Annotated in this window: 66 protein-coding genes; 46 read left to right on the top strand and 20 right to left on the bottom strand. The window is 52.3% G+C overall.

Going from position 1 to position 54,298, the window contains the following annotated elements:
- Positions 1-58: 58 nt before the first annotated feature.
- From IXC47_RS08360 to IXC47_RS08325, 9 genes are all read right to left on the bottom strand, one after another.
- Positions 59-742 (bottom strand): pentapeptide repeat-containing protein, encoded by a 684-nt coding sequence (locus IXC47_RS08360; protein WP_195875282.1) that lies wholly within the window; start codon positions 740-742, stop codon positions 59-61.
- Positions 743-768: 26 nt separating this feature from the next.
- A complete protein-coding gene (locus IXC47_RS08355; protein ID WP_195875281.1) occupies positions 769-1,092 on the bottom strand; it encodes a hypothetical protein in 324 nt (107 codons plus the stop codon).
- A complete protein-coding gene (locus IXC47_RS19475; protein ID WP_268247231.1) occupies positions 1,089-1,214 on the bottom strand; it encodes a hypothetical protein in 126 nt (41 codons plus the stop codon). The genes IXC47_RS08355 and IXC47_RS19475 overlap by 4 nt, the downstream gene beginning before the upstream one ends.
- Positions 1,215-1,224: 10 nt before the next feature.
- The gene (locus IXC47_RS08350) at positions 1,225-1,404 is read right to left on the bottom strand and encodes a hypothetical protein (protein ID WP_195875280.1); all 180 of its coding nucleotides are present in this window, start codon (positions 1,402-1,404) and stop codon (positions 1,225-1,227) included.
- A gap of 164 nt (positions 1,405-1,568) precedes the next feature.
- Positions 1,569-2,051 (bottom strand): hypothetical protein, encoded by a 483-nt coding sequence (locus tag IXC47_RS08345; RefSeq protein WP_195875279.1) that lies wholly within the window; start codon positions 2,049-2,051, stop codon positions 1,569-1,571.
- Positions 2,052-2,289: 238 nt separating this feature from the next.
- A complete protein-coding gene (locus IXC47_RS08340) occupies positions 2,290-2,712 on the bottom strand; it encodes a type II toxin-antitoxin system PemK/MazF family toxin (RefSeq protein ID WP_195875278.1) in 423 nt (140 codons plus the stop codon).
- Positions 2,713-2,714: 2 nt separating this feature from the next.
- On the bottom strand, positions 2,715-3,155 hold the full coding sequence (locus tag IXC47_RS08335) for a thermonuclease family protein (RefSeq protein ID WP_230089459.1): 441 nt from the start codon (positions 3,153-3,155) through the stop codon (positions 2,715-2,717).
- Between the two features lie 23 nt (positions 3,156-3,178).
- Positions 3,179-3,598 (bottom strand): surface-adhesin E family protein, encoded by a 420-nt coding sequence (locus tag IXC47_RS08330; protein WP_195875276.1) that lies wholly within the window; start codon positions 3,596-3,598, stop codon positions 3,179-3,181.
- Between the two features lie 368 nt (positions 3,599-3,966).
- The gene (locus IXC47_RS08325) at positions 3,967-4,476 is read right to left on the bottom strand and encodes a hypothetical protein (protein ID WP_195875275.1); all 510 of its coding nucleotides are present in this window, start codon (positions 4,474-4,476) and stop codon (positions 3,967-3,969) included.
- 28 nt (positions 4,477-4,504) lie between these two features.
- Between IXC47_RS08325 and IXC47_RS08320 the strand changes: the two genes are divergently transcribed.
- The 36 genes from IXC47_RS08320 (at position 4,505) to IXC47_RS08145 (ending at position 30,676) form a co-directional block, all read left to right on the top strand.
- Entirely contained in the window at positions 4,505-4,768 is a 264-nt protein-coding gene (locus tag IXC47_RS08320; RefSeq protein ID WP_195875274.1) for a hypothetical protein, read from the top strand.
- A gap of 92 nt (positions 4,769-4,860) precedes the next feature.
- Entirely contained in the window at positions 4,861-5,448 is a 588-nt protein-coding gene (locus IXC47_RS08315) for a hypothetical protein (RefSeq protein ID WP_195875273.1), read from the top strand.
- Entirely contained in the window at positions 5,445-5,864 is a 420-nt protein-coding gene (locus IXC47_RS08310) for a hypothetical protein (protein WP_195875272.1), read from the top strand. The genes IXC47_RS08315 and IXC47_RS08310 overlap by 4 nt, the downstream gene beginning before the upstream one ends.
- A gap of 9 nt (positions 5,865-5,873) precedes the next feature.
- Positions 5,874-6,164: a winged helix-turn-helix domain-containing protein gene (locus tag IXC47_RS08305; RefSeq protein WP_195875271.1), complete on the top strand. Its 291-nt coding sequence runs from the start codon at positions 5,874-5,876 to the stop codon at positions 6,162-6,164.
- Entirely contained in the window at positions 6,161-6,592 is a 432-nt protein-coding gene (locus IXC47_RS08300) for a hypothetical protein (RefSeq protein WP_195875270.1), read from the top strand. The genes IXC47_RS08305 and IXC47_RS08300 overlap by 4 nt, the downstream gene beginning before the upstream one ends.
- Positions 6,589-7,176 (top strand): recombination protein NinG, encoded by a 588-nt coding sequence (locus tag IXC47_RS08295; protein WP_195875269.1) that lies wholly within the window; start codon positions 6,589-6,591, stop codon positions 7,174-7,176. The genes IXC47_RS08300 and IXC47_RS08295 overlap by 4 nt, the downstream gene beginning before the upstream one ends.
- The gene (locus IXC47_RS08290; protein WP_195875268.1) at positions 7,176-7,940 is read left to right on the top strand and encodes a hypothetical protein; all 765 of its coding nucleotides are present in this window, start codon (positions 7,176-7,178) and stop codon (positions 7,938-7,940) included. Before IXC47_RS08295 ends, IXC47_RS08290 begins: the two co-directional genes overlap by 1 nt.
- A complete protein-coding gene (locus IXC47_RS08285; protein ID WP_195875267.1) occupies positions 7,933-8,688 on the top strand; it encodes a hypothetical protein in 756 nt (251 codons plus the stop codon). Before IXC47_RS08290 ends, IXC47_RS08285 begins: the two co-directional genes overlap by 8 nt.
- A 212-nt stretch (positions 8,689-8,900) precedes the next feature.
- A complete protein-coding gene (locus IXC47_RS08280; RefSeq protein WP_195875266.1) occupies positions 8,901-9,179 on the top strand; it encodes a hypothetical protein in 279 nt (92 codons plus the stop codon).
- Positions 9,180-9,192: 13 nt separating this feature from the next.
- On the top strand, positions 9,193-9,345 hold the full coding sequence (locus tag IXC47_RS08275) for a hypothetical protein (protein ID WP_195875265.1): 153 nt from the start codon (positions 9,193-9,195) through the stop codon (positions 9,343-9,345).
- Between the two features lie 259 nt (positions 9,346-9,604).
- Positions 9,605-9,757, top strand: coding sequence for a hypothetical protein (locus IXC47_RS08270; protein WP_195875264.1), 153 nt, complete (start codon positions 9,605-9,607; stop codon positions 9,755-9,757).
- 100 nt (positions 9,758-9,857) lie between these two features.
- Positions 9,858-10,220 (top strand): hypothetical protein, encoded by a 363-nt coding sequence (locus tag IXC47_RS08265; protein ID WP_195875263.1) that lies wholly within the window; start codon positions 9,858-9,860, stop codon positions 10,218-10,220.
- A complete protein-coding gene (locus IXC47_RS08260) occupies positions 10,217-10,408 on the top strand; it encodes a hypothetical protein (protein ID WP_195875262.1) in 192 nt (63 codons plus the stop codon). Before IXC47_RS08265 ends, IXC47_RS08260 begins: the two co-directional genes overlap by 4 nt.
- Positions 10,409-10,659: 251 nt before the next feature.
- On the top strand, positions 10,660-10,959 hold the full coding sequence (locus IXC47_RS08255) for a hypothetical protein (protein WP_195875261.1): 300 nt from the start codon (positions 10,660-10,662) through the stop codon (positions 10,957-10,959).
- Entirely contained in the window at positions 10,937-12,391 is a 1,455-nt protein-coding gene (locus IXC47_RS08250; RefSeq protein ID WP_195875260.1) for a hypothetical protein, read from the top strand. Before IXC47_RS08255 ends, IXC47_RS08250 begins: the two co-directional genes overlap by 23 nt.
- Before the next feature lie 2 nt (positions 12,392-12,393).
- Complete coding sequence (locus tag IXC47_RS08245) at positions 12,394-12,831, top strand: hypothetical protein (protein ID WP_195875259.1); 438 nt, start codon at positions 12,394-12,396, stop codon at positions 12,829-12,831.
- 374 nt (positions 12,832-13,205) lie between these two features.
- Complete coding sequence (locus IXC47_RS08240) at positions 13,206-15,113, top strand: hypothetical protein (protein ID WP_195875258.1); 1,908 nt, start codon at positions 13,206-13,208, stop codon at positions 15,111-15,113.
- The gene (locus IXC47_RS08235; protein ID WP_195875257.1) at positions 15,113-15,508 is read left to right on the top strand and encodes an FmdB family zinc ribbon protein; all 396 of its coding nucleotides are present in this window, start codon (positions 15,113-15,115) and stop codon (positions 15,506-15,508) included. The genes IXC47_RS08240 and IXC47_RS08235 overlap by 1 nt, the downstream gene beginning before the upstream one ends.
- A gap of 68 nt (positions 15,509-15,576) precedes the next feature.
- Positions 15,577-16,632: a hypothetical protein gene (locus IXC47_RS08230; RefSeq protein ID WP_195875256.1), complete on the top strand. Its 1,056-nt coding sequence runs from the start codon at positions 15,577-15,579 to the stop codon at positions 16,630-16,632.
- Between the two features lie 21 nt (positions 16,633-16,653).
- Positions 16,654-17,649, top strand: a complete 996-nt coding sequence (locus tag IXC47_RS08225) for a phage major capsid protein (RefSeq protein ID WP_195875255.1) — start codon at positions 16,654-16,656, stop codon at positions 17,647-17,649.
- A gap of 60 nt (positions 17,650-17,709) precedes the next feature.
- The gene (locus IXC47_RS08220) at positions 17,710-18,141 is read left to right on the top strand and encodes an HNH endonuclease (RefSeq protein ID WP_195875254.1); all 432 of its coding nucleotides are present in this window, start codon (positions 17,710-17,712) and stop codon (positions 18,139-18,141) included.
- A 17-nt stretch (positions 18,142-18,158) separates the two neighbouring features.
- Positions 18,159-18,875 (top strand): hypothetical protein, encoded by a 717-nt coding sequence (locus tag IXC47_RS08215; RefSeq protein WP_195875253.1) that lies wholly within the window; start codon positions 18,159-18,161, stop codon positions 18,873-18,875.
- Between the two features lie 103 nt (positions 18,876-18,978).
- Positions 18,979-19,587: a hypothetical protein gene (locus IXC47_RS08210; protein WP_195875252.1), complete on the top strand. Its 609-nt coding sequence runs from the start codon at positions 18,979-18,981 to the stop codon at positions 19,585-19,587.
- A 12-nt stretch (positions 19,588-19,599) separates the two neighbouring features.
- Complete coding sequence (locus IXC47_RS08205) at positions 19,600-20,307, top strand: hypothetical protein (RefSeq protein WP_195875251.1); 708 nt, start codon at positions 19,600-19,602, stop codon at positions 20,305-20,307.
- On the top strand, positions 20,307-21,866 hold the full coding sequence (locus tag IXC47_RS08200) for a hypothetical protein (protein WP_195875250.1): 1,560 nt from the start codon (positions 20,307-20,309) through the stop codon (positions 21,864-21,866). Before IXC47_RS08205 ends, IXC47_RS08200 begins: the two co-directional genes overlap by 1 nt.
- The gene (locus IXC47_RS08195) at positions 21,866-22,270 is read left to right on the top strand and encodes a GNAT family N-acetyltransferase (RefSeq protein WP_195875249.1); all 405 of its coding nucleotides are present in this window, start codon (positions 21,866-21,868) and stop codon (positions 22,268-22,270) included. The genes IXC47_RS08200 and IXC47_RS08195 overlap by 1 nt, the downstream gene beginning before the upstream one ends.
- Complete coding sequence (locus tag IXC47_RS08190) at positions 22,261-23,181, top strand: hypothetical protein (RefSeq protein WP_195875248.1); 921 nt, start codon at positions 22,261-22,263, stop codon at positions 23,179-23,181. Before IXC47_RS08195 ends, IXC47_RS08190 begins: the two co-directional genes overlap by 10 nt.
- The gene (locus tag IXC47_RS08185) at positions 23,181-23,762 is read left to right on the top strand and encodes an iron-containing redox enzyme family protein (RefSeq protein ID WP_195875247.1); all 582 of its coding nucleotides are present in this window, start codon (positions 23,181-23,183) and stop codon (positions 23,760-23,762) included. The genes IXC47_RS08190 and IXC47_RS08185 overlap by 1 nt, the downstream gene beginning before the upstream one ends.
- A gap of 2 nt (positions 23,763-23,764) precedes the next feature.
- On the top strand, positions 23,765-25,117 hold the full coding sequence (locus IXC47_RS08180; RefSeq protein ID WP_195875246.1) for a hypothetical protein: 1,353 nt from the start codon (positions 23,765-23,767) through the stop codon (positions 25,115-25,117).
- The gene (locus IXC47_RS08175) at positions 25,117-27,186 is read left to right on the top strand and encodes a hypothetical protein (RefSeq protein ID WP_195875245.1); all 2,070 of its coding nucleotides are present in this window, start codon (positions 25,117-25,119) and stop codon (positions 27,184-27,186) included. The genes IXC47_RS08180 and IXC47_RS08175 overlap by 1 nt, the downstream gene beginning before the upstream one ends.
- A gap of 130 nt (positions 27,187-27,316) precedes the next feature.
- Positions 27,317-28,690, top strand: coding sequence for a hypothetical protein (locus tag IXC47_RS08170; RefSeq protein ID WP_195875244.1), 1,374 nt, complete (start codon positions 27,317-27,319; stop codon positions 28,688-28,690).
- Entirely contained in the window at positions 28,690-29,091 is a 402-nt protein-coding gene (locus IXC47_RS08165; protein WP_195875243.1) for a hypothetical protein, read from the top strand. The genes IXC47_RS08170 and IXC47_RS08165 overlap by 1 nt, the downstream gene beginning before the upstream one ends.
- Positions 29,092-29,149: 58 nt before the next feature.
- Positions 29,150-29,587, top strand: coding sequence for a hypothetical protein (locus tag IXC47_RS08160; RefSeq protein WP_195875242.1), 438 nt, complete (start codon positions 29,150-29,152; stop codon positions 29,585-29,587).
- Positions 29,584-30,024, top strand: a complete 441-nt coding sequence (locus IXC47_RS08155) for a glycoside hydrolase family protein (protein ID WP_195875241.1) — start codon at positions 29,584-29,586, stop codon at positions 30,022-30,024. Before IXC47_RS08160 ends, IXC47_RS08155 begins: the two co-directional genes overlap by 4 nt.
- Positions 30,025-30,219: a hypothetical protein gene (locus tag IXC47_RS08150; protein ID WP_195875240.1), complete on the top strand. Its 195-nt coding sequence runs from the start codon at positions 30,025-30,027 to the stop codon at positions 30,217-30,219. It begins immediately after the preceding gene.
- Positions 30,200-30,676 (top strand): hypothetical protein, encoded by a 477-nt coding sequence (locus IXC47_RS08145; RefSeq protein WP_195875239.1) that lies wholly within the window; start codon positions 30,200-30,202, stop codon positions 30,674-30,676. Before IXC47_RS08150 ends, IXC47_RS08145 begins: the two co-directional genes overlap by 20 nt.
- Positions 30,677-30,892: 216 nt before the next feature.
- Here the strand turns inward: IXC47_RS08145 and IXC47_RS08140 are convergent, their stop codons facing one another.
- Both IXC47_RS08140 and IXC47_RS08135 read right to left on the bottom strand, forming a co-directional pair.
- Positions 30,893-31,690 carry a hydroxymethylpyrimidine/phosphomethylpyrimidine kinase gene (locus IXC47_RS08140; protein ID WP_175626488.1) on the bottom strand — a complete coding sequence of 266 codons (798 nt, stop codon included), beginning with the start codon at positions 31,688-31,690 and terminating at the stop codon, positions 30,893-30,895.
- Positions 31,691-31,894: 204 nt separating this feature from the next.
- Positions 31,895-34,591, bottom strand: a complete 2,697-nt coding sequence (locus tag IXC47_RS08135; protein WP_195875238.1) for an EAL domain-containing protein — start codon at positions 34,589-34,591, stop codon at positions 31,895-31,897.
- Positions 34,592-35,355: 764 nt separating this feature from the next.
- On the opposite strand from IXC47_RS08135, the gene IXC47_RS08130 reads away from it, so the two are divergent.
- From IXC47_RS08130 to IXC47_RS08110, 5 genes are all read left to right on the top strand, one after another.
- A complete protein-coding gene (locus tag IXC47_RS08130) occupies positions 35,356-35,670 on the top strand; it encodes a hypothetical protein (RefSeq protein WP_230089458.1) in 315 nt (104 codons plus the stop codon).
- Between the two features lie 51 nt (positions 35,671-35,721).
- The gene (locus IXC47_RS08125; RefSeq protein ID WP_175626491.1) at positions 35,722-36,084 is read left to right on the top strand and encodes a hypothetical protein; all 363 of its coding nucleotides are present in this window, start codon (positions 35,722-35,724) and stop codon (positions 36,082-36,084) included.
- A gap of 441 nt (positions 36,085-36,525) precedes the next feature.
- Positions 36,526-37,860 carry an SAM-dependent methyltransferase gene (locus IXC47_RS08120; RefSeq protein WP_175626492.1) on the top strand — a complete coding sequence of 445 codons (1,335 nt, stop codon included), beginning with the start codon at positions 36,526-36,528 and terminating at the stop codon, positions 37,858-37,860.
- A 166-nt stretch (positions 37,861-38,026) separates the two neighbouring features.
- Positions 38,027-38,647, top strand: a complete 621-nt coding sequence (locus IXC47_RS08115) for an OmpW/AlkL family protein (RefSeq protein WP_175626493.1) — start codon at positions 38,027-38,029, stop codon at positions 38,645-38,647.
- Positions 38,648-38,900: 253 nt separating this feature from the next.
- Positions 38,901-39,473 (top strand): DnaJ domain-containing protein, encoded by a 573-nt coding sequence (locus IXC47_RS08110; protein ID WP_195875237.1) that lies wholly within the window; start codon positions 38,901-38,903, stop codon positions 39,471-39,473.
- Positions 39,474-39,493: 20 nt separating this feature from the next.
- Here the strand turns inward: IXC47_RS08110 and IXC47_RS08105 are convergent, their stop codons facing one another.
- The 4 genes from IXC47_RS08105 to IXC47_RS08090 all read right to left on the bottom strand — a co-directional run bounded on the left by IXC47_RS08105 (position 39,494) and on the right by IXC47_RS08090 (position 41,855).
- Positions 39,494-40,105: an FMN-dependent NADH-azoreductase gene (locus IXC47_RS08105; RefSeq protein ID WP_195875236.1), complete on the bottom strand. Its 612-nt coding sequence runs from the start codon at positions 40,103-40,105 to the stop codon at positions 39,494-39,496.
- Between the two features lie 42 nt (positions 40,106-40,147).
- Positions 40,148-40,582, bottom strand: coding sequence for a GNAT family N-acetyltransferase (locus IXC47_RS08100; protein WP_195875235.1), 435 nt, complete (start codon positions 40,580-40,582; stop codon positions 40,148-40,150).
- A gap of 13 nt (positions 40,583-40,595) precedes the next feature.
- Entirely contained in the window at positions 40,596-41,351 is a 756-nt protein-coding gene (locus tag IXC47_RS08095) for an SDR family oxidoreductase (RefSeq protein WP_195875234.1), read from the bottom strand.
- A gap of 66 nt (positions 41,352-41,417) precedes the next feature.
- Positions 41,418-41,855 carry a carboxymuconolactone decarboxylase family protein gene (locus tag IXC47_RS08090; RefSeq protein WP_195875233.1) on the bottom strand — a complete coding sequence of 146 codons (438 nt, stop codon included), beginning with the start codon at positions 41,853-41,855 and terminating at the stop codon, positions 41,418-41,420.
- Between the two features lie 112 nt (positions 41,856-41,967).
- Between IXC47_RS08090 and pdxR the strand changes: the two genes are divergently transcribed.
- The 5 genes from pdxR to IXC47_RS08065 all read left to right on the top strand — a co-directional run bounded on the left by pdxR (position 41,968) and on the right by IXC47_RS08065 (position 48,408).
- Entirely contained in the window at positions 41,968-43,401 is a 1,434-nt protein-coding gene (gene pdxR / locus IXC47_RS08085; protein ID WP_195875232.1) for a MocR-like pyridoxine biosynthesis transcription factor PdxR, read from the top strand.
- Between the two features lie 122 nt (positions 43,402-43,523).
- The gene (locus IXC47_RS08080) at positions 43,524-44,054 is read left to right on the top strand and encodes a sigma-70 family RNA polymerase sigma factor (RefSeq protein WP_195875231.1); all 531 of its coding nucleotides are present in this window, start codon (positions 43,524-43,526) and stop codon (positions 44,052-44,054) included.
- 8 nt (positions 44,055-44,062) lie between these two features.
- Entirely contained in the window at positions 44,063-45,061 is a 999-nt protein-coding gene (locus tag IXC47_RS08075; protein WP_195875230.1) for a FecR domain-containing protein, read from the top strand.
- 106 nt (positions 45,062-45,167) lie between these two features.
- Positions 45,168-47,609, top strand: a complete 2,442-nt coding sequence (locus tag IXC47_RS08070; RefSeq protein ID WP_195875229.1) for a TonB-dependent receptor — start codon at positions 45,168-45,170, stop codon at positions 47,607-47,609.
- A gap of 133 nt (positions 47,610-47,742) precedes the next feature.
- Positions 47,743-48,408: an RluA family pseudouridine synthase gene (locus IXC47_RS08065; RefSeq protein WP_195875228.1), complete on the top strand. Its 666-nt coding sequence runs from the start codon at positions 47,743-47,745 to the stop codon at positions 48,406-48,408.
- On the opposite strand, the gene IXC47_RS08060 is transcribed toward IXC47_RS08065, so the two are convergent.
- The 5 genes from IXC47_RS08060 to IXC47_RS08040 all read right to left on the bottom strand — a co-directional run bounded on the left by IXC47_RS08060 (position 48,405) and on the right by IXC47_RS08040 (position 53,675).
- A complete protein-coding gene (locus IXC47_RS08060) occupies positions 48,405-50,588 on the bottom strand; it encodes a putative bifunctional diguanylate cyclase/phosphodiesterase (protein WP_195875227.1) in 2,184 nt (727 codons plus the stop codon). The two genes, IXC47_RS08065 and IXC47_RS08060, sit on opposite strands and share 4 nt — an antisense overlap.
- A 314-nt stretch (positions 50,589-50,902) precedes the next feature.
- Positions 50,903-51,979 carry a tartrate dehydrogenase gene (locus tag IXC47_RS08055; protein ID WP_303049239.1) on the bottom strand — a complete coding sequence of 359 codons (1,077 nt, stop codon included), beginning with the start codon at positions 51,977-51,979 and terminating at the stop codon, positions 50,903-50,905.
- A 103-nt stretch (positions 51,980-52,082) separates the two neighbouring features.
- Positions 52,083-52,571, bottom strand: coding sequence for a hypothetical protein (locus IXC47_RS08050; protein WP_195875226.1), 489 nt, complete (start codon positions 52,569-52,571; stop codon positions 52,083-52,085).
- Between the two features lie 110 nt (positions 52,572-52,681).
- Complete coding sequence (locus tag IXC47_RS08045) at positions 52,682-53,260, bottom strand: TetR/AcrR family transcriptional regulator (protein WP_195875225.1); 579 nt, start codon at positions 53,258-53,260, stop codon at positions 52,682-52,684.
- Between the two features lie 190 nt (positions 53,261-53,450).
- Complete coding sequence (locus tag IXC47_RS08040) at positions 53,451-53,675, bottom strand: hypothetical protein (protein ID WP_195875224.1); 225 nt, start codon at positions 53,673-53,675, stop codon at positions 53,451-53,453.
- Positions 53,676-54,298: the final 623 nt, after the last annotated feature.

The raw sequence follows: 54,298 nt of genomic DNA, 5'->3' as shown, positions 1-54,298 counted from the left end.
GGTCATGCAACAGCTAAATCTCTGGCACTGGCCTTATCGTCGCCAGTGCGGGTAGGTGTTACTCGACCTCGGCAAGACGCTTCATGTCTTCGAGCGCTTCGTCGTTGTCGCAATAAAAGTTGGGTACTTTTTCGAGCGTCGGATCACTTGCCAAGTAGATCAATGCAGCAGCAGCAGGCGTACCCATTGCATATTCGAGGGCTGCGCCTCCGGCACCGGCCAGCGCAATAACCCATCCGGCGCGGCAATGAGTTGTACCGCATGGGTGATGCCATTGGCCCATGTCGAGCGCGCAAGGTTGTGACGCGGCTTCGTACACGGCTTTGTGTATGTCAGAAATTTTGACCGGACACTCGCGCAGGTCGGCATCGCGCAGGTTGGCACCGCGCAGGTCGGCATCGCGCAGGTCGGCATCGCGCAGGTTGGCACCGCTCAGGTCGGCATCGCTCAGGTCGGCACCGCGCAGGTTGGCACCGCTCAGGTCGGCACCGCTCAGGTCGGCACCGCGCAGGTTGGCACCGCTCAGGTCGGCATCGCGCAGGTCGGCACCGCTCAGGTCGGCACCGCGCAGGTCGGCATCGCTCAGGTCGGCACCGCGCAGGTTGGCACCGCGCAGGTCGGCATCGCTCAGGTCGGCATCGTCTGCTAGCGCAGCCTTTACCGTTGCAAGCATGGTGTTGCTTTCGATGTCGTGCTCGAAAATCACTCGGCCTGACCAGCGTTGAATAATTTGAAGTTTCACTTGTTCTCTCCTGTGTTTAATAGTTATTAGTGCGCTTGCAATTCAACTTCACGGTCGTGCTTTTCAGTCGCCAGTTGATCTATGATTTCTTCCCGGCTAATCGCGGCGACATACTCGAACCAGTAGTCGTATGCAATCAGCTTCATTGCCGCTGCCGCTGCGACATGCTCACCATTCATCAGCAACGCATGAGCCTTGTTCAATTGCTCGTAAGTTGCTTCGTTGATGGCTTCCCAAAAATTGCTACGTTCGAGCGGTGCATATTTAAGGTCGGTATTGAGAACATGTTTTGCATGCTCACGAAGGCGCGCATCTTCTTGCTCGGTCAGGCCTTCAAATGTGATATTCATGCGATCACCGCAAAGAGAAAGAGGCACGCGAGGATGCCGAGGATCATTGCTTCGGCCAGGGCGATTGCGCGGCGCTCCGAGATCAGCGGCGCTTTAGTTGGGATGCGGTTGTGTCCGGTCATTTCGTTCTCCTTAAGCAGCGAAAGGAAGGAATTCGACAGGCTCACGATCAGCCACAAGGTTTGCAGCTACCTGGCTAAACCAGTGAGTGCCGCGCTCGGCTTTGCTGTAGCGACGACCAGTAAAACGATTCACCAGGCCGACGATCATTCCTGCGACGTGTTGAACATTTGATTTATTAAGCTTGGTCATTTCGTTCTCCTGCTGTTTGCTTGTTCGATGAACTAAGAATAATCCCGATAATGGGATATGTCAACCCAAAAACGGGATAAAAAGTAAAATAAATCCCATGCTCGAATAAACGGGCGTAAAAAAACCCGCAAATGCGGGCTTATTTAGGGGAATTTATGAAGGAATTACGGGACAAACTCGACCGCGCACGGGCCTCGATACCCGGTAGGCTGACTGGACGGGCAGGATGGGCAGGCAAAGTAGTAGTCGCCGGTTTTTCCATCGGGCTTTTGGTTGAGGAGCGACTTGCGCCCATCTTGGTAACAGTTTGTACAAATGTAATGAGGCGGCTCGCCGTTGCTATGCGATTCTTGAAGCGCGTAGGTGATAATTCCAGGTTGTGGGGAGTGCAGCTTGTAGCGCACTTTCTCGTTATCCCATGTTTTCATGCGCACGATCTCCTCTTTGAGATCGCGTACTTTCTCAATAAGCGCCGATTGCGCCGCGTTGGCCTCTAGTAGCGAGTATTGAGCATCGAGGAGGGCCGATTGAATGCCGGCAACCTTGGTAGCCACTTCCGACGTATTTCTGATGTCGAGCAGCGTTTTTGCAATGTCTCCTGCCGCCTTGAGACTGCCAAGCGCCCCGCCGATAAGTGCAATATCCATTTCTCTCCCTCTTATAGTTGATTTGCATATCGTAACATTGAGGAAAGTAAAAAAACCGCCGAAGCGGTTGGGGAGGAGGGGGGGGTGAATAGTGGGGGGGCATAAAAGCAAAGGGCCGTCATTTCTGACGACCCTGGTATAGACACCATACTGGATTGCAATCTCCGATGTATAGCGGCCTCCGAGGAGGACTTGAGCCGCGATGCTTACGCAGAGCGCGAGACAGGACTACTGTAATCTATTCTAAGTGTTGCGTCAAACGCGACAGTCCCATACCAACCAAAACGCATTTTTGAACTCGCATAAGTTCGTCTTGGCTGAGCACTCGGACATCGTAGTCGCGCTTGCCATTTGTTTTCCCTGGTGTCGGCAGAAAAAGACGTGAAAGTGCCATTGTGTACACCATATCGCCCTTAACCCACTGAAGAGGGGAGTTGTACGGCTCTGGTAAAGGCGGATCCATGATCAGCGTGCAGTGATAATCCTTTTTTAAATTCGGAGCAGTGGTACTCAATGGGACTACACAACATAGTTGGGGGCGGATTCTGATAAAAGGAGAGAGAACGATCGCCAATCTACGTTTAGTCATTTCTGGCTCGTTAAGCCCTGAGAAGTCGCAAATAACGATTGTTCCCTGTTGCGGATGTATCTGAATTGCCATAGTTATTTTAGTTTTGAATTCATCGGAGTTTTAGCCTTCCGCCACTCCCAAGGCGGCACAGGAGCAACGTCAGCCCATAAACCACGCTTGGCCTGCTCCGCTTCATTCTGGGCGGCTGGCAAGCTACGATCTTTGTTGTATTTCAAATATACCCAGGCCATGCCGGCGGTGACTTGCGCCTTGTTGACCTGTGCGCCATCGCAATAGACGAGCGCTACGACGCGCTTATACCGGTCAATACTCTGCGTCATATATTCCGCATTCTTACCCCAACACATAGCAGACAGTGATTCCTTAGACCGTTGTCCGAAAGGCTGCTTCTTTTCCGGTGCGTCGATATTGGCAAGCCGGATCTTGAGCGGCTTTTGATCGACCAGTAAGGTGAGGGTGTCGCCGTCAGCTATGCCGATGACCCGGTGGGCACTAACTTGTATCGGCAACATCAAAAGCGCAATGAGCGCGCATCTCATTTGAATTTTCTACTGCAGACATAGTTGAACACAAGCTCACCCATGGACTCTGGTACAACTTCAGCAAAACTTGACGGTGTAAGTGGGTATTTGGCGGAATGCAACGTTTCCCCTTCGCCCAATAATCCGGCGTAGCTTATTCTTTGTGCCATAGCCGTTGATCGCTCAGCGCAGTTGTAATGACCCAGCACCTTTGATGATCGCGAAGCTGGCGTTGCGCCACTGGATGGGCGGCCTTCTGGGTCAATATCTGACCACATTACCCATGCCTTCCTATTAGATTTCATTGTTACGATTGACGATACATCAACATACGCATAACTTGAATCGCTTACCCCTGCAAGTTTCCAGTCAGCAGCCTGAGCGCTAGACGCGAGAAAGCCAATTGTTGCAACAAACAAAGTAGTAATTTTCATTATGTATTTTTGGTGGTTATGGATTGGGTCGTGCCTTAACGGCTGGTCATACTACAGCCTGAAAAATGTTGGCGCATCTCATAAACTAGGTAGTAATTGTTGCTTTTGAAAATTCTATAAATTAACACACGCAAATTCAACTTCCTTTTATACTGGATGCCCAAACAGTGTTCCTGCGTTCCCCAAAACTCCGAAGAGAGTCGAACCACGAAAGGCGACTGTTGTTTATTCAGACATTAGGAGCGTCCATGTTTAAGCAACAACAGCAAGAGTTAAATTCGCTATTCGATACAGTCTTTGACGATGATGACCGTCTGTACATTATTGCCGTCACTCGCAAAATAGCTGCGCGCCAGACAGTACGAAAGCTACCCGGTTTGAGGCTTATTACTGGAGGAGTTGACGTTGGACTTGAGCGCTCTGGCCTCCGCCTCCTCGCAAGCGTCTAGTATTCGGTGTCGGCCTTTAGTATCGGCATTACTAAAGGCCGCGACAATGCGAATTAACTCAGCGGCATCAACCGCGCCAAGCGACGATACATCTATCGGCTTCAGTTTTGTCTTAGAAGTTTTTTGATCAGCCGCTGGCAATAGTTGCGGTGGGTTTTCCACATCAAACGAAGGAACCAGAAGCTGCCACGGTTGCATCTTCAGGCCAGCGGCTACTTCGCCCAATGTATCAAGGCGGGCCATTGATCGGCAATGCCACGCTCTATCGATTGTGCTTTTTGGTACGCGTAACTCTGTTTCAGCTTTCGCAGCGCTTGTAATACCTCGCGCCTCGAAAATCTTCCCCAGATTCTCAGCAAGTAATTTTTCTATAGCTAATCCCATATACGGGACTATGCCGGAAAAATAAACCCGTTTGTGGGTTGACATATCCCGACTATGGGATAAACTCACGGGTATGGACACAAACGACCTCACTTTTGTAAAAAACGCGCTCGAAGCGATTCGCCCAACTGATTGGGACGTAGTTGCTGAAAAATCGGGCGTACCTCTCGGAACACTACGCAAAGTCGCTTACGGCGAAGTCACAGACCCTCGCTTCTGGACTGTTAAGAAGCTTGCTGACTATTTCCGCTCCGAATCTGCAGACCAGCCGGTTATCGAGGGCAAACCGATTGACGGCGCAACAGTACGCAAGCCCCGCAAAGCAGTAGCTGCATAAGGCAAACCACTGGCCGAAGAGCCTTTTGCCTGATTTGCGAGAGAGAAGTTAATAACCATGAACACAGATTAATTGATCGGGAGAAGAGAGTCATGCGCAACGAATCGCACAAGTCGTTAATAGGAATCCTTCGTGAGCATGTCATCGCTTGGCGCAAGGCTGAGGGCTGGAGCCGTGAGACGGTTGTCCAGCACATCGTTGAGAGTGACAAGGGAGCATCCGGCATCGTGTTCAATCCACAGACTAGCGATACGTTTGAGCGCATGAAGGTCAATGCAGATCGCGTATTCCGCTGGCTGGATGACGAAAGCAAGGATACGAATCTTTGCCCGCCAAACTTTATCCCTTCGATCCTGAAGGCCATGCCTGTAGAGCGCCGTCTGGCTTGCTGCGCAGAGGTCATGGTCAGCATCGGCCTGGGCGCCTGCCTGCTGTCCGATGGCGAAGAGGGCGATCTCTCTATCAATGACGTATTTGAAGTGCAGCGCGACGACCTGGACGCACTGCAAGCAGTAACCGCCGCAATCCAATCCCCAACGCTTGAAAACCTCGAAATCGCAGACCGCAAATTAGCCCGGGCACAAAAGCGTAAAGAACGCCTGCAAAAAATCATCGCGTTTGCCCGTAAAGCTGGCGGCGTACTTGGTCGTTTTATTCATCCTAAGAAGGAGTTGGTATGAGCCTCCCATCCAAAGGAACACGTGGCCGCGTACTGCTTGATTACCTCGCCACCGTTGAGTCGCAAGATATTGGTGGCGTCATAGCTGCGCTTTCGGAAAGCCTCACGAAAAACTCCATACGCAATGCGATTGCAGAAATGTACCTTCGCGGCCATGTCGATAATCTGTCGATTGAACAAGAAGGCGAGCCACGCCGCTCAGCAATTACAGATGAGGTCGCACTCACTCAAGCCACTCGCTACGAGCTGGAAGATGCTGAAGACGAAGTAGCGATCAAAGCAAATGCTGCTGCACTCGTCCCGCCGCGCCAAGTAAATGTACTCAACACACCTCCGCTGAACCCAAGCCGATTTCTCAAGACCACTGGTACGCGCCCTGACTCTGATTGGTCGCAATTTCCATCTCGCCAACTGTAAGGAGCCTCCATGAAGACTCACGCCGCCGACACAAGTATTGCCTGCTATCACGGGATCGTCCAGGACAAGAAGGGCGCACAACATGCGCTGATCCTTGCTGCGATGTCGGCCGGCGTGACGTATTCCATGCAAGAACTGGCAGCGCGTACTGGCTTGCAAACATCGACTCTTAGCGCTCGTTTGTTTGAGTTGCGCGAGTCTGGCAGCGTTGAGCATGCACAGAAGCGTCGTTGCTCGATCAGTGGCGTGACGATTGAACCGCATCGTTTGGCTGCTGTGCAAGGGGCGCTGTTTCAATGAGTGCACTTGTTATCAACAGTGATTCGTCATTGCAAACAGTGCTTGGAACATTGCGCGAGATGTACGCGCAGCATCGCTTTGTCCGCATTGATGCCAAGACAGGCAAAGCTCGCAGCCTGGATCAAAACGCCATCAGCCACGCATGGTACGAGCAACTTGCCCGCGAACTGCGCGAAGACGACGCGCTCGGCTGGAAGTGTTATTGCAAGCTGCATTTTGGCGTGCCGATCCTGCGCACTGAAGACAACGAATTCCGCGAAATCTACGATAACTCGATCAAGGGTATGACCTACGAACGCAAGTTGATCGCCATGAAGTATCTGCCAGTCACTTCCAATATGACCAAGCCGCAACTGTCGAAGTATCTGGAAGCGATGCAGGCAGCTTTCGTGCCGCTTGGCGTGATGTTGGAGTTTCCGCAGCAATGATCCGCTCCCAATTCGGAAAAGCAAAGCCAAAGCTGCGCAAGTGCCGTATATGCCCAACACGCTTTGAATCGCGCTCAATGGCACACGTGGTATGCAGCCCACCTTGCACACTTGAATTAGCAGAACGAAAGCGCCTGAAGGCGGCCGCCAAGCGTGAGCAGGAAGAACGGGCGGCACACAGAGTTAGGAAGCAAGCAGCAAAGAAGCACGGCGAATGGGAAGGTGATTTACAGAAGCTGGTGAACAAGTGGGTTCGGGTAGTACGTGATGTCAACGAGCCTTGCATCTCATGCGGTACGACAAAGACAGTTCAGTGGGAAGCGGGACATTACATAGCAGTAGGCGCAAACAACACCCTTCGCTTCGTATTGGACAACATCCACAAGCAGTGCCACAGATGCAACGTCCAGCTCAGTAGCAACGCAATCATGTATCGGGTGGCCTTAGTAAAGAAAATCGGCGTGGAGCGTGTGGAGTGGCTAGAAGGACCACACGCAACAAACAAGATAAGCATTCCAGAATTACAAGCAGAGATCGCCCGCTACAAGGGCTTGATTAAGTTGGCAGATAAAGAGGTGGCGTGATGGCGCGCATTCGTTCGATAAAACCTGAGTTACCGCAATCCGAAAGCATGGGCAATATTTCCCGTGATGCGCGGCTGACTTTTATTCTCTTATGGACGCTCTCAGACGATGAAGGTCGGCTTCGCGGAAATTCGCGAATGCTCGCGAGCCTTCTTTTTCCATACGATGACGACGTTCCAAGCCTCATTGATGGCTGGATGAATGAGCTTGAAAACGAAGGCTGTGTAACGCGCTACAAGATCGATGGTCAGAGCTTCGTGCAGATACGTAACTGGTTGATTCATCAGAAGATTGACAAGCCGAGCAAGTCAAAAATACCTGCATTCGTTGATTCCTCGATAGTCCTCTCGAATCCTCTCGAAGTGTCGTCGGAGGAAGGGATCAAGGATCAAGGAAAGGATCAGGAAGGGAAGGGAACGCCGCCAGCGGCTGCGCCCAAGTCTTCCAGAAAATCCCCGAACACTCCTTTGCCTGACGGCTTTTGCATTTCGGAATCTGTTCGCAAATGGGCGGCAGCGAATTCGATTCAAAACCTTGATCGCCATTTCACATCGTTCGTCACCAAGGTGCAAGCCAAGGGTTACGTCTATGCCGATTGGGATGCGGCATTGCGTAACGCAATCTCGGACGATTGGGCAAAGCTGGGAGCCACTGCCAGCAAATCAGCAGTGACCGACCTTGCTGCGATCAACGCCCGCAACAACGCAGAAGCAAAACGACTTCTTGGCATCTGCGACGACGAATCGAAAGTTATCAATGCATAGCCGCGACTACGACGAATTCTCCGCATTGCTGGACGCAGCCTATGACCTGATCGGCGTCGGTCAGAACAAAACCATCAGCAGCGGCGCAAAAGCCTTGTTTTTCAAGTCGATGGGCCAGTACAGCATCGAGCAATTCCGCATGGCCTTGAACGGTCACTGCATGGACAAGCAACGCGGTCGTTTCACGCCAAAGCCAGCCGACATCATCGAGCAGATCGATGGCGCAACAGATGGGGACGGACGCCCGTCCGACGACGAAGCATGGGCAATTGCGCTAACCAGCCAAGACGAAGCCGACACAGTCGTATGGACGCAAGAAACAGCCGAAGCATTCGGAATCTGCCAACCAGTGATGGCAACTGGCGACAAAGTAGGCGCAAGGATGGCCTTTAAAGACGCCTACAACCGACTTGTTACGGCTTCGCGTCAATCGGGTAGCCCAGCGAAATGGAATGCCTCCTTGGGCTGGGATATGGATCGCAGAGCAAAGGTGATCGAGAAGGCTGCAACGGCTGGATTGTTGCCGGCACCGATGGCCACAGCGCTACTCGGAAATAGCGTTATCGGCGGAACGATAACGGAATGCCCTGAAGGCTTAAAGCGCGTCAAGGAAGAAATGGCAAATCTGATCGAGAAGCGCCAGGAAGAATCAGCCAGCTACGAACGAGCAAGACAAGCTGAGCGCGATGCAGAACTAGCCCGCAAGAATGAATTGGCTGAGCAGGCTAGATCGTTGGTGCGCGCATGACCTACCTACTCAACCCTCGCATATTCCTGATCGTAACCACGGTGCTATTCATCCTTGGCGCTATTGCTTACGGATGGAAACGCAACTGGCCGATGGCGGGATACCACGCATGCGCGGCTGGCTTGCAGATATGTGTGATGTGCGGAAGTAAGTAGAGCGGATTGAGTTTGATAAGCGTAACAACTGAGGTTTAACCACGAAGGAGAAATGAGATGTCTGAATCAAGCCGTGAAATGCCAAAGTATCAATGCCACAAACAAGTCTATGCGCTGAAGATTGAAAAGATTGAGCAATCGCCAGCAGACTTCGAATGTGAAGGTGGCTCGTACCACATCACACCAGCGGACGCTGGTTATGGCGCGTTCCCTGTGCCAGCCGCATTCGTTGATAAGCATAAGCCGGAAGCCGGTGGCTATTACGTGGTGTATGACGATGGCTACAAATCGTATTCGCCAGCATCAGCATTTGAATCTGGCTACGCGCCGATTTAAAACGGAGGGTGAAATGAATGACGAATATCAAGAAAATTTGATGCAAAAATGGCTATCTCAAATGACCGAGGAGCAGCAAGCAGAGTTCTTGCATCGAGTGAAGATGGTTCTGGATAGGGAAAAGAAGCACCCGCAAGACGTGCTTACGCAGACATTTCACCACTGATTTAGTCAATCAAACTGATGAAAGAGAGGGAGGGGGAATGAAGAATTGGATATTTGATCAATTTGGGCTATCGCGCTACCAGTGGTGCAGAAAATGGTACGGCGGCAGATGGGAGCTTTGGCATATCGGAATCTGCAATGCGGACATCTGGCTACGAATTCCAATGAACTATTCAACCGACTATCGCCAGCCATGTTCAGTCGGCCCGCGTATCGCGCAAGAAGTTTGGTCGGTCGAGTAATCAACCAAGGAGAAGAAGATGGGCGGAATCGGAGATGCAATAGGAGAAGCGCTGGTGAAGATCGCCATATTGTTGGTGATAGCTACTGCCTCAATTACCACTTTGCTGATTTATGGCGTGCCGTGGGCGTGGAGCTACATCAAGCCATGGCTGCACTCGGTAACAGGCTAGACCATGTACGCCTGCCTATGGTTTGGCGCAATCCTAATCATTGCTATTAGCGTGATTGTTTGGTGTGGGAAGAGATAAACGGAATTTCAAGGGAATAGGCATGATGAGAGACATAGACGAAACCACCAAAGCCGACGCACTGCTGATGGAGCATTACTACTGGCAGAAGTCATACCGCGAGAAGCTCGGCTATGGCACGGCGGCTCCCGAGTGTCGTCAGTCTCGATCAAGTCGCCAGTGGGATAGTACGGCTGAGATTGTGGATGAGGCAGTCACTCACTTGGAAATGGAAGCTGTCGATTGGTGCATGGATTCTGTAACCCCTGAATGCCGCCAAGCGATAGGCAAAGAGATGCGCAACAGGGAAGCCAAGGCGCAAGTCTGGCGCTCACCTGGTCCAGTGAGTTATCCTGAGGCTGTGGCGATGATTAAGCCGTTGATGAGGAAGAAAGATTTGCTATGAAGAACGAGATAAAGAATTGCGATCCTTTGTGGGGAGACAGCACATTCAAGAGGACGCAGCAGATTCGTGATTCAGCCTGTGAGCGGGATAGAGCAAAACTCGCTGCTCGGATGGGGCTTGACCAAGACGCAGAAGAAAATGTTGTATCCACGCAAAAAGAACTTGTAAACGGCGAAACAAAGGAGTAGTCTTCTAATTGTGTCACCTTGCACGCCTAAAGAAAAGTAAGGCGACACACGAAACACAATATTCAAAGCCTCGACTCTTCGGACTCGGGGCTTTTTTTCGTTCTCCTCCCTCACGTCTAACCACGTGTTCAGCCCGCCAGCTTGATTGCTCGGCGGGCTATTTTATTTCGTAACCGCAGTTCCTTAGATAGGGCTACCCCTAAAGAGGCCAGTAATGAAACTTTCTAAAGTGGAAGCTTTTAGACCAGACCATGGCTAAGGGCGCTAAAACAGGTGGCAGACAGCCAGGAACGCCCAACAAGGCGACCAAAGAGTTTCGCGATACCGTTAGTAGTCTATTGAGTGACAACGCTGAGAACGTCGCATTGTGGCTTGAGCAAGTTGCTAATGGGGTAGGCGATGCAAAGCCTGATCCAGGCAAAGCACTCGACTTGATGGCTAAGCTTGCTGAGTTCGCTGCGCCTAAGCTTGGCCGTGTCGAACACACAGGCAGGGATGGCGGTGATTTAGTCGTTGAGATAATTCGCTTTGGCGAAAATTCAGCTTCCTAACGGATGGCGACCACGCGGGTATCAAATCCCTGCATGGACGTATCTGGAAAGAGGTGGGAAGCATGCCGAATTAATCTGGCATCGTCGCAGCGGTAAAGATGAAGTTGCTTTGCATCGTACAGCTTGCGCTGCTTTTGAGCGTGTTGCCGGTTACTGGCACATGCTCCCTGAGTATTCGCAGGCGCGCAAAGCTATTTGGGATGCGGTTAATCCTCACACTGGCAAGAAGCGGATTGATGAGGCCTTCCCGAAAGAGCTGAGAAGCGCGACTCGTAATCAAGAAATGATGATCGAGTTCAAGAATGGCTCGAACTGGCAGGTTGTTGGATCGGATAACTTTAATAGTCTGGTTGGCACAACGCCTGCTGGGTTGGTCTATTCAGAATGGGCGCTTGCGAACCCATCTGCTCGAGCTTATCTCCGTCCGATCTTGGCAGAGAACAATGGCTGGCAGATGTTTATCACCACGCCACGCGGCAAGAATCACGCATATAAGACATACAACGCCGGTTTAGCCGACTCGAAGACGTTCACGCAACGCCTTTCGGTGCTGGACACTGGTGTGTTTTCACCAGAAGCATTGATTGCCGAGAAAGCCGCTTACATAGCGGAATGGGGCATCGATCAAGGCACTGCGCTGTTTGAGCAAGAGTACATGTGCTCATTCGAGGCTGCAGTGCTTGGTGCGTATTACGGCGCTGAGTTTCAATTACTCGAAGCTCGCAACGGCGTTACATTTGTTCCTCATGACCCGAATTTCCCCGTGCACACAGCATGGGATCTTGGCTATTCAGACGATACTGGCATCTGGTGGTATCAAGTAATCGCAGGTGAAGTGCGCATCCTTGAGTACTACGGGATAAACGGCAAGGATATGCAGCACTACATTGAGCAGATTTTCGGCAAGGAAATCCTCAATGATGAGTGGAAGATTCGCCGCAATGTGCCTATTGAATACGGAGCAATAAAGCCTGAGATTGCGCATCGCTGCGCATATAACTACGGTTTGTTTTGGTTCCCACACGACGCAAGAGCAAAAACACTCGCATCAAATGGCCGCTCGATTCAAGAGGTGGCCTGGAATGCGTTTGGCATGGCAAAGGTTCGCATCGTCCCGAGCATGAGTTTGCAGGATGGCATCCAAGCCGTCCGCGCCATGCTGTCGCGAGCGTACTTTGACAAAGAACTGGCCGGTGATGCAGTTGAGCTCGTCAAGCTGTATCAGCGCGAGTGGGACGACGATAAGAAGATGTTCCGAGACACGCCGCGACACGACTTCACATCACATGCTGCAGATAGCTTGCGAATGCTTGCGATTGCATGGGCCGAAGAACACAAATCACTAGCGCCGCCACCGACCAGGTGGCCGCAAGACCGAACAATCTCAGAAATGATAGCGCGGCAAACACGCCGCAGGGTAGAAGGGGAATAATCATGGCAACAGGCGATATGTACATTAACGGGCAGCGTTTCGCGCCCACGGGTGAGCTCTACGTTACCGACAGCGGGGCGCAAACCGGCATCACCGCTGTAGTTGGCGCATCTGGCAACGTGGCCGCAGCGTCAGCGGTCGCAACCTTGGCGGGGGCGGCGGGTAAAACCACCTACATCACGGGCTTTGAGGTGACGGGCTCGGGTGCAACTGCCGCCGCTGTCGTGCTGGTTACTGTTACCGGGCTTATTGGTGGTGCGACCGCTACGTATGTCCTGGCTGTAGTCGCTGGTGCGACCTTGGGAAATACCCCGCTGATTGTTCAATTCCCAAAACCAATACCAGCGAGTGCCGCAAATACTGCAATCGTCGTTACCGTGCCGACTCTGGGCGCAGGCAATACCAATAGCGCTGTTGTGGCGCATGGTTATCAGCTGTAATGACCGACTCGAACGCCAATAGCCTGGAGAAGCCCAGCGATCTAGGCAAATCGCCAGAGGCTATTAAGCGCCGCTGGACGCTGGAACTGAAGTTGGCCGACAAGCGCGAGTCTGACTGGCGCAAGAAAGCAACTGACATATATAAGCAGTACACGCCGCTTAGCCCTACCGCAAACTCGTTCAATATCCTTTGGACGAATACCGAGACATTGCGTCAGTCGGTCTATAACTCATTGCCGCAGCCAGATGTGCGTCGTCGTTACTCGGATGAGGATGAATTAGGCAAAGCAGTCGGCGAGGTAATGACCCGCGCGCTTGAGTTCTCGCAAGATACATACGACGAAGACGCAGTATTGAAGGGCGATGTCCTGGCAATGTTGCTGGCTGGCCGAGCTGTGTCGCGTGTTCGCTATATCCCTGATATTCGCCAAGTTGGCGAGAAAGAAGCGCCGGCAGAAGGCATCGAAGCAGAAGAAGGCGAAGCAGATCAATATGAAGAAATCGCATGGGAACAGGCTCTGTGTGAGCGCGTTCAATGGGACGACTTCCGCATCCTTGGTGCAGCTAAAACATGGGATGAAGTCTGCGCTATTGCATTCAAGCACCGCTTTACACGTGAAGACTGCGTTGAAAAGTTTGGCGAAGACATCGGCAACAAGATAACGATGGATGCCGCTGATGACGAGGATGTCAAGCAGTCAGATACGACTGCTGACTTGTTCAAGACGGCCGAGATTTGGGAAATATGGAACAAGGATGACAAGGAAGTCGTCTGGATCTGCAAGACCTATGCAACGCCTTGTAAAGTTCAAGACGACCCGATGCAGTTCTCTGGCTTCTTCCCTGTTCCGCGCCCACTGTACGCCATTGAGAACGACCAGACATTAATACCGGCAGCGCTGTACACGCAGTACGAGCAGCAAGCCAAAGAATTGAACCGCATCAGCATTCGTATCAACAATCTGATGGACGCGCTAAAGGTGCGCGGCATCTACGATTCGACGCTTACAGAACTGTCGGAGTTGATGAAGGCTGGCGACAATGAGTTAGTGCCTGCTCAGAACGTAGCTGCTATTGCTGAGCGCAGCGGGCTCGATAAGGCCATCTACATGATGCCTATCGATACCATTGCTTCGGTCATCAAGTATTTGTACGAGCAGCGCGACCAGACAAAACAAGTTATCTACGAGATCACCGGCATTGCAGACATCATGCGCGGTGCTACTGACGCCAGAGAAACCAAAGGCGCGCAAGAGATCAAAACGCAATGGGGTACTCAACGACTCCAGCGCATGCAGAAGGAAGTCCAGCGCTACATCCGCGATCTGATCCGGTTGAAGGCTGAGGTAATCGCCGAGAAGTTCCAAGTGGAAACGCTTGAAAAGATGACGCTGGTTAAGTTGCCGCGTCAAGCTGATCTCGACCAGCAAAAAGCTCAATTGCAGCAGATGGCGCAGCAATATCAGATGCAGGCACAGCAGGCGCAACAAGCTGGTCAACAGCCTCCGCCTCCGCCGCCTGGACTCGAAAAGCTGCAACAGCCAATGCCTATTTCATGGGAAGCCGTGGAGCAGGCAATGCGCGACGATGCTACTCGCACGTACCGTGTTGACATCGAGACAGACAGCACCTTATCTGCAACGCAAGATAGCGACATGGAAGGCTTGCAGCAAGTATTGACTGGGCTGGCATCGCTGATGCAAGCGTATGGCCCAGCAGTTCAGCAAGGCGCAATGGACATAGGCATGCTCAAAGAGTTGATGCTTGTCGTATGTCGTCGCGCCAAGATGGGTACGGCTGTCGAAGACGTTATTTCCAAGATGAAGCAGCCACCACCGCCTCCTAACCCTGAAGCAGGCAAGTTGCAGGCTCAGCAGCAAATCGAACAGATGAAGAATCAATCGATGATGCAGATTGAGCAGATGCGTGCGCAGATGGCAGATCAGCAAGCACAACGCGAGCTGGCATTGGATCAGCAACGTGCTCAGATCGACGCGCAAGTTGAGCAAGCTAAGCAGGAATCGCAAGCTCAGCAAAACGCACATCAGAACATGCTTGAGCAGCAGCGCGCAGAGGCTGAAGCGCAATTGGCGGCGGCACTCGAATCGCAGAAGCAAGAAAGCCAACTGATGATCGAGTCAATGAAGATTGACTTCCAACGCTGGAAAGCTGAACTGGATGCGGCAGTCAAGATTGAGTCAGCAAACATCAGCAGCAAAGCCAAGCTTGAGAATGCAGCCACGGAAACATCGACCGCTGAAATTACTCGCGAGGTGAACTGATGCCTGTCTACGAGTCCGTGTGCCTGAAATGTGGCAAGTATCACGACTACATCCGCTCGGTATCGCAATGCCTGGATACGCCGGAATGCTGCGGGCAAAAGACTGATAAGCGCATTCTGTCCAAGCCAATGGCGCGCATGGACATGCAACCGTGGGATGCCTACGAATCGCCAGCTACTGGTCGTGTAATCACGTCCTATGCAGAACGTCGCGCAGACATGGCGGCTTCAGGCTGTCGTGATTGGGAAGGCATGGATTCAGAGAAGCACAACGCAGCGCGGCAGAAGCAATATCAGGAAGAAGCAGAAGACAAGCAACTAGATGGAGTTGTCCGCCAAGCGTGGGCCAATTTATCACCGGCTAAGAAGGCGCAAGCCTTGGCCGAAGCGTCGTAACTCGGCTTAACAGCCACAACCCAACAAAGCACCTTATCGGTGCTTTTTTTACGTCTGGAGCTTTATAAATGGCTATCGAAAACCAAGGTGCTACCACCGAAGTTGAAGAGCAAGTAACCGAACAACCGCAGTCGATGGATGACTCGATCCGCGAAACACTGCGCGATATTGAGTCACGAAACAATCCGCCAGAAGTGCCAGAAGGAACGATCCCCGAAGAGCCGGAAGCTGCAGCACAGCGCATCCGTGACGCTCAAGGAAAGTTTGCAAAGCCTGCGGCAGAAGAAGCCGCGACAACCGAAGCGCCGGCAGCAGCAGTTGAAGTCCCAACAGTGCCGAAAGAGTTGCAATCGCTCGGCTTGCGCAAGGAAGAGGCAGAAGCATTTGCCGCGGCTCCCAAAGTATTGCAGGACGCCTTTGTTCGTCGCGCTGACGAGATGTTTAAGGGTGTCGAGCAATACAAGGCTGCGGCTCAGTACGCACAAACGATGGAGAAGGTCATCACTCCATACGCCGCGACATTGCAATCACTAGGTCTGACGCCTGACCGCGCGGTAAGTGAATTGATGGCGACTGACAACCTGCTTCGCCACGGTTCGCAACAAGACAAGCAAGCCAAGTTTGTGCAGTTGGCCCAGCACTACGGCATCGACCTCGGTAGCGCACAGCAGTACCAGCAAGCACAGCCGCAAATTGATCCGATGTACGCAGCGCTGCAGCAGCAAGTGCAGCAACTGACAAACAAATTTCAATCACAAGAATCATCGGTTCAGCAGCAAGCAGAGGAATCGCTCAACAGCGAGATAACTGCATTTGCGGCTGACCCAAACCATAGTCATTTCGAGACAGTCAAGCCACACATGATCGCGCTTCTACAGGCGGGTCAGGCCAAGGACTTACCGGATGCCTATGAGCAAGCCGTCTACGCCAATCCAACCACTCGCGCATCGATGCTCCAACAGCAATTGAATGCACAGCGGGAAGAGGCAACGAAGAAGGCACAAGCGGCCAAGGCAGCGGCAAGCGTGAATACGCGAATCCGTCCGTCAATGCCCGTTTCCGAGCCCATAGGTTCTATGGACGACACCATCCGAGCGACTTTGCGACGTTTGCAAGGCGCTTAAATCTAATCAAGGAGCATCACAATGGCATCTCCCGGCCAAGGTTACGCTGCGGGTAATTTCGGCGTGTTTTCGGAATTGGTAACAACCACTTTCCGCAATCACTCCAAAGAAGTCGCAGATAACGTAACAAAACACAATGCGCTCTATCGCAAAATGTCTGACAGCGGCAAAGTCCGTCTGGAAGATGGCGGTCTGAGCATCGTTCAACCTCTTGAATACGCCAACAACAGCACTTATCAGCGCTATTCCGGCTATGACGTTCTGAATATCGCAGCGGTAGACGTTCTGTCTGCGGCTGAATATCCGTGGCGTCAGGTCGCAGTCAACCTGGCTGTGTCCGGCCTGGAAATGCGTACCAACAGTGGCGAGAACCGCATCATCAATTTCGTTAAGTCGAAAGTGAAAAATGCTCAACACTCGTTCGCTAATGGCCTGTCCACCGATCTGTACTCAGATGGCACAGCCGCCAACCAAATCAACGGCTTGCAAGCGCTGATCGCTGATACTGGTACTGGTACTGTTGGTGGTATCAACAGCTCGACGTATGGCTTCTGGCAAAACGTCGTTCAATCCGCCGCTGCTCCATTGCAAGGCGGCGCTGGTATCACAGTATCTGCAACCACCATCGAATCACTGATGCTGCCATTGTGGATCAAGCTGACTCGCGGCATGGATATGCCAAACCTGATCGTCATGTCGGATGACTACTTCACGTTCTACGAGCAATCGCAGACTTCGTTGAAGCGTTATGCGCCGGAAGATTCGGGCAAGGGCGGCATGTTGTCGATGAAATACAAGAACGCAGATGTGTTCTTCGATTCGTCGGGCGGTATCCCATCGGCGCACGCATATTTCCTCAACACCAACTACATTGATTTGGTCGTCCACAAAGACGCTAACATCACTATGTTGGATGACGTTGAGTCGATCAATCAAGATGCTCTGGTGAAAACCATCATCTGGCAAGGCAACTTGGCGTTGAGCAATCGCTCACTCCAAGGAGTTATGAAGGCGTAGTTAGTGTTAGCTTAATCGTTGATTTTAAAGTAAAATTAGCTCTTTTAAATAGGGGCTGAAATGAAAGATTTGGAACGATTTTTAGCTAAGGTGGAGAGGGTGGAAAGTGGGTGCCATGAGTGGCAATCCACGATTCACAGAGATGGGTATGGGAAATTCTGGTTCAACGGCAAGCAGGTTCAAGCACACCGCGTGTCTTACATCCTGCAAGTTGGCGAAATAGGAGAAAGACTCCATGTCTTGCACAGATGTGACAACCGCAAATGTGTAAACCCAGCCCATCTTTATTTGGGGACTCCCAAGCAAAACACGCAGGACAAGATCGATCGATGCGGATGGCATGGAAATATGCGATTCCCCTTCGATGTGGTTGAGCGCGCTAGAGAGTTGTACAAAACCGGAATGACTCAGCAAAAAATAGCTGACGAACTAGGTATCCATCAAACGCAGGTGTCCAGATACATCAACGGCAAGCAACGCCTTCACAAATAACCTTTAAAGGAAATATCATGTTTGCAGCTATCTCCCCAACCCTCGGCACTCAACCTTTCAATGATTGGTTTGTGCCGGATACTACCCAACGCCAACCGCTCGGCATGCAAGTCACCGCAGTCGATCTGTTTTGGGGTGCGGGTAAGTTCATGTACGTCGGCTCTAATGCGGCGATTCTCAAAGGCTCAGTGGTTATGTGGGATGAAACCTTTACGGCTTCGCTTCTGCCATCCACCGTTACTCAAGGCTTCTGCTTCGGCATTGCAATGGCTCCAATCCCTTCCGGCTCGTTCGGCTGGGTTCAACTCGAAGGCCGCGCTGTCTACAAGACAAACGCGACCGTCGCAGCTGATGGCGTCCTGGCAATTGCCGCGGCCGGCATCTTGGGTGCTACCGCTACAGGTAAGCAAGTCATCGGTATCCGTAACCGCATTGCGGCAACCGGCACGAAGACTTTCACTGCTCAAACCTTCAACGGTTCCAATAAATTGTTCTGCCCAGCCGGTTATGACGGCGCGTTCTTGGGTATGGCATTGACAGGTACTGGTGTGGGCGCGAGCGCGGTTGTTGCAGCACTTGATCCAGATGGCAAAACCATCTATGCAGGTACGGAAATCGGTACGGCTACGGGTGCGAACTCGACGGCCACCGCTCAAATCACTTTGACAGGAACCTACACAGGTTACGGCTCAGGCGTGATTAACAACCCATCTTGCATGCAAATCGTAACATAAGACAAAGCATCGTCAACTAAGCGCCCTCTTCGGAGGGCGTTTTTCATTGTGGTCACACGACTGCAATGCAAAGCGCTACCGCTTACTACCAGGAGATTAAAAAATGGCCCACGCCGACCCGATGTCACGCATTCCCTACTTTATGTTTCAAGACCGCGAACATGGAATTGATCACGAAGCCACCGAGAAACTTGGCTACGACGTTCCAAAAATGGTCACTTTCATCCTGATTGCACCGCATGGTCATCGCGGCGATCCGATGGAGTTCATTGCTGATGAATTCATTGAGCGAAAAAAGCGTGAAGCGAACGAAGGCCGGTACGACTCGTCTTGGGTATCTGGTTTCAAAGAAGGTCTTGCAGCGCATCGTGAAGGCAAGGAATTGCCACGCAGTGGGACGCCATTGATCAATTGGGAGCGTACTACCAAAGCGCGCCGCGAAACATTGGCTAAACGATTCCCAACAGTTGAAGACTTGGCCGCAGTACCTGATTCATCGCTGGGCGACATTGGCCTAGATGGCCGTGTGCTGCGTGATCTGGCAAAGGGTGACATTCAAGCGAAGAAGGACTTGTCGCCGGTCGTCAAAGAATTGGCCGAAGAAAAAGAGAAAACACGCCGCCTCGAAGAGCAGATGGAAACCATCATGAAGCGCCTCGATGCAGCAGAAGCAAATACGCCTAAGCGTAAGCGCGAAACAGAAGCAGCGTAACCAGGAACCGATATGGCATTGAACTGCTTGCAGATTATCCAGACAGTTTGCCGCCGTATCGGCATCCTTGCGCCTAATGCAGCCGTAGGATCGACTGACCCACAGATCATTCAACTTCTGACGATCTCGGAAGAAGAAGGCCAGGATCAGGCTGACCGCTATTCATGGCAGGCGCTACAGACTGAAGCAACATTTACTACGGTAGCAACACAGGTTCAGGGTGCGCTCTCAACGATTGCGCCGAACTGTGACTACATCGTCAATAACACGATCTGGAATCGCACATTGCGGCGTCCAGTGTATGGGCCAAAGTCGGAACAGGATTGGCAGCAATCGGTTGCGATGGCAATCAATGGGCCATTTAATGCATACCGGATTATTGGCGACAGCATCAATTTCTACCCAAATCCGGTAGCCGGCCAGACATGCGCATTTGAATATGTTTCAAGGGATTGGGTCGCTACATCAACTGCAACCACATCATCGATCTGGACAAATGATCTTGACACACCAAAGATCAGCGATCAATTAATGATCCTCGGAACGATATGGCGCTGGAAGGCTGCTAAGGGGCTGGACTACGCCGAAGACTTCTCAAAATACGAGCGCCGCATGGCTGATGCAATGGGACGCGACGGTAGCAAGCCAGTATTGAGCCTGTCAGGTCAATCGATGTACGAAATCCAGCCTGTTGTCATGGTCCCTCGGGGTAGTTGGTAATGCGTAAGCCGCAGCGCAGATTAACGCGCTCGCAGATTTCGCGCACCTTGTCCGTGCCGTCTCCTGTCTCCGGATGGAACGCGCGGGATTCATTGGCCGAGATGGCCCCGACAGATGCGGTAAGTCTGGATAACTTTTTCTGCTCACCGTTCGACGTAATGGTGCGCTACGGCTTTAGCGAATGGGCTACTGGCATACCGGGTACTGTCAATACAGTCGTTTCATATTCTCCACCTGTTGGCGGTACTAAGATGTTCGCTGCATCTGGTAAGGATATTTACGAAACAACGAATCCAGGAGCAGTAGGCGCAGCGGTAGTAACCGGCATGACTTCGGACAAGTTCCAGCATGTCAATTTTGGCACTGCTGGGGGCAATTTTCTGTACATGGTCAACGGCACGGATGCACCGCAGCTTTACAACGGCACGACATGGCAGGCTGTAACCGCAGTCAGTGCGCCGGTCTCGATCACTGGCGTCACAACATCGAACCTCGTTCACGTCGCAGCTTTCCAGTCTAGGCTATGGTTTGTTGAAAAAAATACGACAAAGGTTTGGTATCTGCCGGCACTGTCAGTAGGCGGCGCGGCTTTATCAATTGACCTTGGCGCATGGTTCAGTCGTGGCGGTTACGTCATGGCGATGGGCAACTGGTCGCTTGATGCTGGTTACGGCATGGACGATTACGCAGTTTTCGTATCGTCAGAGGGGCAGGTTGCTGTATTTAAAGGCACAGATCCGGCAAGCGCTTCTACCTGGGGATTGATCGGCATCTATGACGTTGGTTCGCCGATTGGTCGCCGCTGCATGATGAAGTACGCAGGCGATTTAACGCTGATTTGCAAAGATGGTCTTGCGCCGCTATCCAAGTCGCTGATGTCATCTCGGGTCAACTCTAAAGAGATGTTGACCGATAAAATCCAGCACGTAGTCTCAGATTACACAACACTGTACGCGTCAAATTTCGGCTGGGAAACAGCAATTTTCCCGCAAGAGAACATGCTGTTGCTCAATGTTCCAACAAGCCCTACCACAGCCTATCAGTTGGTGATGAATACGATTACGGGTGCATGGTCGCGGTTTATTGGATGGAATGCTGCGTGCTTTGAATTGCATGACGATGAACTGTTTTTCGGAACATCTGGTGCGGTTTGCAAGGCATGGGACACCCAAGCTGATAACGGTGTCAATATCGACTTCGAGGCGCAGCAGAGTTTCAATTACTTCGGTGCTCGCAGCCAACTGAAGCAGGTCAAGATGCTGCGCCCTTTGATTTCAACAGATGGCGCTTTGTCTGTGCTTCTAGGGGTGAATACCGACTTCGACACAACGCCGCCTACCGGAATTCCATCATTTACGCCAACCGTTGGTTCGGCTTGGGACATTTCGGTATGGGATGGCGTCGACACATGGGGCGGCGATCTGTCGATCAAGAAGGATTGGCAGACCGCTTTTGGCCTTGGTTATTGCATATCTGCACACATTAAAGGTTCAGCTCGAAACTCCAAGCTGCGCTGGGCTGCGACAGATTACCTGGTTGACGATGGTGGGGTGATCTGATGATCGACATCAAGCAAAGACAGGAATATTTTGACTTTGTAAATGCCGGTTTGAATGTCAAGTTTGACCCTAATCAATCAGTCTGCATCGCGAGTCTTGATGACTTTGGCCGAATCATGGGTGTAGTCGTCTTTTCCGGGTTCACAGAATACAACTGCGAGTTAAGCGTTTTTAGTAATACACCAAAATTTATCACGCGCAATCTGCTGAAAGTCATCTTTCACTATGCGTTCATCACGGCCAATAAGCGACGCGTCACCGCAATCGTTGAAGACGGCAACAACAAGGCTCTGGACATTGATCGGCGTGTAGGATTTGTGCACGAAAGTGTTGCAAAGAACTGGTACGGCGATGTGGACGGAATCGTTTTAAGAATGCTGCGAGAGGATTGCAAATGGGTATGAAACATATAGAAGAGCCGATCTACTGGTCGCCGCTGAAGAAAGGCCGTGGATGGATTTGCTTTAAGTCATCGCCTGCGCCACCTCCAGCACCTGACTATGCTGGCGCTGCACAACAAACAGCAGCCGGAAATCTTGATGCCGCGCGTGCCGCCGCTGCAGCAAATCGCGTCAATCAAGTAACGCCATACGGTAACTTGACTTACTCTCGCGACCCAAATGGAGCGACTCCTGATGATGGATGGACGGCAACGCAAACTCTATCGCCTGTCCAGCAGCAGCTTTTAGACCAGCAGAATAAAACCAGCCTCGGATTGTCGGGACTGACAGATCGCGGCCTTGGGTTCGTCAATGACGCTCTTTCAAATGCGATCACTAAAGACAGTCTGCCAGCTGATATGGTCAATGCAGGACAGACCGGACAAGATGCGTTAATGGCGCGATTCCAGCCACAAATCGATCAAAGTCGTAAAGCACTGGAAACACAACTTGCGAATCAAGGTATCGGAGTTGGGTCTGAGGCTTACGACAACGCGATGCGCACGCAAAGCCAAAGCGAGAACGACCTGAAATCACAGGCTGCGCTTAACGGTATCAATGTTGGCCAAAATGCACAAAATCAGCAATTGCAATTATTGACTGCGCTACAGAATCAGCCTTTAAATATTTTGAATGCCGTTCGCTCTGGATCGCAAGTCACTAACCCAACATTCAGCAGTGTTCCGACTCAAGCTACAACCAGCGGCGCCGATATGAGCGGCGCAACCGCTGCGCAAGGAAATTACGCACAGGGACTTTATAACTCTGGCGTTGCAAGTGCAAATAGCGCAAATAGCTCATTAATGAGTACGGCGGGTACATTGGGCGCTGCTGGATTAGCCGCCTATCTCGCTCCCGCTACGATGATGTTCTAATGTTTTCAAATACCGTGATTGCCGCTATAGAGAGCGTAAAAAAAGAGTCAAAAGCACTGGATTTTGCTAACCGAGATGTGGTGTTAGCAAATTTGGTTTTTGCACATCAAGTAATCACCGCAAGTGAGGATTTGCTAAAAGAGGCGGTTAATGCTTCTGATGGTGATTTAAAAGAATACTTTGTTGCGCACCTTGACGAAGAGAAAAATCACCAGGTATGGCTTGCGGATGATTTAGCCACCGCCGGGATAAATGTGGCGGATATGCCACTTATCCGAAAAGCTGCAGAAATGGCTGGATCGCAGTATTACATGATTAAGCATGTTAGCCCATTGGCTCTGCTTGGATATATGGCTGTGCTAGAGGGGTTCCCAACATCACTGGAGTCAGTAGCTAAGTTGGAGGAACTGCACGGCGTGGGACTCATACGCACGTTGCGTTACCACGCAGAGCATGATCTAGAACATCGCAAAGATCTGTTCTCTATCATCGATAAATATCCAGACGATCTTATTTTGCAGAACGCAATACAAACGGCGCTCTATATGAACGAATTCACCAGTGAGTTAAATCAGGAATAGACATGGCAAATCCTTTTACCTCAGCGAAAGCACCCCAAACGTTGGCGGCATTACCGCCTGATTTGGCCGTAGAGCAGGCGAAGCTATTGCGCCAACAACAAATGGCTGATTTGTTGCGTAAGCAGGCTATGGCGCCCGATGGTGGTACGGAGATGGTCAGCGGCTGGGCGGTTAAAAAAAGCCCGCTTGAAGGCGTAAATAAGATCGCTCAGGCACTGGCTGGCGGCTATATGCAAAATCAGGCAGACGCAAAACAAACCGATATTGCGCAAAAATCCACGCAGCAGTTGGTAGATGGCCTGCAAAAATATCAAAGCCTGTTGCAAGGTACGCCTGCGCAGAACACGCCGATAGTCGATGATGAGTACGGCCCACAGACAATCACCAATCCTGCGGTTCCAGGCAATAAACAAGCCGCGCTTGCGCAATTGCTGTCTTCAGGCCATCCAATGCTGCAGCAAATGGGTGTTGCTCAACTGACGGCCAAACCAGAATCGGCATTCAGCAAGGTTGATCCTAAAGACTTCACGCAAGAATCGGTTGCCAAGTTCGCGGCGACGCAGAATTACGCTGACCTTGTGCCAGCTCGCAAGATGGAAGTTGCGCCTAGTGGCGTCGCATTCAATCCGTACAGCGTCAAGGAAGGTACGACGTTCCAAGATCCGAACAAGCCGTTCAATGTCGGCGCTGATGGCATTGTTCCGAACCTTCCTTATCAAGATTACGAGATTCGCAAGGGTAAAGCTGGCGCAACCAATGTCAATGTAAAAACTGACGTGAAGATGGGTGAAAGCCTAGGCGCTCAAGTTGGCCCGATGATGAAGGACTCGACGGCGATTGCTGAAGGTGCAGTGAAACAGGTTGATGCCGCACAACGCATTGTGAAGGCAGTAGACACGAACAAGCTATTCACTGGCCCTGGTTCGACAACCAAGCTTGCTGTTTCTCAGATTGCTGACGGTCTAGGAATTACAGGCGCAGACGAGAAGGAAAAAATCGCAAATACACGCTCGGCAATTCGCGGTATGGCTGAGCTGACATTGCAAGGTCGTCAGCAAATGAAGGGGCAGGGCGCTATCACCGAGAGCGAAGGCGCTTTGGCTGAAAAAGCCATGTCAGGCAATATTGATGATTTGACAGGTGCTGAAATCAAGCAATTGGCGAAAGCCTCGGAACGCTCCGCGCGCTTCAATTATGGCGAGCATCAACGCAAGCTGAAAGTTATGGAGTCAAATCCAAGTCTGCAGGGTATCGCGCCGTTCTATCAAGGCCCATCAATGCCAGCGGAGATCGTAGCTCCTCCACCATCCACCTCTGCGTCAAACAATGGATTCAGCATTAAAAGGCTCCCATAATGGCTAAATTTGAGATCACTGCGCCGGATGGAAGTAAGCATGAAATCACTGCGCCAGACAACGCGACTGAACAAGACATCATGGCTTATGCGCAGTCGCAGTTTTCCGCGCCGAAGCAAGAGGCAACCACTCGCCAGAAAGTACAGGCCAGCATTCCTGGCGCAATCGTTCAAGGCATGCGCGATCCAATTGATGCCGCTGCTCAAATGCTCCCCCATGGACTGCGCGGCCTCACGTCTCTCGGTGGCTTGGCCCCTAACCGTGTCAGCGAATTTTTTGACAGCGAGGCAAAGCGGGTTGATTCCATGAACGCCGAGGGTGAACGCGACTATCAGTCTGCGCGCACTGCGGTTGGCAAAGAAGGTTTCGACGGTGGCCGGCTAGTAGGCAATGTTCTCAGTCCAGCCAATGTTGCCATATCTGCGCGCGCGCCTATCGCGGCAACTACGACATTGGGCCGGATAGGTTATGGCGCAGGCGTAGGTGCAACTGGTGGATTACTGACGCCTGTAAATGACCTGAAAGAAGGCCAATCATTCTTTGGAACCAAGGCTGCGCAGGCCGGTATGGGTGCGGCAACAGGTGCAGTTCTGACCCCTATCATGGGCAAAGTAGGCGATGTCATTGCACGAAAGTTTAATTCTCTCCAAGCTGCATCGAATCCAGAAATAGGCGCGCGAGCATCTTTAAAAACCGATGAGCTTATTAAAGAAGCTTTGGAGGAAGTAGGCCAAAAATTCTCTGATATTCCAGAGCAGCAGATGAATGTGCTGCGCGGTCAAGTGGTTGATGCGATGAAGCAAGGCAAAAAACTTGACCCTGCTGCGATGCTACGCCAACAAGATTTTAACGATCTCAACATACCGGCAACAGGCGGTCAGATAAGTCGTGACGCTACTCAGTTCGCGCGCGAGCGTAATCTGCGCGGCGTGGCTGGCGTCGGTGAGCCGTTGATGAATCGGTTTGAAGTGCAGAATCAGAAGCTGCAGAGCAAGGTAGGCTCGTTCGGTGGAAATTCCAGCGGCGAACAGTTTCAGGCTGGTCAGCAGTTGGCCGAAGCGCTTAAACGCACTGATGACCAATTGCGCGGCAAGGTTGGCGATCTGTACAAAGAAGCGCGCGCATCGTCCGGCAAAGATTTAAACGTGCCATTGACCGGTCTTGCTCAAGACTACGCAGAAACAGTGCGCAACTTTGGCGACAAAATACCAAGTGGCGTGCGTAACCGCATGGAAGAACTCGGCCTTTTGTCCGGCCAACAGAAGAAGGTTTTTTCAGTAGAAGACGCGGAGAGCGTACTGAAAACAATCAATGACAATGTAAGCAACGATCCTGCAACTAATAAGGCACTCGATTCGCTGCGCAATTCCGTCAAGAATGCCGTTTTAAGTGCCGATGATCAAGGCGGCGTATTCGCCAAGGCGCGTCAAGCTGCTGCAGAACGGTTTGCATTGCAAGACGCTGTACCAGCATTAAAAGCGGCGTCCACTGGATCGACAGCGCCGGATGACTTTGTGAAGCGCTTCGTTGTAAGTGGCAAGACAAAAGATGTTCAAGGCTTGGCTAAGCTTCTGCAAGAGAACGATCCAGCAGCATTTACGGAAGCAAAGAATCAAGTAGGCGCGACATTGCAGCGAGCAGCCTTTGGCGAGAATACGGCCGGCGACAAGATATTTTCGCCTGAGCGTTACGCAAAAGCCTTGCGCGAACTTGGCACAGAGAAATTGAAGGCATTTTACTCGCCAAAAGAAGTGGCTGAACTGCAGCAAGTCGGAAGGGTTGGCTCGTACATCAACAGCACGCCAACTGCAGCGCCTGTCAATACATCGAATACTGCTGGTGCCGTGATGAACTTAATGGGAAATATACCTGGCATGCCTTACGGTACAGCTCTAGTCAAGACGCTTAAAAACGCGGTCGATAATCAGCGTGTCGTCAAAAGTGGGCTTGCCGCGCAAGCGCCTGTAGGTAAGGCGGATCTTACGCCCGAGCAGATAGCAATGATGGTAAAGCTTCTCACCGTTGGTGGGGCCACCTCGGGCCAAGCGGCGGCGACTCCGTTGCGCTAAGACATGGAATAAATAGCCGTACAGCAGCACCCCTAATGGAGTGGCGATATACCTAAGCCATTCGTAATTATCCATATCACCTCATAACCCGCCTAGTGCGGGTTTTTTCATTTCAGAACAAGGAAAAAACATGCCACGTAATGGATCGGGCGTATATACCCTGCCTGCTGGTAATCCCGTTATCACAGGGACAGTTATCAGCAGCACCACGCAGAATAATACCATGTCGGACGTAGCGGCAGAATTGACCAATTCTATCGCTGCTGATGGTCAGAAAGTCCCTACGGCGAACCTTCCAATGGGTGGCTTCCGGCATACCGGCGTCCTGAATGCTAATGCTCGCGATCAGTATGCGGCAGTTGGGCAAGTTCAGGATAGCGCGTTTATGTGGTGCGGCACCGCTGCCGGCACTGCGAACGCGCTGACTTTCTCGCCAATGCCAGCAATCACAGCGTATGCGGCTGGACAAGTATTTAGATTTCAGGCGGGCGCAGCAGCAAATACTAGCGCAACCACTATCGCAGTATCGGGACTTGCTGCAATCGATTTGGAAGTGAACGGCGCGGCGTGTGTCGGCGGTGAAATCCTTGCTAACAAGTGGTATGAAATCCTGCTGACATCGGCCACGAATGCGCAGCTGATCGGCAGTTATATACACACTACAGGCAACGAAACAAAATCCGGGATTCTTACATTAACGAACTCGCCCGTAGTTCCCACTCCGACGGAAGCAAATCAAGCCGCGAATAAATCCTATGTTGATTCGGCGTCAGCGTTGCGCGGCCATATCTCAGGCTTGATGCTTTCTACGGCCGGTAGCTCGGCTACCATGAGCATATCCGCAGGGCAGGCGACTGATTCTGGTGGCGTCGCCCTCATGAAGTTGCTATCGGCAATCAGCAAAACCACTTCTGCTTGGGCAGTCGGTAGCGGGAATGGCGGCCTGGATGCTGGCACGATTGCAAACAATACTTGGTATCACTTCTATGAAATCATGCGTGCCGATACAGGTGTTGTGGATGTGAATTTCTCACTGTCAGGTAGTGCGCCCACGCTTCCGGCTAATTATACGAATTTCCGACGTATCGGCTCTGGGAAGACAAACGGCTCCGGTCAATGGAATCGCTTTACCCAAAATGGCGACGTTTTCGAGTGGGCAGATCCTGTTCAGGATGTATCCGTTGTCAATCAAGGCGCAACCTCTGTTACTTACGCACTGTCGGTTCCTCCCGCTGTGGTCACACGGGCCAACATTTTGGCGTACGCGCAAACATCCGGCGGGTCATCAAATGTGTACATTCGCCCACTAACAGCAACTGATGCTGTAGCTTCGACTGCTACAAACGTAAATTTGCGTGATCCAACAACCGGAAATGGCGTTACCGGAGAGCTTACGATAACTACAAACACATCTTCTCAGATTGCGGTGCGAGCTAGCGGCGCAGTTTCAGATTTTAAAATAAATACGAAGGGCTGGATTGATCGTCGCGGGAGGGATGCGTAATGCCTTACATACAGCGTGACAGCGCCGGGTTGATTGTTGGGCGGTATGCAGTCAAGCAGTTTGGGTATGCCGAAGAGTTCATTTATGATGACGCACCTGAACTGCAGCCAACGCAGGAGCAAATAATCACAGAGAAAATCAAGGTGATGGATGACTTGATTAAAGCCCGTTTGAATGCCAAAGCTGTTGAGATGCGATTTGACAGCATCGCCAGCGCCATCGCTGCAGCCAGCTTGCCGGCGGGCGAATACCGCCAAGAGGATGGCGCAGCGCTGCATCTGTGGTCAGCACGCACATGGCAAAAGGCCGAACAGATCCGCGATGCATTCCTTTCTGGCGAACGTCCGGAGCCATCATGGGAAGAGGTTGAGGCTGAATTGCCTAGCTACCCGATTATTTAAAACTCAAACATAAACACAAGGCACCTTCGGGTGTTTTTTTCATTTAAGGAGCAGGACCATGTCAGACACGTTGAATGCATCAGCCGCAGCTGGTAGTGCTCTTATAAAAATATTTGGTATCCCGGTACTTACTGGCTCGCTTGCAGCAGCGTTGGGCTTCATGTTTATGTGGCCAAAAACAAAGAAGGAAGCATTTTCAAGATTTGCATGCTCAATTTTTTCGTCTGCGACGGCAGGGCCGCTGGCTGTTGTCTGGTTGCGGTCGTATAAGCCAGATCTGTTTGATTCGGCAAAAGCGATCGCCGTCATGGCCGGCACGGAAGAAGCTGTTGGATTCCTATTTATCGCAGCGCCCATTATGGTCGCCGCTGGCTTGCCGGCGTGGTGGATTATCGGGGCATTCGTCAAGTGGTTCGATAATCGCCGCGATAAGGACATTGGCCAGATGGGTGGTGACGTCATCGATCTGATCAAGCGCGGGAAGGAGTTGATATGAGCGACAACATAACCAGGCTATTACGCGGCGACGAAGGCGAAGTTTTGTACGCCTATAACGATCATTTGGGATTCGCCACGATTGGCATTGGGCGACTGATCGATAAACGAAAAGGCGGCGGTATCACTCCGGAAGAATCAGCCTATTTGCTAGCTAACGACATCATGCGTAAAAGCATGGATCTGGATGCCCGCTTACCTTGGTGGAAAACACTCAGTGATGCGCGCCGTGGCGTACTGCTTGCGATGGCGTTCCAGATGGGTATCGATGGCTTGCTCGGCTTCAAGAACACGCTTGAGGCCGTCCGCACCGGTCAATATGACAGGGCGGCAGACGGAATGCTGCAAAGCATGTGGGCGAAACAAACACCGGAACGCGCAAAGCGGATGTCTGAGCAAATGCGCACAGATCAATGGAAGTTCAAGGAGGGTACGTAAATGTCGATCGCTGGATTGGGTGGCCGCCGCTTTATGCTTACTTTGGGCTGCGGTATCGCGTGCACGGTACTGGTATGGAACGGGAAAATATCTGATCAGGTATTTGCAACTGTAATTATTGCTACGGTCGCCGCATACATCACTGGCAACACATTCCAGAAAGTGAAGGGCGCAAATGAGCCTGCTCAATCCTAAATTCTGGTTTGCGATCGTACTTTGGACAGTTGCGATCGGCGGCGGCTTCTACCTGTATGGCAATGCTGCTGGAAAGAATTCGGTGCTCGTCGGCACGCTGACGGCGACCAACAAGGCGCTGACCGATCGCATAAAAGAAAACACGATCGTAGCCGATCGACTGAACAATGAAGCCAAGAAAGCGAGTGAAGACCATGCAAAAGAACTTGAAGCTGTTAAGCGTACTGCCAATGCTAATGCTGGTAAGCGCGTGCCAATCGATCCCGGTTTCTGCCGACCTACCAGAAAAGCCGAAAGCGCCGAGACCGGAAGTGATGGACAAGACACTGCCGCCGCCACTTTTCTTCCAGAATTCTTTACAAGCGAGCTTCGACAAGCTGCTGCCAAAGCCGACGAAATAACGGCTGATATGCGCACGTTGGTTCGGCGCACAAATGAGGCGGGATGCTTTCAGTAAATCTCAGGGATAGTTTCAGGGATAAACGGGCGGTTTTGGGAGTATTTGAGCGTATAGCTAGCGTGTAAGCCGTTGATTCTTATACGCTGGCATACTCGCAAGTACGCAATTTACCCCATTAAACAAGTTCGAAACTTGTACTTCCCACCAGATTCCATAAAAAAAGCCTGACGATTATTCGTCGGGCTTTTTTGTTTTACGCGTTGCGCTTACTTCTTAAGCGCAGAAATCCAGCGGCAAACGGCGTGGGAAGTGCTGTCCTTTACCCGATCGATCCGCATCCCGCAATGTACGCCAGGTGTAAGCCAGGGCATTCTCTACAGCCAGCACCGGTGCTTCACCCAAAGCCAGGCGACCAGCCAGTGTACTGGCCAATGTGCAGCCCGAGCCATGATAGTTACCGGGCAGGCGATCACAGGTAAAGGTATGTGAGCTGCCGTCACGGGAATACAAGCGGTTATGTACTTCCTGCTCATCACCGTGACCGCCAGTGATCAACAGATGCTGGCAGAAGGGTAGCAGCTTGGCCGCGCATTCATCCGCCGTACCGTCAGGCAATTCGGCCAGTATGCGTGCTTCCGGCAGGTTTGGTGTAACGACAGTTGCCAGTGGCAACAGACGTTCGCGCATTGCATAACCGACTTCATCCTTGCCCAGTGCACCGCCGCCACCCGCACGCAAGACCGGATCACACACTACCGGTACATTCGGCAGGCGTTGCAGGATGCTGGCAACGGTGTCCACCATTTCAACCGAACCCAGCATGCCGAGCTTGATACCGGCGATAGGCAAGTCGGTAATCACGGCTTCGGCTTGCGCCAGTACCCAGGCGGAATCCAGTACCCGGAAATCGGAAACGTCGACCGAGTTTTGTACGGTCAGTGCGGTGACGGTAGGCGCAGCGTGGCAGCCTTGCGCCATCAGTGCTTCGATATCTGCCTGCAGACCGGCACCACCACTAGGATCGTGGCCGGAAAGACAAAGGACGACAGGGCGGGAACTGGAAGTATTCATAGTGCTGATTAACTCTTTAAACATGGTGCTTACACAAGCAAATTCCACCGGGAATGACGCAAGGATAAGCAACCTGAAAAAACGGTTCACTCAAGGTTGGAACCGGACTAGCTCGCCAGACGCGTTGCGCCCGCCATTATAGCCGCGACTGCAGCAGAAGGGCCGAATAGGGAAGCCCGATCCGGAAACAGCGCCGTGGCAGGATCAGGGGAAGAGATTTTGCTTGCGTATCATGTCGGCAATATTGTCTGCCGGTAGCGGCCAGGCCACGTAGTAGCCCTGTACCTCGTCGCAGGACAGGGTTTGCAGGATATGCAGTTGTTCCAGCGTTTCCACGCCTTCTGCCACCACGCGCATGCCGAGCGCCTTGGCCATGGAGACGATGGCGGTGAAGAAGATTTCGCCATCTTTGCCACGCCCCAGTTGCGAGGTGAAGGCTTGGTCTATTTTGAGGATGTCCATGTCCAGTCTTTGCAACAGCGACAGCGAGGAGTAGCCGCTGCCGAAGTCATCGACGTGTACCTTGATGCCCATTTCATTGATGGCTGTCAGTTCATCAAAGATGTCGCCGATGTTGCGCATCATCGCTGATTCAGTCAGTTCGATTTCCAGCAGCGAGGCCGGAACGCCATATTTGGCGAGGCTGGCCGCCAGCGATTTCTTGACCTTGCCTTCATTGAATTGATGCGGCGAGACATTGACCGATACCGGCACTGCATCCACGCCCAGCCTGAGCCAGGTCGCCAGTTGTGCGCAGACTTTGTCCACGACCAGTTCACCTATAGGATTGATGAGGCCGGTTTCTTCTGCCAGGCTGATGAAGTCGTTCGGCATGACCAGACCGCGGGTCGGATGCTGCCAGCGTATCAGCGCTTCTATGCCCAGTAATTTACCGGTCTGGGTTTGTACGCGTGGCTGGTAGTAGATGATGAACTGGTCATCACGGATCGCCTGTTGCAATTCCTGTTCGGTGTTGATCCGCATCTTGATGTCTTCATACAAGGTGTGATCGTAGAAACGGAATTGGCCCTTGCTGCCTGTTTTGGCAGCATACATGGCGATGTCGGCATTCTTGACCAGGGTTTCCACATCCTGTCCATCACGCGGGAAGATGCTGATGCCGATGGAGCCGCCGATTTTGTTTTTTTGTGAACCGGTATCACGTGAGAAGTCGAAAGGTTCGCGCAAGACCTGGTTGATGCGAAAAGCGATATGCGCGGCTTCTTCTTCGCTATGGATGGCTTCCAGGATCACGGTGAATTCATCGCCGCCTATGCGTATGACCTTGTCAGTCGGGCGCAGCACCGAGCGCAGTCGCTTGGCGACCGTGCACAGCAATTGATCGCCTGCCGAATGGCCGAGCGTGTCATTAATGTTTTTGAAGTCGTCGAGATCGATGAAGAGGATCGCCAGCATGGTGCCTTGTGCCTTGGCTTTCTCAAGGGCTTTCGGCAGATAGCCCATGAACCAGTGGCGATTCGGCAGCGCGGTCAGGCCGTCTTCCGTTGCCATGCGCGACATTTCACGTTCGTGGCGCTTGGGTTCGCTGATGTCGCGCAAGGTGACCGCCAGGCCGTTTTCGGAGCGGACGAATTTCCGCTTCAGCCACTCGGCATCCACCGGACTGTCTGGCGGGACTTCATAGTCGTCTTCAAAGAAACCGGTTTCCATCGCGATGCGATAAGCACGCATTACATTGTCAAAGTATTCGCCGGAGTAAAAGTCCGAGACGCGGACGCCGGTGAATTTGTCCTTGCTCATGTTGTAGAAGGACGCCCCTTTTTCATTGCAATCCACGACCTGGAAGTCGGTGATGTATTCGTTGCGGTCGCGGGTCGGCAGCAGGATGTAGAAACCTTCATTGCCGCCTTCGGTTGCAATGCGATAGGTTTCGCGGATCGCATCGGCTTGCTGTTTGCGCCACGCCAGTCGTATCGACATCCACATCGCAGCGCTGGCAAACAGGAGCAGCAGGGCACTGCCGACGATAGCAATCTTGCGATACATGGCAAGATTGTTTTCATAGGGCAGCAGGATGTCTTCCTTGCTCAGGCCGACCATCACATAGAAGGGATAGCCCTTGATCTTTTGCGTCGCGATGAAGTGGGTGTCTATGTCGGAATACTGACGGGCATTGCCGACGACGTTGGGTGCCGTGTACTCAGCGCGCGGCGGGAAGGAAACCAGCGAGAGCGCATCATCTTTGCGGCCGCGCATTTGCGCGACACGCTCGACGCCGTCATTGCCGATAAAGGCCAGCACGCCATCATGTCCGAGGATAGGATCGTCGGAGAACAGCGTGAAGAATTCCGGTGCCAGGCCCAGTACCAGCACGCCAGCGAAGGTACCGTCTGCATTTTCGAGACGACGTGTGACCTGGACGATTCTTTCCTTGCTGAGGCGTCCTATGGTCGGCGTGCTGATACGCAGTTCGGTGGACGCGTTCTGTGCGTGGAATTTGAAATACTCGCGGTCAGCGACCGTGAACATTTGGGTGACCGGGATGCTGGTGGTGAGTGGGTGACCATCCACGTCATAAATGGCGATGGATGAGAATTGCGGCACATTCAGCAAGCCTTTGCCTATCATCTCTTCAAAGCCGAGATAGCCCTTGGATTGCTCCCAGCCGTATTTGATTTGCTGCGCCAGTTGATCGAGCTGCTCTATGCTCCTAGTCAGGTACTGTGCATAGGCCTTGGAGATGGAGACAGCCTGTTTGGCTGCATTCTCTTGCAGGATGCGTTTGTCGTTTTCCAGCTTGGAATAAACCACGCCCCACAGCAGGGCGATCAGCAATAGGGCCGACAGCGGCCACAGGATCACAAGGCGCAGATGCCTTTGGATAAAGCTGATTTTAGGTGAACTATCGCGCGGGTAATCACCTTGGTTTTTCGCATGCATAAGAATAGTCAACCGAGCATAGGTTATGTTCTGTGATGGAAACTAGACGAGGTAAGCGAGCGATAGCGGAAGAATGCGACTCTACGCTTGCTCATGGAACTGACGAATGTGCAGTCCGGGAGGTCGAAGAACGGTTCTTGCGTTTCTGTTTTGCGTTGTCAGCGAGCTTGTCTATAAAAATATTCTCTAAATATCGATCAGTTTCTTTACATAAATCGGCTACCGGCGGGCTTGCTGCCGTGGTGAATATTTGGGCTGTTTCCGCACTTTTTACGGTACGCATGCAGGAAAGCGACCAAGTGTAGCCATTAGGAAATATTGCTGTTATCCCATAGATATGGGAGAAAAGGGCGGCCTGACACCTTAATTAACAAATGCGAGTGATTTGCTTTTCCACATGAATGTTGCCTATAGGGAAAACTGGTAAAAGGATCTGGCGTCCGCCTATGGCCAGATATTTATTTAATTTTAAATTTAACAATTACGTTGGGAAAATCTCGGATAGTCTTGATTAATTGGTATCTAAATTGACATTTCGACTAGCAGGCAGCGGGTGGGCAAAGGCGCGCCGAACCGCATCTGCTTTGCTTTTGGGTGTTAACAAACGGATCCGGACAGGGCCTGAGCACGCGGCATGTACAGACCTGCTTAGGATGACTTTTCTTGAACGCCGGGCAGGTTTGCCTGCATCTGCATCTTGCTGTCAGGCTATGGGACGCGTACCATGAAGCCATAAAACAATGACATTTTTTATGGAGACATCAATGTCAGTTCACTTGATTGAAGCAGTCCGTTTTAATGAGGCAGGCGACAGGGTAGAAATGGTGAAAATGGGCCGTGGCCACCGTAAAGGTGACGGCTCACCGGGTTGGGAGGCAGTAACAGCGGAGCATGACGTCAGCCTCGTAGTTGACGCGCTGCACTTTGGTGACGAAGTGGCGACCGCCTTCCGCGTAGGAAATGAAATGGTGCTGGGCCCGCGCGTCCACATCGTGATCCATGAACATGGCATAGAAGACATCGATACGATAGACCACGATGTCCCGGGCCGCACATTGGCAGATTTGCCGCGATTTTAAGCTGCCGCCAGGTGGTGGTCGTGACTTATATATTTGAGATTGGAAGCAGTAATGGGTGGTGATTTAACGACGGATGAGTTCGACGCGCTGGGGCAGATAGTTGCCGGTATCAAGCACGGAGAACGGCCATCCGCTTGTGTAGCAAGAAATACCAAGCGCCTGCTCGGTCTCAAATATATCGAATACGCAAAAAATGGTCAGTTGGCCTTGACTGAAAAGGGCAAGCAAACCTTATTCATCAAGAGCTGTATCAATGGCTTGCGCGCCATTGCGACTGATCCCGCAACAGTATTGAAGTCCGATGTGCAAACCTTTCTGGGCAAGAAAGGGCATATCGCAGAGAAAGATGGTGGTTACGAAATTACGGAAAAAGGCCGGGAATGCCTGGCCGATATAGATGCCCGCAGTAAATAATCTATTTTTTCCTGCCTGCTAATCGCTACTGTATCGCCTGCATATTGCAGCGCGATGCACGCTTGTAAACATAATCGTATAATCGCCTCTGATTGCTGCCTTGCCATCTCCATGGCATGGCGGTGATATTTCCAATTTAATCTGTACGTATCAAGACACTGCCCCGGCATGTTGCTACGTCATACAGTGTCGCATTAGGTCGAAGTAATCGTTTTTCTTTTTAAATAAGGGGGAGCGTTACATGAAATCTGTTTGCTTACCTGGATTAAGTCCTCCGTCGCGTTCTGTGGATGGGAGGGCAAATATTGTCTGCGCAGTACCGGCAGCCATTCTTCACAGGCGCTATGAACATAGCGCCGCGTTTCTTGTCTACAGCATACTTATTGCCGCCGCACGAGCGTGTGCGGTCCCATCAGAAATTTTTCAGATAGGGCTTAAGCGATGAACGATCGAAACAACCATCTTGTTACACCAGCTGCATTAGTGGCTGACTCTTTCAGTAATGCGCAAATAGAAGCGGCACTGCGCATCCTGAAGCATCTGTTACACAACTTCCCCGGTGCGACTGCATTCCGTGTGTTGGGCGAAAAGCTCGACCAGATAGAAATTGCGACACCCAAGTTCACGCTGCTGTTGCGTGATCCGACTGTGCTGCGCAAACTGGTATTCGGGCGTAGTCCCTTGCCGTTGGCGGATGCTTACATCAACGGCTTGATCGATATCGATGGCGATCTCTATGCCGCTTTGGGTCTCAAGCAGTATTTCGCTTCGTTTGACTTCTCGCTTGCAACGCGCTGGGCACTCCTGCGCGATGCCTGGCGTTTGCCATCGAAGCCAAGGAATCTGCCGACTACGCCGTTTGGTTCTGGTGAATTCGCGCACAAGCATTCCCGCAGCAGCGACCAGGCTGCGATCTCCTTCCACTACGACGTGTCCAACTCCTTCTACAAGCTATGGCTGGACAAGCAGATGGTGTATTCATGTGCTTACTTCCACTCGCTGGAAGATACGCTGGAACAAGCGCAGGAAAACAAGCTCGATCACATCTGTCGCAAGCTGCGACTTAAACCGGGTGAGCGTTTCCTCGACGTCGGTTGCGGCTGGGGTGCGATGGTGTGCTGGGCCGCCAGTCACTATGGCGTCAAGGCGCATGGCATCACCCTCAGCGAGAAGCAGTACGAATACGCGCAAGCGCGCATACAAGCGGAAGGACTGGGACATCTGGTGACGGTAGAGCTGCGCGACTATCGTGACCTCGAAGGTGAATCCGTCTACGACAAAATTTCCAGTATCGGCATGTTTGAACATGTGGGCCTGGCCAATCTGCCGGTCTACAATGCCACCATCAAACGCGTGCTGCGTCCGGGTGGGCTCTTTCTCAATCACGGTATTACGCATGATGAAGAGGGCTGGCAACGCACGATAGATACCGAATTCATCAACCGTTATGTGTTCCCGGATGGTGAGCTGGATACCGTCAGCAACATCCAGCGCCGGATGGAGCAGACTGGTTTTGAAATCCATGATGTCGAAGCCTTGCGTCCGCACTACGCGCTGACGCTGCGACAATGGGTAAGCCGACTGGAAGATCACCGCGAAGAAGCATTGCAATACGTTGGTGAGTCAGCCTACCGCGTCTGGCGTCTGTACATGGCGGCATGTGCACTGGAGTTTGAGTATGGCGGCACCGGTATCTATCAGATACTTGCTTCCAAACCAGGTGGCGCTGAAGCAGCAGTGCCGCTGACACGCAACGACATCTACGCTGCTTCCTGATCTGAACTGTTCAGGCCGCACCCTTGCTACTAATGTAAGGGTGCGGCTTTTTTATTGCTGCGTATGTGTTGGCGACAGCAATTCGCACAATACTTGATCGATATCAAATACCCGAAATGGCAGAGGCGTAACGTAGAACCGTTCCCATCCAACCAAGAAGGTAATCATGAAGAAATCGGTATTGGCCATCGCCCTGTGTTCGTTGGCAGCCCTCAGTTCGCAAGCATTTGCCCAGCAATCGCAAGAAGGTTCGTGGCTGGTCCGTGTGCGCGCCGTCAATCTGGATCCGGCCAACAAGTCTGATCCGATAGGCGGCGTGGGCGCATCGGACCGCCTCACTATCAATTCCAAAGTCATACCGGAACTCGACATCAGCTACTTCTTCACGCCGAACTGGGCGACTGAGCTGGTGTTGACCTATCCGCAAAAACAAAAGGTATCTCTGGACGGTGCGCAGATCGGTACCTTCAAACACCTGCCGCCTACCTTGACGCTGCAGTACCACTTCACACCTGAGAAGACCATTAGCCCATATGTCGGTGCTGGTATTAACTACACGCGCATCTCCAGCGTTAATTTGCTGAATGGTGCAGCAACGCTGGAAAAAAGCAGTGTCGGCCTGGCCTTGCAAGCAGGTGTTGATTTCAAAATCGATAGAAACTGGTCGATTAACCTGGATGTGAAAAAAGTGCAGATCCGTAGTGATGTGAATACTGCTGCTGGTCAGCTAAGTGCGGTCAAGGTTGATCCGTGGCTGATAGGTGTCGGTGTGGGTTATCGCTTCTAAGCTTTAGAGCCAGCCGCTTAGTGCAAGCGGCAAGCCGGATAATAAAAATGGCTTACGCATGTGGCGTAGGCCATTTTGCATATTCCAGCTCACCTCCTTATAGCCTCAATTTTTCCACCGCAGAGCGGGAGGAATTTCCTCGCATAAATCATTTGTCGGCTTTCGATATGGCTGGAACGCCATATATATGGGATGGTTTTATGGCAACAAATCTCTTATAAGTGACGGAACAAAAATCACGAGAGATCTGGCTATGAAAACGCTTTACGAGGTGTTGGGAGTGAGCAGGCAGGCGACGCAGCCTGAAATCGAGCAAGCGTATAAAGTCACTCTGGCTGCGCTGGCGATAGAGCCCGCTACCCTGACCGTCGAAGAGCGCGACATCCGCGAGAAAGTCATTCGTGAGGCTTACGCCATCTTGTCTTCATCGCATCGACGCTCCGCCTACGATGAAAAATTAAGGCACAAGTCACGGCCGACCGAACCAGTAATATCAAGTCCCCCATTGCCGTGGAAAAAGATAGTTGCGACGCTGGTGCTGGTCGTCGGCTGTCTGTATGTCTACCAGGTGCAGGCGGATAAAGCTGAAGCTGAGTTGGCCGCACTGGAAGCGAAGAGGGCTGAGGCGGAAGCGGATCGTGCTGAGCAACTTGCGCTGGCGGAACAGGCACGACTGGAACGTCAGAAGCTGCAGGAAAAACGGGCGATACAGGTGAAACAGGATCAGGAGATCGCGCAAGTCAGACGTGATGAACGCATAAGACAGGAGCGCATCCAGAAGATGGATGCGCAAGCCACGCAAGAGAAAGCTTCTGCAACGCGTTGACTAGTCAGTACCAATGGTTCTTAAGCGGTGGCAAGTGCCTGCGATAATTTCTCTGACAGTGGCTGGCGTACTTCACTGACCGCCTGTGCGACTGCCTCAGGACCAAAGACCAAACCTTGCAATGGATAGAAGTGGGTATCGTTGATACCTATCGAAGCTAGTGCATAGCGCAGGTAAGGCGTGAGGAAGTCAGCCTGCTTCGCCCGTTCTCCGGCAAAGAAACCACCCGAACTGACCAATACCAATGTGGGCCGGTCTTTCATCAGTCCGACTTTGCCTTGTGGCGTCGCGGCGAAGCTGCGATGGATGCGGATCACATGATCCAGCCATAGCTTTAGCGTGGCCGGTATCGTGAAGTTGTGCATAGGAGTGACGATGAAGAGCACATCGTGTTGCTCCAGCTCGGCGATGAGTTGCTCTGACCACTGCAATTCGCTGGCGTCATGCGCAGCGTTAGACGTAATCGCGAGTGCATAGTCGCGTGCTATGGCGGGGAGCGGTGTTTGCACCAGGTCGCGTTCAGTGATGTGGGCATCACTGATGCCGGATGCTGCCAGTGTTTCTTTCGCCAGGCGATAACCGTGGCTGGCATCGCTGTGCGGGCCGCAGTTTAATAACAAAATACGTGTCATGGGATTCCTGTAAAACGATTTTGAGTAAAGTTGAAAGCGATCTTACAGTGCTTCCACGAAATGCATGCCGCGCGCCAGCAGCCCTTGCCGGAAGTAAAAGCGTTGTGCCAAGGCCATATGCAAGCCGGTATCCAGCACAAAGTGTTTGCAGCCCAGTAATGCAGCTTGCTGACGTGCTGATTGCAGCAAGAGCTCACCTATGCCGGAACGGTGCAATGTGCTGGTAACGACCAGATCGTCGACGTAGACGAAGCGGCTGTAGATCGTGCTTTCCAGTGAGCGATAGCCTGCCAGTCCGACGATGCTGCCCTTGCGCCAGGCTGCCAGCAAGCGATAGCCTTGTTCATATTGGCGCTTGATCTGTGCCATATAGCTTGCGCTATCTGTCAGATGCGGCCGCAGTTCCTGCATGACCTGGAACGACGCCGCCAGATCAGCGTTGTTTTCTATATGCCTGATATCCACTTCGGATTGCATGTCTTGCTCCAGATTATTTTGCTGACTGCGACTTGCTGAGCCAGGCCGAGAATCCTGTTGTCGCAATGCGTGCTGCGCCTGTCGGTGTCAGCGATTGATCATTGATTTGTGCGCCGTAGTAGGCCGCTTTCGGATCGACAACCACGACACGTTGGTCGCCCAGTGCATCCAGATAGCGTTTCATCAATTCGGCAAGGCCGACTTTTTCCGGGCCTGCTGCGTCGAAGCTGCTGTTGATAGGCTGTTCCAGTGCCGTGTCAGTAACGACTGCTGCAATGTCGTCGGACGAGATAGGTTGCACATGTGCGGGCGACAGGCGGATTTCGTTACCGACGGTACCGAATTGTGCGATACCACTCAGGAATTCAAAGAACTGGGTAGAGCGCACGATGGTGTAAGGCACTTTGGATTGCTTGATGAGGTTTTCCTGTGCCATCTTGGCGCGGAAGTAACCGCTTTCCAGCATGCGATCGGTACCAACCACGGACAAGGCGATGTGGTGTTTGACGCCAGCTTTTTCTTCCGCTGCCAGCAAGTTGCGACCAGCAGTTTCAAAGAAGTCGAGCACGGCCTGGTCTTCAAACGAAGGCGAGTTGCTCAAATCGATCACGACTTGCGCACCTTTGACTGCATCATCCAGACCTTCACCGGTCAGGATATTGATGCCATTGCTCGGTGAGCCGACCAGTACGTCATAACCAAGCTGGCGCAGATTGTTGACGACTTTGGAGCCGATGAGGCCGCTACCGCCGATAACCAGGATTTTCATATCAATCTTTCTGTGTCTGCCCGCCGCGAGTGCGGGACTGGGTGTGTTTGCAGGGTTTATTCCGGATTAGCTAGGCATCTTGCGGAATGCGACGGAGAAGCGATTCCAGCTGTTAATGGATGTAATCAACAAGGTCAGTTCTACCAGTTCTGCATCGGTGAAGTGCGGGCGTACCGCTTCCCATACGGCATCCGGCACGTGGCTTTGTGCGACCAGTGTCAGCGATTCTGTCCATTCCAGTGCGGCACGTTCTTTGTCGCTGAAGAACGGTGCTTCGCGCCAGGCTGCGACGGTCGCCAGGCGGCGTTCTGTTTCGCCGGCCTTGCGTGCATCGGTCACGTGCATGTCGAGGCAAAAGGCACAGCCATTGATTTGGGAGGCGCGCAGGCGCACCAGTTCTTTGAGGAGGATGTCCAGCGTGCCTTTGGCAATCTGGTTTTCTACACCCATCATGACGCGGATGGCATCTTTATCGGCAGTGAGGAAGTCGAGACGAGTTTGCATGTGTAACTCCTGGTTCAGGTTGATTTAATTAAAAATGGCGTTTCCTTGATGTGTAGTATGCGAATATCATGGCCGTGTTAGAAGGGCCAAGAAATGCAAAAAGGACTAGTCCATGAAAAATCCCAAACCTGAGCTCGACCTGAGCATAGATCGTACGCTGGAACTGCCCATGTATATGCAGATTTGCCAGCGTTTCAAGACGGCAATCGAGCAAGGGCACTTGCATGCAGGCGATCGCGTACCGGCAGTGCGGGCGCTGGCCACCGAGCTGAATCTGGCGCGCGGCACAGTGGAGATGGCCTATCGCATCCTGACCGACGAAGGTTACCTGCAGGTGAGGGGCGCTGCCGGAACTGTGGTGTCTCCATCCTTGCCGCAACCTGCAGTGGTCAAGCCACCGACAGCTATTCCCGGGCAAACCATCTCCGCCTTTCTCGATCACGATGGTAAAGCTCCCAAGCCATTGCAGCTGGGTCTGCCTGCGCTGGACGCTTTTCCGCGCAAGGTCTGGAATCGTCTGGTCGGTCATCGATTGCGTGGCAGCGAACCGGCAAGGCTCGGTTATCCCGATCCCGCTGGTTACGATCGTTTACGCGAGCGCATAGCCACTTATCTGGGCGTGTCGCGCGGCGTGACTTGCTTGCCCGAACAGGTCTTTATCACGACTGGTTTGCGCAATACGCTGGAGCTGACGCTGAGTAGTCTTTCCACTGCCGGTGATGAATTCTGGTTTGAAGATCCGGGCTATATCCTGGCGCGTCCCTTTCTGCAGAATGCGGCAGTCAAGGTCGTACCGGTACCGGTTGATGCAAATGGCTTGATCGTCGACGAAGGCAAGCGCCTCAGTCCTTACGCGAAGTTCGCAATGGTGACACCATCGCATCAGAGTCCCCTGGGTGTGACCTTGTCGCTGGAGCGGCGCATGGCTTTGCTTGATTGGGCCAGCAAAGCCGGAAGCTGGATCATCGAAGATGACTACGATAGTGAGTTTCGCTATCAGGGCAGGCCCTTGCCCGCATTAAAAAGCCTGGACCGAAATGATCGCGTTATTTATAGCGGTACCTTTAGCAAGGTGATGTTTCCTGGACTGCGTCTGGCCTATGTGGTTGCACCTGTCAGCGCAGTACCACGTTTCCAGGCGGTCTCTTACAATCTGAACGCGGGTTGCCCGTATTTATTCCAGGCCAGTGTGGCCGACTTTATTGCGGAAGGTCACTTCTCGCGTCACCTGAAAAAGATGCGTACGCTATATGCCGAACGTCGGCTGGTGACGCAGCAGGTATTCCAGCAGGTGCTGGGCGAGCGCATACGCATAGACTTGCGTCCCGGCGGTTTGCATATGCTGGCGCAACTGGGTGAGCATGAAAACGATATCTTGCTCGCAGACCAGGCACGTGCAGCAGGTCTCGCGTTGCATCCTTTGTCACGCTGGTACGTCAACGTGAAGCCGCAGCAGGGTTTGTTACTGGGCTTTGCCAATGTCGTGGATGAGAAGGATGCGCGGCGTATCGCGCTGAAGTTGAAGGGCGCCCTGGATATCAAATAGCTGTCGCGCGTGGTGTCCGCTCGCAAAACAACACTGTCGCGATAGGAATTGCGTAGCGCAAGTCGCTTGAGTTAATATGAGAATAGTTCTCATTAACATCAATCTGCGCTGAATCTCCCTTCATGTCTTCCTTCGAACCAGCTTTGCAGCAGCAAATGCATACGCTATACAGCAACCATCATGGTTGGTTGCATGGCTGGTTGCGCAAGAAGCTGGGCTGCGCACATCAGGCAGAAGATCTGGCGCATGACACTTTTTTACGTCTGATTGTCCGGCCGCGCCAGTTGGATAGCGCATACGATCCGCGTGCCTATCTGACCAAGATTGCACAGGGCCTGGTGGTCGATCTCTGGCGACGTCAGGAAATCGAACGGGCATGGCTGGCCACATTGGCTGCGCATCCTGAGTCCGTTGTGCCATCGGCCGAACATCAGGCCATCATCATAGAAACACTGATCGAAGTCGATCGCCTGCTCGCGCAATTACCGGAAAAACCGCGTCGCGCGTTGCTGCTCGCGCATCTGCACGATATGACTTATGCCGAGATCGCCGATGTGCTTGAGGTATCCGAGCGCATGGTCAAAAAATACATGGCGCAAGCCATGTTGCATTGTTTGCTGCACGGCGCAGCATTCAAAGAAGCGTTGGCTTGAGCATGACCATGAATGTTGCAGGAGCCGCTGCCATTAATCAGGAATTCGAATTCGCCACGCTGGAGCAGGCGGCCGAATGGTTTGCCGTGCTGCGTTCCGGTGCTGTCAGTGACGAAGAACGACAACAGTGGCATGCATGGCTGGACCTGCGTGAAGAGCATCGCCTGGCCTGGCAAAGGGTGGAGGCGATCAGCAATGGATTGGCGCTGCCCAAAGCGGCACCGGAAGCGGCCAATGCGGCATTGAGTGCGGCGGTGCTGCAACGCCGACGTAGCCTGAAGATGCTGTCCCTGTTCGCGGTGACCGGCCTGGTCGGATGGGGCGTCAGCCGCAACAGCGCGGTACAAACCGTATTGGCCGATTTGAATGCTGATTACCGTAGTGCGGTCGGGGAGATGCGTAACCTGACTTTGGCTGATGGTAGCGAGATCTGGCTCAATACGAATAGTTCGCTGGACCAGGATTTTGATGCGCAAATCCGACGCATCAAGCTGCGCAAGGGCGAGGTCTTGATTGCCACCCATCCGGACACCCAATCACCAGCACGGCCTTTCATCGTCTATAGCGCCGAAGGCAGTTTGCGTGCCTTGGGCACGCGCTTCAATGTTCGCCAGCTGGATGGTAAAACCCGACTCAGTGTGTTGGAGGGCAGGGTGGAAGTCGCACCACTGGATGCACCGGGCGTACGCCGGATCATAGAAAGCGGTCAGCAAGTCGATTTCAATCGTAGCGAAGTGCTGGCTGTAGCTACGGCAGATCCGACGCAACAGGCATGGAGCCAGGGTTTGCTGGTGGCTGACAATATGCCGCTGGCTAGCTTCATCGAAGAGCTGGCGCGCTATCGTCCCGGCTATCTGGCTTGCGATCCTGCCGTCGCCGATTTGCGCGTAGTCGGTGGCTTCCCCCTCAATCAGCCGGATCAGGCACTCGCCATGCTGGAAGCGTCTTTACCGGTCCGGGTGTATCAAACCTTGCCGTGGTGGGTCACGGTACGTGCCGGCGAATAAAGTCTGTTTAAATAATTTCAAAAAATCAGTTCCCCTTTTCTGATCTCGTACGGAAAGCAGAGTGAAGGCCTGCTGCCTGCCCTTACTTTTTCCGAAAGATCAGATCATGAAACATGATGTCCCCAGCCGCATTGTCGCAGCCCGCGTAGAATTCAAGTTGACGCCGGTGGCACTGGCAATGCATGCGCTGTTTGCAGGTGCACTCATCCTGAGTGTGTTGCCGACCAGTTCATTCGCGGCCGAGCCGCCTGCAGCCAAAGCCGCCACCTATAACTTCAATGTTCCGGCCGGTCCGCTGAGCAGTGCGATTGCGCGTTTTTCGGCACAGTCGGGCACCTATGTTTCCGTCAATGGTGCGCTGACCGACGGCAAGAATAGCCAGGGCGTGCAGGGTAATTTATCGGTGCCGGAAGCCATCACACGGCTGCTGGCGGGTAGCGGGCTGGAAGCCTTGATGCAAACCAATGGCAGCTATGTACTGCGCATGGCACCGATAGCCGATTCAACGCTGCCGGCAGTGACAGTCACCAGCGATGTCGTCCTGCCCGGCGAATTACCGAAACCTTTCGCCGGTGGCCAAGTGGCCAAGGGTAGCCGTGTCGGCATCCTGGGTAATGTGGATATCTTCGATACGCCATTTAGCACGCAAAGCTACACAGAAGAATTCGTGCAGGACCAGCAGTCGCGACGCGTCGCTGACATTATTTCGGTTGATCCTTCGGTACGCAGTGCGATGGCTGAGTATGGCGATAGTGAAACCTATCTTATTCGCGGCTTTCCGGTATTCGTGAACCAGGTTGGTGTGAATGGCTTGTACGGGATGACAGAGAGTCGCCGTATTACGCCAGAGTTTTATGAACGCATTGATGTGCTGAAAGGGCCGGCCGCGATGCTGAACGGCATTAGTCCGTTTGGCGTGGTCGGCGGCAATATCAACCTGACCAGCAAGCGTGCCGACGACAAGCCTTTGACACGTGTTACCGGCAGCTATATTTCAGACAGCCAGTTTGGCTTGCATCTGGATCTGGGGCGTCGCTTCGGTGAAGACAATGCCTGGGGTGTACGCGTGAACTTGCTGAAACGGGATGGCGATACACCGATAGACCGGCAAGACGACCATATGAAAAACGGCGCACTGGCGCTGGATTATCGTGGCAGGCAATTGAAAGCGAGCCTCGATGTGGCCAATCAGGATCGCCTGACGAATGGTTACTCCGCCAACATCACTTATGATTCCGGATTTGCATTACCCAAGCCACCGCAAGTTGATAAAAACTACGTAGACAATTGGGAATACATTAAAACCAAGGCGAAGTACTGGATGGCGCATGCCGAATACGAATTCAGTCCCGCTGTCACTGCCTATGCCAATTACGGCAAGTCGGAGGGGAATGAAGAGTATTACTACGCTGGCTCGCAAGGTCGCAAGTTCATCAATAGTGCCGGTGACTTTACTGCGCGTGCAGGTGGATTCCGCGGATCATACGAAGTTGATACCTATGACGTAGGTTTGCGCGGCAGGTTTATGCTCGGCAGTGTCTCCAATAGCTATGCGCTTTCATACAGCGGCTTTAGCCGAAAGGCATATGGCGCGACAGTGAATGCAACTGCGCAATACACCGGCAATGTCTATAACATTCCGAATCGCCAGCCGCCGGTCGTGAACTATGGGGCCATCCCGCAAAATGGTGATTTGCAATTAAGCAGTATCGGCCTGGTCAATACCTTTGGTTTTATGAACGACAATGTATTGCTGACACTGGGCTTGCGTAAGCAAGACCTGTATAGCGGTATTTTTACAGCCGGCATCAAAACCAGGGCATATGACGAAAGCAAAATCACACCTGCAGCAGCCTTGCTGGTGAAGCTTGGTAGCTATTCATTTTATGGCAATTACAGTGAAGGCCTGGCGCAAGGCGCAACCGCACCTGCGACCGTGACCGGCAACCCCAATGCGCTGTTGCCGCCGGCTGTTACCAAGCAGGTGGAGGGCGGTGTCAAATACAACGCTGGAACCTTTGGTGTTACAGCAGCGGTGTTCCAGATATCGCAACCGAATACCTTTACCAACTCGAGTGGTTTCTTTGTCGCGGATGGCGAACAGCGCAACAGGGGTCTTGAGTTGTCTACCTTCGGCCAGCCCTTGCGTGGTGTACGTTTGCTCGGTGGTATTACTTTGATTGATGCAGTACAAACCAAAACGGCAAATGGCATCAATAACGGCAAAGACGCAATCGGTGTACCGAAGGTAAACGTGGTGCTGAATGGAGAATACGATGTGGAAGCGCTGCAGGGTTTCACGCTTACCGGTCGCATTAATGCATTCAGCGGTGCGCAGGCGAATGCCGGTAATACGCAAAGCATCCCCGGCTGGCAGACGCTGGATGTCGGCGCACGATATGTCACGCAAGTGGCAGGCAAGGCCGTTACCTTCCGTGGCAATGTGATCAATTTGACTGACAAGAATTATTGGAATTCAGTATCGCGTGGCTTCATTACACTTGGCGCACCGCGTACCTTATTGTTGTCAGCTTCGGTAGATTTCTGACCGCTGCAGGAAACTCGCAGTGTGGCTTGATACTTTTCAGTGCGGATAGCGGCGGTAGCGGATCTTTTCTGTAAGATGGAACCCTGGTCGGCTTGTGCCGGCCTTGGCCCGAATCAAGGAAGACTTCGTTGTAATGACTGCCCGCATCGATACCTTTGTAGCACCACCCTGTGTAGATGAGATAGAAATCATCTACCAGGATGAGGCTATCTTGCTGATCAATAAGCCCAGCGGCTTGCTGACACTGTCGGGGAAGAATCCGTTGAACCTGGATTCAGTACATTACCGTCTGGTACAGCAATTCCCCGGTGCGTTGATGATACACAGGCTGGATCTGGGCACTTCCGGTTTGCTGGTAGTCGCGCTGAACAAAATCGCTGCCGCTCACATCAACCGCCAGTTCCAGTTACGCACTGTCAACAAAACCTATCAGGCCGTATTAGCCGGACACATGACGGACGATAGTGGCGACATCGAATTACCCATCGCCAAAGACCCGATCAATTTCCCGAAGCTAAAGGTGTGCTTGGCCACCGGCAAACCGGCTAGCACGCATTTCGAAGTGCTGGACAGGAATGTTGACACGACGCGGGTCTTGTACACACCACATACAGGGCGTACACATCAATTGCGTATCCACAGCGCGGGAGTAGGGCATCCGATACTCGGATGTGATTTATACGGGACGCTTGAGAGTGAGCGTATGGCGAATCGGTTGTTATTACATGCGATGACGCTGGAGTTTGATCATCCGCTTAGCGGAGAACGGATGCGCGGTGTCAGCGCATGCCCGTTTTAAGCCCTTTGTTGTAGCGGGCTTGCTATATCGTAAATCTCGGCAAACTCGGTGGCAGGTAATGGTCGTGAAAACAGATAACCCTGTCCTTCAGCACAGCCTATAGCGAACAAGGCCGAACGCTGTTCTTCCGTCTCTATGCCTTCGGCTATGGTTTCGAGTTTGAACGCATCAGCCATATCGAGTACCGCAGCGATCACGGTTTTATCCTGTGGCGAAGCGATCATGCCCTGCACGAATGAACGATCAATTTTGATGCGACTCAATGGATATCGCTTGAGCAAACTCAGTGATGCATAGCCGGTACCAAAATCATCGAAGGCAACGCCCACACCTTTATCACGCAAGAGCTGTAGCGACTTGAGTACCAGATCATCATGATCAAGTACGATGTCTTCGGTGATTTCCAGCTCTAGCGCTTCTGGCGGAAGGCCATGCCTGTCCAGTGCAGAGATCACCCGGCTGGCCAAATCATCCATGCGGAACTGTGCGCCAAACAAATTAACGCCCATACGGAAATGACTGACACCATAACGCATCCACTCAGCTGCCTGCGCGCAGGCTTCATCCAGCACCCAGGTACCGACCGTCGCCGCCAACGGACCGCTTTGTAATGCGGGCAGGAAAGCGGCAGGTGACAGCAGGCCACGTTCCGGGTGACGCCAGCGCAGCAGCGCCTCGGCGCCAGCCAGCGAGTTATCAGACAGACGGATCTGCGGCTGGTAAAACAATACGAACTCGCCCTGATGCAGGGCGCGCTGCAATTCCAATCCGTATAAATGACGCGCGACAGCTTCCATGCGTAGCAGATTCACATACATGAAAGTTTGTGCACCACCGAGACGCTTGGCGCGGAACAAGGCCAGGTCGGCATTGCTGATTAACTCCAGCGCTTCTTCCGCATGCTCAGGAGCAGTGGCGAAACCGCAGCTGGCTGTGACGCGTATCGTGTGATCATCGATACGCAGCGGTGTGCCGATCTGATCGATGATGGTTTGCGCCATGCACTGCACCCAGGTAGGATCGCTGGTGTCCGGCAGCAATACGGCGAACTCATCACATCCTATCCGTGCTGCCAATCCGGTTTTGCCGATGACAGACTCCAGCCTGCGCGCGACTTCACACAGGATGGCGTCACCTACCGCGTGACCCAGCGTGTCATTCAAATCCTTGAAGCCATCGAGATCTATCATCAAAACCGACGTTGGTGTACCAAGTGCCAGCAAGCGCTCCACTTCGCGATACAGGCAGGCACGATTGGCAAGGGCGGTGAGAGGATCGGTATTGGCAAGGCGGTACAGCTCTGCTTCTTCGCGTTTCTTTGCCGAGATATCCTGCAGGTGCGCATTGAAAACCAACTGACCGCGCTCTTGCCAGCAAAAGAGCGACAAGCCTAACTGGAACTCCGTGCCATCTTTGCGCAAGCCATAAATCGTTTCGGGTATCGGCAAGCCGTCAAAGGTACCTTTGAGGACGGCCTCATGCACCAGTTCCTGAAACAGAGGGCGGGCACATTCAGGCATGAGCACATCGGCCAACATGCCATTGCCTTCCTCCAGCGCGTAACCATGCAAAGCTGCTGCAGCCTGGTTCCAGTTGACGATCTTGCGATGCTCATCAAACCAGACCACTGCGGTCGGCGAGTTGCGTGCGAATTCTTCAAACGAAGGACGTGCTTTTTCCAGCGACAATTCTATTCGTCGCAATTCAAGACGATCAACTGTCATCTTCGCCAGCTCACGCAAGCGTTCGCAGTCTTCATCTGTAAACTCGCGCGGCTGACCATCAATCACGCATAAAGCGCCGAGTGCGTAGCCATCAGGTGATAGTAAAGGTACGCCAGCGTAAAAGCGCAGATTGGCAGCGCCGGTAACGAGTGGGTTATCACTAAAGCGATCATCCAGATGTGAGTCAGGGATGACCATCACATCGTTTTCCAGGATGGCGTGCGCGCAGAAGGAAACATCCCGGCACATATCAACTTCACCAACGCCGGTACTTGCCGCAAAAAATACGTGATCGTTGCCTATCATATTGACGGCAGCGACTGGCATGCCGAACATGCGTGCGGCGATCTGTACTACCGGATCAAGGGAAGGGAGCGGGCGGTCGGTACTCAAACCATAAGCAGCCAACGCCTGCAGGCGTTGAATTTCATCCGGCGGAATGGGAGGACATTTCATAGGAAATTTCCGTTCAAAGGCGCTGACAGATGCAAATTTTTTTCTAATATAACGTCTTTTGAAACATGCACAAAGGAAAGTGTTGACGTTCGGCACCATGCAATACCAAGTGCTTACACTTTCTTTGTTATTCCACTATTAACGTCTGATAACGCGCGATTTTTATCCCATGAATATGGGAATTTGGATGAGGATGTGCAGGATTTTGAGTGGAAACAGTATGAATGAAGCTGAGGTCTCTCAAAATAGAACTTCTATTCTGAGAGACCTGGCGTCATGAAAATACGTGCTGTCGAAGAGTCGAGATTGTGATTTTAGATTGCTGCAGCAATCGCCTTGCCGACATCAGTCGTATTGCCACTGCCACCCAGATCCGGTGTATTCGGACCTTGCACCAGCACCGTTTCTATCGCCTTCATGATGGCATCGTGCGCTGCCTTGTAATTCGCATCGCCATTGCCAAGGAAGTCGAGCATCATCGCTCCGGACCAGATCATGCCGATAGGGTTGGCTATGTTCTTGCCGTAGATGTCGGGTGCTGATCCATGTACCGGTTCAAACAACGACGGGAACTTGCGCTCAGGATTCAGATTGGCTGATGGTGCAATGCCGATAGTTCCAGTGCAGGCCGGCCCCAGATCGGACAGGATATCGCCAAACAGATTCGACGCGACCACGACATCGAAGCGCTCCGGTGAAAGTACGAAACGCGCGCACAAAATATCGATGTGATATTTGTCCCAGCGTACATCTGCATAGGATGGTGCCATTGCTTCGACGCGACTATCCCAATAAGGCATGCTGATAGAAATGCCGTTCGACTTGGTGGCTGAAGTTAAATGTTTCTTCGGTCGGCTTCGTGCCAGTTCAAATGCGTACTTCAGGATGCGATCAGTACCACGACGCGAGAAGATCGCATTCTGCGATACGAACTCGTGCTCGGTGCCCTCAAAACTCTTGCCGCCTACAGCTGAATACTCGCCTTCAGTATTTTCCCGCACTACGTAGAAATCGATGTCACCTGGTTTACGATTCGCCAGCGGGCAAGGCACGCCAGGCATCAGGCGTACCGGACGTAAATTCACATACTGATCAAAGTCACGGCGGAACTTGATGAGGGAGCCCCACAAGGAAATATGATCTGGAACCAGCGCAGGCATGCCAGCAGCACCAAAGTAAATCGCCTCAAATCCTTCCAGCTGTTGACGCCAGTCATCCGGCATCATCTGCCCATGCTTAAGGTAGTACTCGCAGTTAGCCCATTCCATCGTCGTGAATTCAAGTGCGATATTGAATTTGCGCGCCGCTGCCTGCAGCACGCGCAAACCTTCCGGCATCACTTCATTACCTATGCCGTCGCCGGCGATGACTGCGATCTTATGAGCTTGCATCAGACAACCTTTCACGTGGGAGAAGGACAGATCGATTGATCTTACCGAAACCAGATGAATATACAAGCGGCTGATTGAGGGGTAAAAGCAGCCTCCCTCATGGCTAAACTGCCAGCGATTTATTCCTTTTACGCAGCGAGATGATCTGAGCCGTCACACCGATGATCAGGATGATGAACAGAGCGCTTAAAGCTCCGAGCAGAAGCGGGGACTTTGGATCAGTTACGAATGGATGACCGTCAGGTACGCGACGCAAGGTTTCACTGACGCTGGGCACCATCAACAGGAACACGGTCAGGCTCAGGCATATGGTTTCGATGTAAATCGCAGCACGTCCAGCAAAGCGGATAAAAGCGATTCCATAACCCGTCACCAGCAGCAGGATAGTGGCAACAGCGATGCCGTAGCTCACGGGCTGGTGCGCCACCAGAAAGACGGTAACGGCACCTATCAGCATCGAAATGAAGTAGGCGATGCCAGCTCCTGTGCGAGGCGTGATCCGGCCATAGCGTAGCAACATATACAGCGCGAGGGGAATGGCGGGCAAGCTGCCCAGTGTGTGTAACCAGCCTAAAGGTGATATTCCAAACATGATGATTCCTTTCGTATGTTGATCAAATGATGCGGCTGTTAAAACTGAAAACTCCCTACTAGTTGGTAGGTAAATGGGCGAAATAAAATCGCTGCAACATAAAACCGGCTTCAGACTGCCAGCAAACGTTGCAACGATGGTTGTGTAATGACTCCGAAAATCTTCGCGTCCTGGTAGGCACGCGCTGACAGCATGGCGCCATGAACCGTGGCCATAAATACTTCCGCCTCGTCCTTTGCTGACGTGGTCAGTCGTATGCTGCCATTCGCTACGCCACGCTCCAGCACCAGGCTCAACCAATCCGACAGAGTACGGAAATGGGCGCTCACTTCATGCGCGACTTCTTCCGGCAGAACTGGTAACTGCGTTGCAAGCAATGCACATACGCAGAATGGGGCGCTGCCATCAGCGATGCAGGATTCCCAGTACTGGATATAGGCACGCAGCTGTTCAACCGGCTCCGGCACGTTACGCTCCAGTTCGGCCATACCCAGTTGGACCTCCCATCGGTAATTAACGACGAGCGTCCGCACCAGATTGGATTTGGTCGGGAAGTGGTGATGTATGGTCGCGTTGCGTACCCCAACTACCTTGGAAATATCGGCATAGCTAAAGCCGTTATAGCCCCCGGCAACGATCAGCGACCGGGCGCAGCTAATGATTTCTTCGGATGTGTTGTTCGCTTTCATTTCAAGCACTCTACATACTAGTAGGTAAGTTGTCAAGCGAGGCGATATTTGGGGTGTTATTGCCAGGTAGTGGCTGGTGTTTGCCGATGGGTGAGGGAGTTGCAGCGGCTTGCTTTTCCTTGGGAGCGCGCAAGCCGTGTATGAAGTTGCACGCTGTAAATGTGTGTGAATTTACAGGTGTGTACGTTGACTATGCTTTTGGGAAAAGGACGGTTGGTTTGGGCTGGAATTCCTTGTACACCTCACGATAGCACTCACGAATGAACTGCATGTCTGTATCGCCGAGAGCTTGCAGATCGTAGCCGAATGGCTTTTGTACCAGCTCAACTCCGTAGTCCGGGTTGCTGCCTGGGTACTGTGGGTCTGTGGCGAGGGCGTTAATTTTATCGGTGAATTCTTGAGGCGTGATTTCCATGAGGGCTTTCGTTTGGTTTGCCGGAAAGATGATTGCGACTGCAAAGGGAAGGAGTCTACATCATGGTGATTTGATGTGCGTTGACTTGGAATGATATGAAACTCTTTGATACTCGAATTGAATTCGGTGAGAAAGGAAAATATTGGGTGACGTCTAATATGCAAGGCGCATTTGAAAAATGAAAAGACTTGGCTGAATACTGTGTCCTGAATGTTGTGCTGGCAAAAGTAGTTTGCAAATTATGCCTAAGATGTGGTTGCGAGTAGCTCGCAGCTTGTTGCTGATTCATATCGCAGTATTTTTCAGCGGGGGGCAGATTCTAATCCCAAGAGAAATTGCCCCTTCTATATCTAATAGTTGTTACACGCTCCAGTGATGAGACGATCTTGTAATTATTTTGTTCGTTTTTTTGCCGCAAAAGTGCGAGTCCGGAGCCTTTTTTTCGTAAGTGACAACGGCTCTGGTTGCAGCCATGCGTCTGGGATCAATGCTCTCATGAACCGCCCCGGGTTTCGTGGAGGCTGGTTGGTTTAAGTTAAGTCTGCACGGTAGGATGTTCGCTTGTTTGCCGGTAGTAGTTTCTTTCCGCTTCGGCAGGAGGAATATACCCGATTGGCGCGAGC

The sequence above is a fragment of the Herminiimonas contaminans genome (assembly GCF_015645465.1).
GTDB classification, from domain to species: domain Bacteria; phylum Pseudomonadota; class Gammaproteobacteria; order Burkholderiales; family Burkholderiaceae_D; genus Oxalicibacterium; species Oxalicibacterium contaminans.
Note: the sequence above shows the minus strand (reverse complement) of the source record. Positions and strands in the feature narration are given on the sequence as shown.

What these genes read in the sequence shown, in the direction of transcription:
- IXC47_RS08355 (WP_195875281.1), bottom strand. Translation starts at nt 1,092, where the DNA reads ATGAATATCACATTTGAAGGCCTGACCGAGCAAGAAGATGCGCGCCTT.
- IXC47_RS19475 (WP_268247231.1), bottom strand. Translation starts at nt 1,214, where the DNA reads ATGACCGGACACAACCGCATCCCAACTAAAGCGCCGCTGATCTCGGAG.
- IXC47_RS08350 (WP_195875280.1), bottom strand. Translation starts at nt 1,404, where the DNA reads ATGACCAAGCTTAATAAATCAAATGTTCAACACGTCGCAGGAATGATC.
- IXC47_RS08345 (WP_195875279.1), bottom strand. Translation starts at nt 2,051, where the DNA reads ATGGATATTGCACTTATCGGCGGGGCGCTTGGCAGTCTCAAGGCGGCA.
- IXC47_RS08340 (WP_195875278.1), bottom strand. Translation starts at nt 2,712, where the DNA reads ATGGCAATTCAGATACATCCGCAACAGGGAACAATCGTTATTTGCGAC.
- IXC47_RS08335 (WP_230089459.1), bottom strand. Translation starts at nt 3,155, where the DNA reads ATGTTGCCGATACAAGTTAGTGCCCACCGGGTCATCGGCATAGCTGAC.
- IXC47_RS08330 (WP_195875276.1), bottom strand. Translation starts at nt 3,598, where the DNA reads ATGAAAATTACTACTTTGTTTGTTGCAACAATTGGCTTTCTCGCGTCT.
- IXC47_RS08325 (WP_195875275.1), bottom strand. Translation starts at nt 4,476, where the DNA reads ATGTCAACCCACAAACGGGTTTATTTTTCCGGCATAGTCCCGTATATG.
- IXC47_RS08320 (WP_195875274.1), top strand. Translation starts at nt 4,505, where the DNA reads ATGGACACAAACGACCTCACTTTTGTAAAAAACGCGCTCGAAGCGATT.
- IXC47_RS08315 (WP_195875273.1), top strand. Translation starts at nt 4,861, where the DNA reads ATGCGCAACGAATCGCACAAGTCGTTAATAGGAATCCTTCGTGAGCAT.
- IXC47_RS08310 (WP_195875272.1), top strand. Translation starts at nt 5,445, where the DNA reads ATGAGCCTCCCATCCAAAGGAACACGTGGCCGCGTACTGCTTGATTAC.
- IXC47_RS08305 (WP_195875271.1), top strand. Translation starts at nt 5,874, where the DNA reads ATGAAGACTCACGCCGCCGACACAAGTATTGCCTGCTATCACGGGATC.
- IXC47_RS08300 (WP_195875270.1), top strand. Translation starts at nt 6,161, where the DNA reads ATGAGTGCACTTGTTATCAACAGTGATTCGTCATTGCAAACAGTGCTT.
- IXC47_RS08295 (WP_195875269.1), top strand. Translation starts at nt 6,589, where the DNA reads ATGATCCGCTCCCAATTCGGAAAAGCAAAGCCAAAGCTGCGCAAGTGC.
- IXC47_RS08290 (WP_195875268.1), top strand. Translation starts at nt 7,176, where the DNA reads ATGGCGCGCATTCGTTCGATAAAACCTGAGTTACCGCAATCCGAAAGC.
- IXC47_RS08285 (WP_195875267.1), top strand. Translation starts at nt 7,933, where the DNA reads ATGCATAGCCGCGACTACGACGAATTCTCCGCATTGCTGGACGCAGCC.
- IXC47_RS08280 (WP_195875266.1), top strand. Translation starts at nt 8,901, where the DNA reads ATGTCTGAATCAAGCCGTGAAATGCCAAAGTATCAATGCCACAAACAA.
- IXC47_RS08275 (WP_195875265.1), top strand. Translation starts at nt 9,193, where the DNA reads ATGAATGACGAATATCAAGAAAATTTGATGCAAAAATGGCTATCTCAA.
- IXC47_RS08270 (WP_195875264.1), top strand. Translation starts at nt 9,605, where the DNA reads ATGGGCGGAATCGGAGATGCAATAGGAGAAGCGCTGGTGAAGATCGCC.
- IXC47_RS08265 (WP_195875263.1), top strand. Translation starts at nt 9,858, where the DNA reads ATGATGAGAGACATAGACGAAACCACCAAAGCCGACGCACTGCTGATG.
- IXC47_RS08260 (WP_195875262.1), top strand. Translation starts at nt 10,217, where the DNA reads ATGAAGAACGAGATAAAGAATTGCGATCCTTTGTGGGGAGACAGCACA.
- IXC47_RS08255 (WP_195875261.1), top strand. Translation starts at nt 10,660, where the DNA reads ATGGCTAAGGGCGCTAAAACAGGTGGCAGACAGCCAGGAACGCCCAAC.
- IXC47_RS08245 (WP_195875259.1), top strand. Translation starts at nt 12,394, where the DNA reads ATGGCAACAGGCGATATGTACATTAACGGGCAGCGTTTCGCGCCCACG.
- IXC47_RS08240 (WP_195875258.1), top strand. Translation starts at nt 13,206, where the DNA reads ATGTTGCTGGCTGGCCGAGCTGTGTCGCGTGTTCGCTATATCCCTGAT.
- IXC47_RS08235 (WP_195875257.1), top strand. Translation starts at nt 15,113, where the DNA reads ATGCCTGTCTACGAGTCCGTGTGCCTGAAATGTGGCAAGTATCACGAC.
- IXC47_RS08230 (WP_195875256.1), top strand. Translation starts at nt 15,577, where the DNA reads ATGGCTATCGAAAACCAAGGTGCTACCACCGAAGTTGAAGAGCAAGTA.
- IXC47_RS08225 (WP_195875255.1), top strand. Translation starts at nt 16,654, where the DNA reads ATGGCATCTCCCGGCCAAGGTTACGCTGCGGGTAATTTCGGCGTGTTT.
- IXC47_RS08220 (WP_195875254.1), top strand. Translation starts at nt 17,710, where the DNA reads ATGAAAGATTTGGAACGATTTTTAGCTAAGGTGGAGAGGGTGGAAAGT.
- IXC47_RS08215 (WP_195875253.1), top strand. Translation starts at nt 18,159, where the DNA reads ATGTTTGCAGCTATCTCCCCAACCCTCGGCACTCAACCTTTCAATGAT.
- IXC47_RS08210 (WP_195875252.1), top strand. Translation starts at nt 18,979, where the DNA reads ATGGCCCACGCCGACCCGATGTCACGCATTCCCTACTTTATGTTTCAA.
- IXC47_RS08205 (WP_195875251.1), top strand. Translation starts at nt 19,600, where the DNA reads ATGGCATTGAACTGCTTGCAGATTATCCAGACAGTTTGCCGCCGTATC.
- IXC47_RS08200 (WP_195875250.1), top strand. Translation starts at nt 20,307, where the DNA reads ATGCGTAAGCCGCAGCGCAGATTAACGCGCTCGCAGATTTCGCGCACC.
- IXC47_RS08195 (WP_195875249.1), top strand. Translation starts at nt 21,866, where the DNA reads ATGATCGACATCAAGCAAAGACAGGAATATTTTGACTTTGTAAATGCC.
- IXC47_RS08190 (WP_195875248.1), top strand. Translation starts at nt 22,261, where the DNA reads ATGGGTATGAAACATATAGAAGAGCCGATCTACTGGTCGCCGCTGAAG.
- IXC47_RS08185 (WP_195875247.1), top strand. Translation starts at nt 23,181, where the DNA reads ATGTTTTCAAATACCGTGATTGCCGCTATAGAGAGCGTAAAAAAAGAG.
- IXC47_RS08180 (WP_195875246.1), top strand. Translation starts at nt 23,765, where the DNA reads ATGGCAAATCCTTTTACCTCAGCGAAAGCACCCCAAACGTTGGCGGCA.
- IXC47_RS08175 (WP_195875245.1), top strand. Translation starts at nt 25,117, where the DNA reads ATGGCTAAATTTGAGATCACTGCGCCGGATGGAAGTAAGCATGAAATC.
- IXC47_RS08170 (WP_195875244.1), top strand. Translation starts at nt 27,317, where the DNA reads ATGCCACGTAATGGATCGGGCGTATATACCCTGCCTGCTGGTAATCCC.
- IXC47_RS08165 (WP_195875243.1), top strand. Translation starts at nt 28,690, where the DNA reads ATGCCTTACATACAGCGTGACAGCGCCGGGTTGATTGTTGGGCGGTAT.
- IXC47_RS08160 (WP_195875242.1), top strand. Translation starts at nt 29,150, where the DNA reads ATGTCAGACACGTTGAATGCATCAGCCGCAGCTGGTAGTGCTCTTATA.
- IXC47_RS08155 (WP_195875241.1), top strand. Translation starts at nt 29,584, where the DNA reads ATGAGCGACAACATAACCAGGCTATTACGCGGCGACGAAGGCGAAGTT.
- IXC47_RS08150 (WP_195875240.1), top strand. Translation starts at nt 30,025, where the DNA reads ATGTCGATCGCTGGATTGGGTGGCCGCCGCTTTATGCTTACTTTGGGC.
- IXC47_RS08145 (WP_195875239.1), top strand. Translation starts at nt 30,200, where the DNA reads ATGAGCCTGCTCAATCCTAAATTCTGGTTTGCGATCGTACTTTGGACA.
- IXC47_RS08140 (WP_175626488.1), bottom strand. Translation starts at nt 31,690, where the DNA reads ATGAATACTTCCAGTTCCCGCCCTGTCGTCCTTTGTCTTTCCGGCCAC.
- IXC47_RS08135 (WP_195875238.1), bottom strand. Translation starts at nt 34,591, where the DNA reads ATGCATGCGAAAAACCAAGGTGATTACCCGCGCGATAGTTCACCTAAA.
- IXC47_RS08130 (WP_230089458.1), top strand. Translation starts at nt 35,356, where the DNA reads ATGTCAGTTCACTTGATTGAAGCAGTCCGTTTTAATGAGGCAGGCGAC.
- IXC47_RS08125 (WP_175626491.1), top strand. Translation starts at nt 35,722, where the DNA reads ATGGGTGGTGATTTAACGACGGATGAGTTCGACGCGCTGGGGCAGATA.
- IXC47_RS08120 (WP_175626492.1), top strand. Translation starts at nt 36,526, where the DNA reads ATGAACGATCGAAACAACCATCTTGTTACACCAGCTGCATTAGTGGCT.
- IXC47_RS08115 (WP_175626493.1), top strand. Translation starts at nt 38,027, where the DNA reads ATGAAGAAATCGGTATTGGCCATCGCCCTGTGTTCGTTGGCAGCCCTC.
- IXC47_RS08110 (WP_195875237.1), top strand. Translation starts at nt 38,901, where the DNA reads ATGAAAACGCTTTACGAGGTGTTGGGAGTGAGCAGGCAGGCGACGCAG.
- IXC47_RS08105 (WP_195875236.1), bottom strand. Translation starts at nt 40,105, where the DNA reads ATGACACGTATTTTGTTATTAAACTGCGGCCCGCACAGCGATGCCAGC.
- IXC47_RS08100 (WP_195875235.1), bottom strand. Translation starts at nt 40,582, where the DNA reads ATGCAATCCGAAGTGGATATCAGGCATATAGAAAACAACGCTGATCTG.
- IXC47_RS08095 (WP_195875234.1), bottom strand. Translation starts at nt 41,351, where the DNA reads ATGAAAATCCTGGTTATCGGCGGTAGCGGCCTCATCGGCTCCAAAGTC.
- IXC47_RS08090 (WP_195875233.1), bottom strand. Translation starts at nt 41,855, where the DNA reads ATGCAAACTCGTCTCGACTTCCTCACTGCCGATAAAGATGCCATCCGC.
- pdxR (WP_195875232.1), top strand. Translation starts at nt 41,968, where the DNA reads ATGAAAAATCCCAAACCTGAGCTCGACCTGAGCATAGATCGTACGCTG.
- IXC47_RS08080 (WP_195875231.1), top strand. Translation starts at nt 43,524, where the DNA reads ATGTCTTCCTTCGAACCAGCTTTGCAGCAGCAAATGCATACGCTATAC.
- IXC47_RS08075 (WP_195875230.1), top strand. Translation starts at nt 44,063, where the DNA reads ATGAATGTTGCAGGAGCCGCTGCCATTAATCAGGAATTCGAATTCGCC.
- IXC47_RS08070 (WP_195875229.1), top strand. Translation starts at nt 45,168, where the DNA reads ATGAAACATGATGTCCCCAGCCGCATTGTCGCAGCCCGCGTAGAATTC.
- IXC47_RS08065 (WP_195875228.1), top strand. Translation starts at nt 47,743, where the DNA reads ATGACTGCCCGCATCGATACCTTTGTAGCACCACCCTGTGTAGATGAG.
- IXC47_RS08060 (WP_195875227.1), bottom strand. Translation starts at nt 50,588, where the DNA reads ATGAAATGTCCTCCCATTCCGCCGGATGAAATTCAACGCCTGCAGGCG.
- IXC47_RS08055 (WP_303049239.1), bottom strand. Translation starts at nt 51,979, where the DNA reads ATGCAAGCTCATAAGATCGCAGTCATCGCCGGCGACGGCATAGGTAAT.
- IXC47_RS08050 (WP_195875226.1), bottom strand. Translation starts at nt 52,571, where the DNA reads ATGTTTGGAATATCACCTTTAGGCTGGTTACACACACTGGGCAGCTTG.
- IXC47_RS08045 (WP_195875225.1), bottom strand. Translation starts at nt 53,260, where the DNA reads ATGAAAGCGAACAACACATCCGAAGAAATCATTAGCTGCGCCCGGTCG.
- IXC47_RS08040 (WP_195875224.1), bottom strand. Translation starts at nt 53,675, where the DNA reads ATGGAAATCACGCCTCAAGAATTCACCGATAAAATTAACGCCCTCGCC.